64 protein-coding genes (1 of these 64 running past the window's edge) are annotated in these 56,483 nt (G+C 37.3%); 41 read left to right on the top strand and 23 right to left on the bottom strand.

Features of this window, described 5'->3' with window-relative positions; translation table 11 throughout:
• From ACQKIM_RS13985 to ACQKIM_RS13945, 9 genes are all read left to right on the top strand, one after another.
• Window positions 1-312, top strand: the 3' portion of a protein-coding gene (locus tag ACQKIM_RS13985) for a DUF72 domain-containing protein (protein ID WP_427544879.1). Its footprint begins 546 nt before the window's first position; only the last 312 of its 858 coding nucleotides appear in the window; its start codon lies off the left edge, out of view; it ends in the stop codon at window positions 310-312.
• The gene (locus ACQKIM_RS13980; RefSeq protein ID WP_427544877.1) at window positions 312-1,133 is read left to right on the top strand and encodes a sulfite exporter TauE/SafE family protein; all 822 of its coding nucleotides are present in this window, start codon (window positions 312-314) and stop codon (window positions 1,131-1,133) included. Before ACQKIM_RS13985 ends, ACQKIM_RS13980 begins: the two co-directional genes overlap by 1 nt.
• 49 nt (window positions 1,134-1,182) lie before the next feature.
• On the top strand, window positions 1,183-2,550 hold the full coding sequence (locus tag ACQKIM_RS13975; RefSeq protein WP_427544875.1) for a bifunctional metallophosphatase/5'-nucleotidase: 1,368 nt from the start codon (window positions 1,183-1,185) through the stop codon (window positions 2,548-2,550).
• Between the two features lie 36 nt (window positions 2,551-2,586).
• A complete protein-coding gene (locus ACQKIM_RS13970; RefSeq protein WP_427544873.1) occupies window positions 2,587-3,696 on the top strand; it encodes an HD-GYP domain-containing protein in 1,110 nt (369 codons plus the stop codon).
• A 23-nt stretch (window positions 3,697-3,719) separates the two neighbouring features.
• Window positions 3,720-4,529, top strand: a complete 810-nt coding sequence (yunB, locus tag ACQKIM_RS13965; protein ID WP_427544871.1) for a sporulation protein YunB — start codon at window positions 3,720-3,722, stop codon at window positions 4,527-4,529.
• 105 nt (window positions 4,530-4,634) lie between these two features.
• Complete coding sequence (gene lipA / locus ACQKIM_RS13960; protein ID WP_427544869.1) at window positions 4,635-5,558, top strand: lipoyl synthase; 924 nt, start codon at window positions 4,635-4,637, stop codon at window positions 5,556-5,558.
• Between the two features lie 33 nt (window positions 5,559-5,591).
• Window positions 5,592-5,945: a YutD family protein gene (locus ACQKIM_RS13955; protein ID WP_427544867.1), complete on the top strand. Its 354-nt coding sequence runs from the start codon at window positions 5,592-5,594 to the stop codon at window positions 5,943-5,945.
• A 426-nt stretch (window positions 5,946-6,371) separates the two neighbouring features.
• Entirely contained in the window at window positions 6,372-6,926 is a 555-nt protein-coding gene (locus tag ACQKIM_RS13950; RefSeq protein WP_427544865.1) for a D-glycero-alpha-D-manno-heptose-1,7-bisphosphate 7-phosphatase, read from the top strand.
• Window positions 6,927-6,934: 8 nt separating this feature from the next.
• A complete protein-coding gene (locus tag ACQKIM_RS13945) occupies window positions 6,935-7,135 on the top strand; it encodes a hypothetical protein (protein ID WP_427544863.1) in 201 nt (66 codons plus the stop codon).
• Between the two features lie 151 nt (window positions 7,136-7,286).
• Here ACQKIM_RS13945 and ACQKIM_RS13940 read toward each other — a convergent pair whose 3' ends face one another.
• Entirely contained in the window at window positions 7,287-7,553 is a 267-nt protein-coding gene (locus tag ACQKIM_RS13940; protein ID WP_427544861.1) for a DUF3055 domain-containing protein, read from the bottom strand.
• A gap of 88 nt (window positions 7,554-7,641) precedes the next feature.
• On the opposite strand from ACQKIM_RS13940, the gene ACQKIM_RS13935 reads away from it, so the two are divergent.
• Complete coding sequence (locus ACQKIM_RS13935) at window positions 7,642-8,094, top strand: DUF86 domain-containing protein (RefSeq protein WP_427544859.1); 453 nt, start codon at window positions 7,642-7,644, stop codon at window positions 8,092-8,094.
• A complete protein-coding gene (locus tag ACQKIM_RS13930) occupies window positions 8,091-8,846 on the top strand; it encodes a TIGR01457 family HAD-type hydrolase (protein WP_427544857.1) in 756 nt (251 codons plus the stop codon). The genes ACQKIM_RS13935 and ACQKIM_RS13930 overlap by 4 nt, the downstream gene beginning before the upstream one ends.
• Before the next feature lie 82 nt (window positions 8,847-8,928).
• On the opposite strand, the gene ACQKIM_RS13925 is transcribed toward ACQKIM_RS13930, so the two are convergent.
• Window positions 8,929-9,165, bottom strand: coding sequence for a YuzB family protein (locus tag ACQKIM_RS13925; RefSeq protein WP_427544855.1), 237 nt, complete (start codon window positions 9,163-9,165; stop codon window positions 8,929-8,931).
• Between the two features lie 332 nt (window positions 9,166-9,497).
• Here ACQKIM_RS13925 and ACQKIM_RS13920 point away from each other — a divergent pair, with 332 nt between their 5' ends.
• Window positions 9,498-10,565, top strand: coding sequence for an NAD(P)/FAD-dependent oxidoreductase (locus ACQKIM_RS13920; protein ID WP_427544853.1), 1,068 nt, complete (start codon window positions 9,498-9,500; stop codon window positions 10,563-10,565).
• A 62-nt stretch (window positions 10,566-10,627) separates the two neighbouring features.
• Here the strand turns inward: ACQKIM_RS13920 and ACQKIM_RS13915 are convergent, their stop codons facing one another.
• Entirely contained in the window at window positions 10,628-10,963 is a 336-nt protein-coding gene (locus tag ACQKIM_RS13915; RefSeq protein WP_427544851.1) for a YuzD family protein, read from the bottom strand.
• An 83-nt stretch (window positions 10,964-11,046) separates the two neighbouring features.
• Here ACQKIM_RS13915 and ACQKIM_RS13910 point away from each other — a divergent pair, with 83 nt between their 5' ends.
• Window positions 11,047-11,283, top strand: coding sequence for a NifU family protein (locus ACQKIM_RS13910; protein WP_004228295.1), 237 nt, complete (start codon window positions 11,047-11,049; stop codon window positions 11,281-11,283).
• A gap of 49 nt (window positions 11,284-11,332) precedes the next feature.
• On the opposite strand, the gene ACQKIM_RS13905 is transcribed toward ACQKIM_RS13910, so the two are convergent.
• Window positions 11,333-12,025, bottom strand: coding sequence for a DUF2225 domain-containing protein (locus ACQKIM_RS13905; RefSeq protein ID WP_427544850.1), 693 nt, complete (start codon window positions 12,023-12,025; stop codon window positions 11,333-11,335).
• A gap of 187 nt (window positions 12,026-12,212) precedes the next feature.
• On the opposite strand from ACQKIM_RS13905, the gene ACQKIM_RS13900 reads away from it, so the two are divergent.
• The 4 genes from ACQKIM_RS13900 (at window position 12,213) to ACQKIM_RS13885 (ending at window position 13,959) form a co-directional block, all read left to right on the top strand.
• Window positions 12,213-12,587, top strand: a complete 375-nt coding sequence (locus ACQKIM_RS13900; protein WP_427544848.1) for a HesB/IscA family protein — start codon at window positions 12,213-12,215, stop codon at window positions 12,585-12,587.
• Window positions 12,588-12,756: 169 nt separating this feature from the next.
• Window positions 12,757-13,152 (top strand): Rha family transcriptional regulator, encoded by a 396-nt coding sequence (locus tag ACQKIM_RS13895; protein ID WP_427544846.1) that lies wholly within the window; start codon window positions 12,757-12,759, stop codon window positions 13,150-13,152.
• A gap of 27 nt (window positions 13,153-13,179) precedes the next feature.
• The gene (locus tag ACQKIM_RS13890) at window positions 13,180-13,446 is read left to right on the top strand and encodes an SH3 domain-containing protein (protein ID WP_427544844.1); all 267 of its coding nucleotides are present in this window, start codon (window positions 13,180-13,182) and stop codon (window positions 13,444-13,446) included.
• A gap of 27 nt (window positions 13,447-13,473) precedes the next feature.
• A complete protein-coding gene (locus tag ACQKIM_RS13885) occupies window positions 13,474-13,959 on the top strand; it encodes a hypothetical protein (protein WP_427544842.1) in 486 nt (161 codons plus the stop codon).
• 367 nt (window positions 13,960-14,326) lie between these two features.
• On the opposite strand, the gene ACQKIM_RS13880 is transcribed toward ACQKIM_RS13885, so the two are convergent.
• Window positions 14,327-14,542, bottom strand: a complete 216-nt coding sequence (locus ACQKIM_RS13880) for a hypothetical protein (RefSeq protein WP_427544840.1) — start codon at window positions 14,540-14,542, stop codon at window positions 14,327-14,329.
• Window positions 14,543-15,163: 621 nt separating this feature from the next.
• Here ACQKIM_RS13880 and ACQKIM_RS13875 point away from each other — a divergent pair.
• Window positions 15,164-15,325: a hypothetical protein gene (locus ACQKIM_RS13875; RefSeq protein WP_427544896.1), complete on the top strand. Its 162-nt coding sequence runs from the start codon at window positions 15,164-15,166 to the stop codon at window positions 15,323-15,325.
• A 107-nt stretch (window positions 15,326-15,432) separates the two neighbouring features.
• Here ACQKIM_RS13875 and ACQKIM_RS13870 read toward each other — a convergent pair whose 3' ends face one another.
• Window positions 15,433-15,924 (bottom strand): CarD family transcriptional regulator, encoded by a 492-nt coding sequence (locus ACQKIM_RS13870; protein WP_427544838.1) that lies wholly within the window; start codon window positions 15,922-15,924, stop codon window positions 15,433-15,435.
• Window positions 15,925-16,058: 134 nt separating this feature from the next.
• Between ACQKIM_RS13870 and ACQKIM_RS13865 the strand changes: the two genes are divergently transcribed.
• The 4 genes from ACQKIM_RS13865 (at window position 16,059) to ACQKIM_RS13850 (ending at window position 18,054) form a co-directional block, all read left to right on the top strand.
• Entirely contained in the window at window positions 16,059-16,523 is a 465-nt protein-coding gene (locus tag ACQKIM_RS13865; RefSeq protein ID WP_427544836.1) for a MarR family winged helix-turn-helix transcriptional regulator, read from the top strand.
• A 184-nt stretch (window positions 16,524-16,707) separates the two neighbouring features.
• A complete protein-coding gene (locus ACQKIM_RS13860; protein ID WP_427544834.1) occupies window positions 16,708-17,205 on the top strand; it encodes an NUDIX hydrolase in 498 nt (165 codons plus the stop codon).
• Between the two features lie 181 nt (window positions 17,206-17,386).
• Window positions 17,387-17,716: a YuiB family protein gene (locus ACQKIM_RS13855; RefSeq protein WP_283869341.1), complete on the top strand. Its 330-nt coding sequence runs from the start codon at window positions 17,387-17,389 to the stop codon at window positions 17,714-17,716.
• A 203-nt stretch (window positions 17,717-17,919) separates the two neighbouring features.
• Window positions 17,920-18,054 carry a hypothetical protein gene (locus tag ACQKIM_RS13850; protein ID WP_427544832.1) on the top strand — a complete coding sequence of 45 codons (135 nt, stop codon included), beginning with the start codon at window positions 17,920-17,922 and terminating at the stop codon, window positions 18,052-18,054.
• Here the strand turns inward: ACQKIM_RS13850 and ACQKIM_RS13845 are convergent.
• A complete protein-coding gene (locus ACQKIM_RS13845; RefSeq protein ID WP_427544830.1) occupies window positions 18,049-18,531 on the bottom strand; it encodes a divergent PAP2 family protein in 483 nt (160 codons plus the stop codon). The two genes, ACQKIM_RS13850 and ACQKIM_RS13845, sit on opposite strands and share 6 nt — an antisense overlap.
• Before the next feature lie 121 nt (window positions 18,532-18,652).
• On the opposite strand from ACQKIM_RS13845, the gene ACQKIM_RS13840 reads away from it, so the two are divergent.
• The 7 genes from ACQKIM_RS13840 (at window position 18,653) to cysI (ending at window position 26,299) form a co-directional block, all read left to right on the top strand.
• A complete protein-coding gene (locus ACQKIM_RS13840) occupies window positions 18,653-20,161 on the top strand; it encodes a leucyl aminopeptidase (RefSeq protein ID WP_427544828.1) in 1,509 nt (502 codons plus the stop codon).
• A 145-nt stretch (window positions 20,162-20,306) separates the two neighbouring features.
• Window positions 20,307-20,504, top strand: a complete 198-nt coding sequence (locus tag ACQKIM_RS13835) for a uroporphyrin-III methyltransferase (RefSeq protein ID WP_427544826.1) — start codon at window positions 20,307-20,309, stop codon at window positions 20,502-20,504.
• 304 nt (window positions 20,505-20,808) lie between these two features.
• Window positions 20,809-21,585 (top strand): uroporphyrinogen-III C-methyltransferase, encoded by a 777-nt coding sequence (gene cobA / locus ACQKIM_RS13830; protein ID WP_427544824.1) that lies wholly within the window; start codon window positions 20,809-20,811, stop codon window positions 21,583-21,585.
• 12 nt (window positions 21,586-21,597) lie between these two features.
• The gene (locus ACQKIM_RS13825) at window positions 21,598-22,344 is read left to right on the top strand and encodes a sirohydrochlorin chelatase (RefSeq protein ID WP_427544822.1); all 747 of its coding nucleotides are present in this window, start codon (window positions 21,598-21,600) and stop codon (window positions 22,342-22,344) included.
• The gene (locus ACQKIM_RS13820; RefSeq protein WP_427544821.1) at window positions 22,338-22,487 is read left to right on the top strand and encodes a DUF2292 domain-containing protein; all 150 of its coding nucleotides are present in this window, start codon (window positions 22,338-22,340) and stop codon (window positions 22,485-22,487) included. Before ACQKIM_RS13825 ends, ACQKIM_RS13820 begins: the two co-directional genes overlap by 7 nt.
• 285 nt (window positions 22,488-22,772) lie before the next feature.
• A complete protein-coding gene (locus ACQKIM_RS13815) occupies window positions 22,773-24,560 on the top strand; it encodes an assimilatory sulfite reductase (NADPH) flavoprotein subunit (protein WP_427544819.1) in 1,788 nt (595 codons plus the stop codon).
• 17 nt (window positions 24,561-24,577) lie between these two features.
• Complete coding sequence (gene cysI / locus ACQKIM_RS13810) at window positions 24,578-26,299, top strand: assimilatory sulfite reductase (NADPH) hemoprotein subunit (RefSeq protein ID WP_427544818.1); 1,722 nt, start codon at window positions 24,578-24,580, stop codon at window positions 26,297-26,299.
• 64 nt (window positions 26,300-26,363) lie between these two features.
• Here the strand turns inward: cysI and ACQKIM_RS13805 are convergent, their stop codons facing one another.
• The 5 genes from ACQKIM_RS13805 to ACQKIM_RS13785 all read right to left on the bottom strand — a co-directional run bounded on the left by ACQKIM_RS13805 (window position 26,364) and on the right by ACQKIM_RS13785 (window position 33,480).
• Window positions 26,364-29,156, bottom strand: a complete 2,793-nt coding sequence (locus tag ACQKIM_RS13805) for an S-layer homology domain-containing protein (RefSeq protein WP_427544816.1) — start codon at window positions 29,154-29,156, stop codon at window positions 26,364-26,366.
• A gap of 457 nt (window positions 29,157-29,613) precedes the next feature.
• Window positions 29,614-30,684 carry a sulfate/molybdate ABC transporter ATP-binding protein gene (locus tag ACQKIM_RS13800; protein WP_427544814.1) on the bottom strand — a complete coding sequence of 357 codons (1,071 nt, stop codon included), beginning with the start codon at window positions 30,682-30,684 and terminating at the stop codon, window positions 29,614-29,616.
• Window positions 30,685-30,700: 16 nt separating this feature from the next.
• Window positions 30,701-31,576, bottom strand: coding sequence for a sulfate ABC transporter permease subunit CysW (gene cysW, locus ACQKIM_RS13795; protein ID WP_427544812.1), 876 nt, complete (start codon window positions 31,574-31,576; stop codon window positions 30,701-30,703).
• A gap of 9 nt (window positions 31,577-31,585) precedes the next feature.
• Complete coding sequence (cysT, locus tag ACQKIM_RS13790; protein ID WP_427544810.1) at window positions 31,586-32,416, bottom strand: sulfate ABC transporter permease subunit CysT; 831 nt, start codon at window positions 32,414-32,416, stop codon at window positions 31,586-31,588.
• An 11-nt stretch (window positions 32,417-32,427) separates the two neighbouring features.
• The gene (locus tag ACQKIM_RS13785) at window positions 32,428-33,480 is read right to left on the bottom strand and encodes a sulfate ABC transporter substrate-binding protein (protein WP_427544808.1); all 1,053 of its coding nucleotides are present in this window, start codon (window positions 33,478-33,480) and stop codon (window positions 32,428-32,430) included.
• A 514-nt stretch (window positions 33,481-33,994) separates the two neighbouring features.
• Between ACQKIM_RS13785 and ACQKIM_RS13780 the strand changes: the two genes are divergently transcribed.
• The 5 genes from ACQKIM_RS13780 (at window position 33,995) to ACQKIM_RS13760 (ending at window position 38,850) form a co-directional block, all read left to right on the top strand.
• Window positions 33,995-34,696 carry a phosphoadenylyl-sulfate reductase gene (locus ACQKIM_RS13780; protein ID WP_427544806.1) on the top strand — a complete coding sequence of 234 codons (702 nt, stop codon included), beginning with the start codon at window positions 33,995-33,997 and terminating at the stop codon, window positions 34,694-34,696.
• 12 nt (window positions 34,697-34,708) lie between these two features.
• Entirely contained in the window at window positions 34,709-35,773 is a 1,065-nt protein-coding gene (locus tag ACQKIM_RS13775) for an inorganic phosphate transporter (protein ID WP_427544804.1), read from the top strand.
• A 459-nt stretch (window positions 35,774-36,232) separates the two neighbouring features.
• Window positions 36,233-37,372, top strand: a complete 1,140-nt coding sequence (sat, locus tag ACQKIM_RS13770) for a sulfate adenylyltransferase (protein WP_427544802.1) — start codon at window positions 36,233-36,235, stop codon at window positions 37,370-37,372.
• The gene (cysC, locus tag ACQKIM_RS13765) at window positions 37,369-37,962 is read left to right on the top strand and encodes an adenylyl-sulfate kinase (RefSeq protein ID WP_427544800.1); all 594 of its coding nucleotides are present in this window, start codon (window positions 37,369-37,371) and stop codon (window positions 37,960-37,962) included. Before sat ends, cysC begins: the two co-directional genes overlap by 4 nt.
• Window positions 37,963-38,379: 417 nt before the next feature.
• On the top strand, window positions 38,380-38,850 hold the full coding sequence (locus ACQKIM_RS13760; protein WP_427544798.1) for a GNAT family N-acetyltransferase: 471 nt from the start codon (window positions 38,380-38,382) through the stop codon (window positions 38,848-38,850).
• Window positions 38,851-38,897: 47 nt separating this feature from the next.
• On the opposite strand, the gene mnhG is transcribed toward ACQKIM_RS13760, so the two are convergent.
• From mnhG to ACQKIM_RS13725, 7 genes are read right to left on the bottom strand one after another with little or no spacing between them, the layout of a single operon-like run.
• Entirely contained in the window at window positions 38,898-39,266 is a 369-nt protein-coding gene (gene mnhG / locus ACQKIM_RS13755) for a monovalent cation/H(+) antiporter subunit G (RefSeq protein WP_286924689.1), read from the bottom strand.
• On the bottom strand, window positions 39,250-39,531 hold the full coding sequence (locus ACQKIM_RS13750; RefSeq protein WP_427544796.1) for a Na(+)/H(+) antiporter subunit F1: 282 nt from the start codon (window positions 39,529-39,531) through the stop codon (window positions 39,250-39,252). Before ACQKIM_RS13750 ends, mnhG begins: the two co-directional genes overlap by 17 nt.
• Complete coding sequence (locus ACQKIM_RS13745; protein ID WP_427544794.1) at window positions 39,528-40,007, bottom strand: Na+/H+ antiporter subunit E; 480 nt, start codon at window positions 40,005-40,007, stop codon at window positions 39,528-39,530. Before ACQKIM_RS13745 ends, ACQKIM_RS13750 begins: the two co-directional genes overlap by 4 nt.
• A 4-nt stretch (window positions 40,008-40,011) precedes the next feature.
• Window positions 40,012-41,499 (bottom strand): Na+/H+ antiporter subunit D, encoded by a 1,488-nt coding sequence (locus ACQKIM_RS13740; RefSeq protein ID WP_427544792.1) that lies wholly within the window; start codon window positions 41,497-41,499, stop codon window positions 40,012-40,014.
• On the bottom strand, window positions 41,492-41,833 hold the full coding sequence (locus tag ACQKIM_RS13735) for a Na(+)/H(+) antiporter subunit C (RefSeq protein ID WP_427544790.1): 342 nt from the start codon (window positions 41,831-41,833) through the stop codon (window positions 41,492-41,494). The genes ACQKIM_RS13740 and ACQKIM_RS13735 overlap by 8 nt, the downstream gene beginning before the upstream one ends.
• The gene (locus ACQKIM_RS13730; RefSeq protein ID WP_427544788.1) at window positions 41,833-42,255 is read right to left on the bottom strand and encodes a Na(+)/H(+) antiporter subunit B; all 423 of its coding nucleotides are present in this window, start codon (window positions 42,253-42,255) and stop codon (window positions 41,833-41,835) included. The genes ACQKIM_RS13735 and ACQKIM_RS13730 overlap by 1 nt, the downstream gene beginning before the upstream one ends.
• Window positions 42,242-44,656: a Na+/H+ antiporter subunit A gene (locus ACQKIM_RS13725; protein WP_427544786.1), complete on the bottom strand. Its 2,415-nt coding sequence runs from the start codon at window positions 44,654-44,656 to the stop codon at window positions 42,242-42,244. Before ACQKIM_RS13725 ends, ACQKIM_RS13730 begins: the two co-directional genes overlap by 14 nt.
• Before the next feature lie 155 nt (window positions 44,657-44,811).
• On the opposite strand from ACQKIM_RS13725, the gene ACQKIM_RS13720 reads away from it, so the two are divergent.
• Window positions 44,812-45,375 (top strand): DUF5366 family protein, encoded by a 564-nt coding sequence (locus ACQKIM_RS13720; protein ID WP_427544784.1) that lies wholly within the window; start codon window positions 44,812-44,814, stop codon window positions 45,373-45,375.
• Between the two features lie 67 nt (window positions 45,376-45,442).
• On the opposite strand, the gene ACQKIM_RS13715 is transcribed toward ACQKIM_RS13720, so the two are convergent.
• Window positions 45,443-47,293, bottom strand: a complete 1,851-nt coding sequence (locus ACQKIM_RS13715; RefSeq protein ID WP_427544782.1) for a transglycosylase domain-containing protein — start codon at window positions 47,291-47,293, stop codon at window positions 45,443-45,445.
• A gap of 279 nt (window positions 47,294-47,572) precedes the next feature.
• Between ACQKIM_RS13715 and ACQKIM_RS13710 the strand changes: the two genes are divergently transcribed.
• Together ACQKIM_RS13710 and ACQKIM_RS13705 are read left to right on the top strand one after the other, a co-directional pair.
• Window positions 47,573-48,160, top strand: a complete 588-nt coding sequence (locus ACQKIM_RS13710) for a peptidylprolyl isomerase (protein ID WP_427544780.1) — start codon at window positions 47,573-47,575, stop codon at window positions 48,158-48,160.
• A 21-nt stretch (window positions 48,161-48,181) separates the two neighbouring features.
• A complete protein-coding gene (locus ACQKIM_RS13705) occupies window positions 48,182-48,394 on the top strand; it encodes a hypothetical protein (protein ID WP_427544778.1) in 213 nt (70 codons plus the stop codon).
• Between the two features lie 362 nt (window positions 48,395-48,756).
• Here ACQKIM_RS13705 and ACQKIM_RS13700 read toward each other — a convergent pair whose 3' ends face one another.
• Window positions 48,757-49,929 (bottom strand): MalY/PatB family protein, encoded by a 1,173-nt coding sequence (locus ACQKIM_RS13700; RefSeq protein ID WP_427544777.1) that lies wholly within the window; start codon window positions 49,927-49,929, stop codon window positions 48,757-48,759.
• Between the two features lie 72 nt (window positions 49,930-50,001).
• On the opposite strand from ACQKIM_RS13700, the gene ACQKIM_RS13695 reads away from it, so the two are divergent.
• Entirely contained in the window at window positions 50,002-50,262 is a 261-nt protein-coding gene (locus ACQKIM_RS13695; protein WP_427544775.1) for a DUF1871 family protein, read from the top strand.
• 88 nt (window positions 50,263-50,350) lie between these two features.
• On the opposite strand, the gene ACQKIM_RS13690 is transcribed toward ACQKIM_RS13695, so the two are convergent.
• Window positions 50,351-51,691 carry a sodium-dependent transporter gene (locus tag ACQKIM_RS13690; protein ID WP_427544773.1) on the bottom strand — a complete coding sequence of 447 codons (1,341 nt, stop codon included), beginning with the start codon at window positions 51,689-51,691 and terminating at the stop codon, window positions 50,351-50,353.
• Between the two features lie 530 nt (window positions 51,692-52,221).
• Here ACQKIM_RS13690 and ACQKIM_RS13685 point away from each other — a divergent pair.
• The 3 genes from ACQKIM_RS13685 to yugI all read left to right on the top strand — a co-directional run bounded on the left by ACQKIM_RS13685 (window position 52,222) and on the right by yugI (window position 54,882).
• Window positions 52,222-52,770: an RNA polymerase sigma factor gene (locus ACQKIM_RS13685; RefSeq protein ID WP_427544771.1), complete on the top strand. Its 549-nt coding sequence runs from the start codon at window positions 52,222-52,224 to the stop codon at window positions 52,768-52,770.
• Entirely contained in the window at window positions 52,763-54,415 is a 1,653-nt protein-coding gene (locus ACQKIM_RS13680) for a hypothetical protein (RefSeq protein WP_427544769.1), read from the top strand. The genes ACQKIM_RS13685 and ACQKIM_RS13680 overlap by 8 nt, the downstream gene beginning before the upstream one ends.
• A gap of 89 nt (window positions 54,416-54,504) precedes the next feature.
• On the top strand, window positions 54,505-54,882 hold the full coding sequence (gene yugI / locus ACQKIM_RS13675; protein ID WP_427544767.1) for a S1 domain-containing post-transcriptional regulator GSP13: 378 nt from the start codon (window positions 54,505-54,507) through the stop codon (window positions 54,880-54,882).
• A gap of 53 nt (window positions 54,883-54,935) precedes the next feature.
• On the opposite strand, the gene ACQKIM_RS13670 is transcribed toward yugI, so the two are convergent.
• Window positions 54,936-56,243: a sigma 54-interacting transcriptional regulator gene (locus tag ACQKIM_RS13670; RefSeq protein WP_427544765.1), complete on the bottom strand. Its 1,308-nt coding sequence runs from the start codon at window positions 56,241-56,243 to the stop codon at window positions 54,936-54,938.
• Window positions 56,244-56,483 lie beyond the last annotated feature (240 nt).

The raw sequence follows: 56,483 nt of genomic DNA, 5'->3' as shown, positions 1-56,483 counted from the left end.
TATCCTGCTGTCACTACCAAGAAGGCACTTATTCGAATTCATGGTCGCAATATTCATGGCTGGCGTAACACCGGAAATGCTGAAAATTGGCGAAAAGTTCGGTTTTTATACGATTATAATAAAGAAGAATTGCTGCAGCTTGGGCATCATATCACAGAGCTTGAGACTAGGGTGGAGGAGCTTTTCGTATTATTTAATAATAATTCAGGGCTGCATGCCGCTAAAAATGCGAAGGAACTGCAAGGTATTTTAGACATTAAAGATGTCGGGCTAGCGCCTAAACAATTAAATATGTTTGAAGGGGAACTATAATGGAATTTTTTCTTTTAGTCATTATTGCACTATTTTCTGGCTTAGTAGGTGCACTAGTTGGACTTGGTGGGGGCATAATATTAGTGCCAGCAACATTATTCGTAGGATTGAATCTAGGAATGATTCCAGATATAACACCTCAAAAGGTGGTTGGATTGTCGGTTGTGATGATGATTTTTACTGGACTTGCCTCAACCTTAAGCTTTATGAAATCCAAAACTGTTGATTATAAAAGCGGGTTGATATTTTTTATAGGTAGTGTTCCAGGAACAATGCTAGGTGCATGGGTAAATAAGGGATTAGATTTACCTTCATTTAATTTATATTTTGGTATTTTACTTATTATTTTAGCGACGATATTACTTGTACGTGATAAATTGAAACCTGTAAAATGGTTTGTAAAAAATGGGACTCAGCGCGAATTTACGGATACTGAAGGTAATACCTTTGTTTATGGGTACCCCATCTGGTTTGCCATTATTATAACATTTGGTATAGGCTTTGCCTCTGGATTATTTGGTATCGGCGGCGGCTCAATGATTGTACCTGCAATGATTATTTTATTTTTATTCCCGCCACATGTTGCTGTGGCAACATCAATGTTCCTAGTGTTTCTTTCATCGCTTGTTGGTTCAGCTAGTCACATATATTTAGGGCATGTGCCTTGGCTCTATACAATTCCTGTTATTCCTGGTGCCTATATCGGTGCAAAGCTTGGAGCAGCGTTAAATAAAAGAATAAAATCAGAGACACTTGTAGTAGCATTGCGCATTATATTATTATTAATGGGAATTAGATCCATAATTGAAGGTTTATTGTAAGGTGTTTTTGTTGAGATATTAATGTGAATGAAAAGAAGAGGTGGCTAAAATGCTGGAAAAAATTCATATTTTTCACACGAATGATTTGCACAGTCATTTTAAGTATTGGCCACGAATGCAAAATTATGTGAAAGAGCGGCGTATGGAACTCGCAACAATAGGCGAATCAAGTTTTCTTTTTGATGTTGGTGATCATTTAGATCGTTCCAATATTTATACAGAGGCTACAATCGGTAAGGGTAATGTGAAATTGCTAAATGAAGCGGGTTACGATGTCGTGACCATTGGCAATAATGAAGGCATAACATTATCACACGAAGAACTATATCATTTGTATGATGAGGCAGCGTTTGAGGTTGTTGTAGCCAATGTCTATGCCTCTCAAGGAAGTAATCCTTTTTGGATGAAGCCCTATATTGTATTAACTACTGCACAGGGTACTAAGCTAGCGGTAATTGCAGCGACAGCTATGTTTGAAATTTATTATAAAGAATTGAAGTGGGAAATGGACGAGGCTCGAGGGACATTAATTCGGCTAGCTCTTCAGCTTCGTAAGGAAGTAGATATTGTTGTATGTTTGTCACATTTAGGTATTACAGAGGATGAGCTCTTAGCGGATGAATGCCCAGAAATAGATGTAATCTTTGGCTCACATACCCATCATATTCTGCCTAATGGCAAGCTTGTCAATGGCGTATTATTGACAGGTGGAGGAAAATTCGGACAATATACAGGGCATCTTGTGGTAGAATATGATAAAAAACTGAGGAAAATTGTTGAAAAAAAGGATAGTTTAATTCATAATAAGGATTTGCCAAAGGTTAAAAATGAAATAGACATTGTACAGTCATATGAAGAAGAAGGCAAGCAATTGCTAGATATTCCAATATTTATAACAAAAAAATCGTACAATAAGGAATGGTTCCATTATTCGCAATTATCCGATTTGTTTGCACAGGCCATCTTAGATAAAAGCGGTGCTGACTGTGCATTATTTAATGCGGGAATATTTTTAGATAGTCTACCGAAGGGAACTGTGACTGCCTTGGACTTGCATAGGATTTTCCCACATCCAATTAATTTATGTACGATTGAATTAACAGTTGCAGAAATGAAAGAAATATTCCAGCAATCAAAAAATGAAGAGTGGCCCTATATTGAGTTGAAGGGACTAGGATTTAGAGGCGTAATCTTTGGAAAGATGCTGACTTATGGCTTTTCAATGAATGAGGATCGTCAGTTGCTTGTCAATGGAAAGCTTGCAGATAACGATCGAATTTATAAATTAGTAACGCTTGATTTGTTTACATTTGGTTATTTTTATCCAAGTTTTAAATATGCGAAGAAAAAATATATTCTACCAGAATTTTTACGAAACATTATGATAGATTATGGGCAAAGAATTTTTAAGCCGTAGAAATCGATGCTTTAAGAATGGATTGGGGAAGAGGTCATGCGATTAATTTCAATCGATGTATTAAAAGAAGGAATGGTATTAGGAAGAACTATTTGGAATGAGGCTGGACATCCTTTATTAAAGAAGGATGTTGTGATAAACGACCGCATTATTCAAAGACTTCAGGAATTAAATATGCATTATTTATATATAGATGATGAAATTTCTGAGGGGATTGAAGTAAAGGAAACTGTTCCACCTGCAATGCGAAATAAGGCAGTTTCAACCATCAAGAGTTCCTTTCAATCAATGGATGGATTAAATCCAGTAAATGCCTCTTATATACTTGACCAGCAGTCAAAAGCTATTGTCTCAATTGTAGATGAGTTACTGTCAGCAGTTACTGGAAATGATGAAATTTTAACAATACTAACAGATGCATATTTATTTGATGAGTATTTATATCAACATTCCTTTCAGGTTACGCTTTATTCGATAGCCATTGCGAAAGAGCTTGGATACTCAGCGGAGGATTTACGTTTAATTGGCATTGGTGCTTTATTACATGATGTAGGCAAGCTGATGGTGCCAAAGGAAATCCTCACTAAGCCTGGACGCTTATCCAATGAGGAATTTGATACGATGAAGAAGCATACACGTTTTGGCTTTGATTTGTTACGGAATTTACATTCTATATCATTGCTAGTAGCTCATTGTGCGTTTCAGCATCATGAACGTATTGATGGCAGCGGTTATCCTCGAGGCTTAGTTGATTTCGAAATTCATCCGTTTGCTAAAATAATTGGTGTAGCTGATGTCTTTGATGCTGTGACAACAAATCGCGTTTACCGTGAGAAAATGCTGCCTTCACAGGGCTTAGCAATTGTAGAAGCGGGTTCAGGCACTATTTACGATGCACGTATCGTGAGAGCTCTGAAAAAGGCGGTTGTCCATTATCCTAATGGGGTTATTTTAAAATTATCGGATAATCGTAGAGGCATCGTATCAAGACAAAATACTTTGAATTCTGCATACCCATTTATTCGTATTTTTGAGGAGCAAAATCAGTTATTATCGGCTACATATGAAATAAATTTAGTGGATTACCCAGGTTTAACAATTGAATGTATAGAAACAGACTATGTTGTACCGTCCAAGGTCGAATAAAAATCTTCTCCTGTTCATATTTTATGGAACAGGAGGAGATTTTTTTGTTTTTCCCTCGAAAAAGGATGAAACTAAGATCTTATAGCAATTATAGTCATTATGGTAGTTATAGAAAAAAAGGGAAACGGTTGAATCGTTTAACCTTATTAATTGTAAGCATAATTATAGGTGTTTCATTATTCATTTATTTTTTGAACGAACGACTTATGCCCACCTACTTACAATATGCTGAAGTACAAACCAATAAAATTGCATCCTATGTTGTGAGTAAAGCATCTTTAAATGTCTTAGATATTAATGACGTTCTAGTTGAAGTATCCCCTAACAGTAGCTCTGATTTGAAAATTAATACAGAAATTATCAATCGAGTTCGTGCAGAAACAGTAAAGCAAGTAAAAATGTATTTAGAGCAAGCAGAACAAGGAGATTTATCGAATTTGCCAGATCTTGAAAATGTTGAATATGATTTTAATAAGATTAAAGAGGGGAATGGGATTGTCTTTTATATACCAATAAGCCAAGCAGCCAATATTCCATTACTGGGGAATCTAGGCCCTAAAATTCCAGTACGCTTTCATGTACTTGGGAATGTGCATAGTGATGTTACTTCTTCTATAACGGAATATGGAATTAATAGTGCATTTGTGGAAGTAGGTATTCATTTAGAGGTAAATGTACAAATCATTGTGCCATTCGCTAGTAAATCCTCAACTATTACGCAGGATATTCCGGTTGCGATGGGATTGACAAGAGGGCCTGTACCTAATGTTTATACAAATGGTACTGAGGGCACTCAGCCATCACTTGAAATACCTATTCCATTTGATAAATAGAAAAGTTGCTGTGATAGTTGTTGCCGTTCCTTTAATATGTTACATTGACAACAGTGAAGATAGTTAATATAAAAAAAGCACATTTTTGATAGGGGCGATATTCGTATGACATCTTGTAAACCTACAAGCACAGGTAAGGAAGAACATCTAAGAAAACCGGACTGGCTAAAAATAAAACTAAACACTAATGATGAATATAAAGGGTTAAAAAAACTGATGCGTGAAAAAAATCTGCATACAGTATGTGAGGAAGCGCGCTGTCCTAATATTCATGAGTGCTGGGGCGAACGCCGTACAGCAACAATGATGATTTTAGGTTCTGTTTGTACGCGTGCTTGTCGTTTTTGTGCCGTTAAAACGGGCTTACCAAATGAGCTAGATTTGTCTGAACCAGAGCGTGTAGCAGATTCTGTAGCTATTATGAACTTGAAGCACGTTGTTATTACAATGGTTGCACGTGATGACTTAAAGGATGGCGGCGCTCAGGTATTAGCTGAAACGGTGCGTGCAATTCGACGTAAGAGTCCGTTTACATCTGTAGAAGTTCTACCATCAGACCTAGGCGGCTTGCAAGAAAATCTACAAATTTTAATGGATGCAAAGCCTGATATTTTAAACCATAATATTGAAACGGTGCGCCGCTTAACGCCTAGAGTTCGTGCACGTGCAAAATATGAGCGTTCTTTAGAATTTCTTCGTTTGGCAAAAGAAATGCAGCCAGATATCCCTACAAAGTCATCTTTAATGATTGGTTTAGGTGAAACACATGAAGAAATTTTAGAAGTAATGGATGATCTACGAGCTAATAACGTAGATATTATGACAATCGGTCAATACTTACAGCCGACGAAAAAGCATTTACCTGTTAAAAAGTACTATTCTCCAATAGAGTTTGGGAAGCTGCGTAAAATTGCGATGGAAAAAGGCTTTAAGCATTGTGAAGCTGGTCCGCTTGTGCGTAGTAGCTATCACGCCGATGAGCAGGTGAATGCAGCAACAAAGGAACGACAATTACAAGCAGAAATATAAGGCAAAAGCTGTCGTAGAATAGGTGGTGTCACTTTGATTATTATTGATGGATATGAATATGAGATTATTGAAGATTACCGAGATGCTTTTCAAGAAGAAGTATTGATGGAGCGATACTCAGATATTTTAGCCAGATACGATTATATTGTGGGCGATTGGGGCTATAATCAATTACGCTTAAAAGGCTTTTTTGATGATAGAAATCAAAAATCCACTTTCGATACGAAAATTAGTACGCTTCAAGATTATTTATATGAGTTTTGTAATTTTGGCTGTGCCTATTTTGTATTACGTAAATCTGGTAAAGCTATTTACCAACTAGAAGATGTAGTAAGTGAAGATAACGAAGTGACAAAGCATATTGAAAATGAACCAATAGCGGAATAAACCTTTACAGAAACCTGATGCCATTAGCATCAGGTTTTTTAAATTTGTAAAAGATGATTTTTTGGAATTTGGGGCACACTAATAAATGTATATTTAACTTCTTTCAGCAGAAGTCTCCCGCCTCTATAGGGGAATGCGAATTTAAGCTGCTTTTCAGAGGGTGTCCAAACACTTGCTGAAATAGAGGAACTCAGTCTAAGAACGCCACGTCCTGTGGCAACGACTGAGTGACCAACATCATGTTGGCCCAAAGCCTCTGGCGAATGTCACGGAATCGGAAAGGAGTTAATAAAGGATGTTAGCCTAAAATCATCGCATCCATGCGATAACGGCTAACTGACCTGTATCACGCAGGCCTAAGCACAAAGCCGATTCCGGACTCAATTATGCCGAGGCATAATTAATATTTAAAGGTGTGTTGCTAAGATGAAAAAAGCTGTATTTTTAGACCGTGATGGTGTAATCAATGAGGTGTTAACAAATCGTGTGAAGTTTGTGAATAAGCCTAAGGATTTATATTTTCTGCCGCGTGTGCCAGAAGCTATAAAAAAGTTAAATAAGTACTTTGACTATATATTTGTCGTGACCAATCAAGGCGGGATTGGACTGGGGTATATGAAAGAGTCAAAGCTTCAAAAAATACATGAGCATATGATGAAGGAATTGAAAAAGGATGGTGCCATTATACACGAGGTAGCCTATTGTCCACATAAGCCAAAGTCGGGCTGTGACTGTCGCAAGCCCAATAGTAAACTAATCGTTGATCTTGGGGAAAAGTATAATATTGATTTATCTAAATCCTATATGGTGGGCGATACGGACACGGATATTATAGCAGGAAAACGTGCAGGGACTAAGGGTGTGTTTTTAGGGGAAAAGGATCCATTAGCAGATGCAATTTTTCCGGATTTAATAAGTGCTGCTAATTGGATGATTGAAGATGCAAAAGGAGTTACGTATAAATCATATAAAAAAGGATAATTTATTAAATGGAGGTGATGAACTTGACTAAAGAAAAGAATAATAAAAAAACAGTAGACCGTGAAGAATATGGGTATGGATTTGATATTAGTGTCGACGACTTAGGAGTTATCGGGCAAAATAAACAAGCCAAAAAGCAAAATGATAATGAAAATAAGGATAAACCGCGAAATAAAGATAATCCTTCTATTTTGAATAATGATGTATAGCTTAGGCTGATGTATCAATTAATTTTAAGAATGTTACAAAAAAATTTCGCTATTCTTCTGCAATACATGCTCAATGCTTATAGAAAGCGGAATTTTTTTGTAGTCAATTCTTAAATCACTCTCACAAAAAAACATCCTATTTTAAAGGGTACTAATTTAATAATTCACGTAAATATTCCCGTAATTCGACAGTATCTTCCTCTGAACGATTGTAAACATGCTCAAGGTAGCCAGGCTCTTCAATATCGTCTGGACCAATAATGGCGAAGCGTCCAAATTGAATATCCATGACAAGCACCTTACCAAAAAAACGACCCGATTGCAAAATAGCTAAATCATAACGAAGTTTTTTTCCTGCAAAACTGACAAAGCGTGTTTTCGTATCTTCTACATCATCATATAAAAAAAAACGTTCCATCTTTTAATCTCCTTCCAGTCCTATAGATATGGTACTATAGAAGAGAAAAGACTATCAACTTTTAAAGATTTGAATGGGGGCTTTCCTTGTGTATTTTGTAGATCGTAATAAAATCACAAAAAATTTACAGTACTTAGATGGACTATTAGCTATTATAGAGACAGAAGATAACTGGCTGCAAAATGATATTAAAAAATTAGCAATCGAGCGTATTGGTCACAACATAATGGAGTCGATGATGGATGTAGGGAACTTAATGATTGACGGCTTCATTATGCGTGATCCAGGAAGCTATGAGGATATTATTGATATTTTAATCGATGAAAAAGTTGTATCAACTGAAATGGAAGCTTCATTAAAAGCAGTTGTTGGCTTACGTAAAATGCTTGTTCGTGAGTTTATAGAGGTCGATAATCAGGAAGTAATCGATGTGTTAACAGCAAATCTACCTGCATTAAAGCAGTTCTCGCCAGCCGTGAATAGTTACTTAACAAATGAACTTGGCCCAGTATCTGCATTTTTGCCAGAGGATCATCAATGAAAAACTATAAGGCATACTGCTTTGATTTAGATGGCACAGTTTACCGTGGGAAAGAGGGTATCTCTTCTGCGATTTCTTTTATTCAAGGTTTGCAGCAAGTTGGTATTGAGCCATTCTATGTTACAAATAATTCATCTAAGACTAGAGAGCAGCTGCAGGAGGCTTTAATCGCCATTGGTGTAAATGCACCCCTTGAACATATTTACTCGAGTGCATTGGTGACAGCCAAATATATTGCGCGCAACTTCCCAGGTCAAAAAGTTGCCATGATGGGCTCTGATGGTATTCGTAAAGCGTTATTAAATGAAGGTATTGAGACTATTGAGGAAGAGCCAGAGGTGTTTGTTATGGGCATTGACCGCACCTTGGATTATATGGCACTTGCCAAGGCAACGATTGCTGTTCAAAATGGTGCAGTGTTTATTGCAACAAATCAGGATATAAAGTTTCCGACAGAATATGGATTTCTTCCTGGTAACGGGTCGTTTGCTCGTTTAGTAGGGGAGGTTGCTGATGTTGAACCAATTTATATTGGTAAGCCATCACCTGCTATGCTTGAAATGATTGCTGCTGAGCACGGCTTTACAAAAGATGAGATGGTCATGATTGGCGATAATTATGATACAGATATTATGTGTGGTATTCGTTTTGGTTGTGATACTATTCATGTTAATACTGGTGTGACACCAACAAGTAGTGTGTTAGAGAAAGAACAGCAGCCAACATATGTTATGGAGGCTTTAATTGAATAAAATAAAAAAGGATGTTTATGTCGAAATCTTGGCATAACATCCTTTTCATATGTTCACATTTATTATAGACGTTCTTTATCGTCTACCATAAAGGATTTTCCTCTATAAATTGATAAATGGCTTTTGTTAACGCTTCAGGAGAGTCAGCTTCCACTAATTCGCCATTGACGATTGCATAATAGGATTCTGAGCATTTCGTACAGTAGCTGAGGCAGCCATATTCCAAAACGTCGATGTTTGGATCGCGCTCTAATATTTCATACGTTTTTTGAGAGCCATTTGCCAAATTACTCACACAAAATTCAACCATTGGATTCATACATGTCACCTCACCAAAGTAATGCTACTCGCTTTTAAAACATTCGTCAATGATTTAAGTTTACCTTAGGGTGAAAGTGGAATATGATAATAAAATTAATGTTTATTTTTAAATTTTCAAAAAATAATAATAGCACTGAAGATTCAGGCTATAACGTTAAGTTGAAAAGTGCAAATACCTCAAAAACCGTTCGAAAAAGGAAGGTAATCATTTATTTTGTGAAATCTTTCACAAAATTGCATTCTTATATTGTGAAACATCTCACAATCGGTTATACTCATTTGTGGATACTTTGTGAACAATTATTATAAGAGGTATAAAAGGAGACTATTATGGGAAAATTAGTACTTTTAGGTGGCGGCTACGGTAATATGCGTGTCATGCTTCGGTTATTACCAAACAATCTTCCATTAGACACGGAAATCGTGCTAGTAGACAGAGCCCCTTTCCATAGTTTAAAAACAGAATTTTATGCATTAGCAGCAGGGACTTCAACAGATAAAGAAATTCGTGTAAGCTTCCCGGAGCATGAACGTTTAACGGCTGTATATGGAGAAGTCGTTAATATTGATCGTGCAGAAAAAGTAGTCATTCTAGAAGATGGGCAACGTATAGAATATGATGATTTAGTCGTAGGCCTTGGCTGTGAAGATAAATATCACGGTGTACCAGGGGCAGTGGAGTACACATATAGCATTCAGACAATGGCGAAATCACGTGCAACCTTCCAGGCACTTTGTGGTTTACCAGCAGGCTCTACAGTTGGAATTGTAGGGGCTGGTTTAAGTGGGATTGAGCTTGCAAGTGAGCTTCGTGAAAGTCGTGCAGATTTAAAGATAAAATTATTTGACCGTGGTCCACGTATTATGAAGGACTTCCCAGAAAAATTGAGTAATTATGTGAAGGCATGGTTCGTGAAGCATGATGTAGATGTCATTGCCAATTCTAATATTACAAAGATTGAGCCTGGTAAAATTTTTAATCATGAGGACGAAATACCACTTGATGCAGTTGTCTGGACTGCTGGCGTACAGCCCGTGAAAATTGTGCGAGAGATGGATGTTGAAAAAGATAAGCAAGGGCGTCCGCTAGTAACTCAATATTTTAATATCCTTGATGATGAGCATGTATATGTTGTTGGGGATTGTGCTTCTTCCGATTTTTCACCTAGTGCTCAGTTAGCAGAGGAACAAGCAGAGCATATCGTGAAAGTGCTTCGTATGCGTTGGAAAGGTGAAAATTTACCAGAGAAGATGCCAGATATAAAATTAAAAGGCTTTATGGGATCACTTGGTAAAAAACAGGGCTTTGCTTATTTAGCTGACACTACTGTAACAGGACGTATAGCTCGCTTGATGAAATCAGGACTGTTATGGCTGTATAAATATCAAAACGATTAAACTAGACTGTTTAGCTCTATAAAAGAGGATTGCTTCAATTATTTGAAGCAATCCATTTCTTTTTATACGGTTTCATCTGGAGTAAAGCCCATTTTTTCAAGCACTGTAAAGACAGGCTTCAATTGCACATAACCTTCTCCAACTACTTCATCATTTATTAATACTAATGGATAGAAAAACTCATCTTCTTGTATGCGAGTAGCATAATCTTGATCCCGTTCATTCTCAATTGGACCTTCAATATCTACATAGCGAATATCATAAGCTTGGTTTGGATATTTTCGATTAATCGCTGCCTGCAGCCACTCATATGTATCCTTTGAAGAAGGCGCGTTTACACAGCTAGCGCAGATGACTGCCGTTCCATAAATTTCGATCATTGGTTTCATTTGTCCCATTGTATTTCCTCTCCCCGTGATACTATATTGGATTTTTTCTGTTGCTAACATTATAATCATTATAAGGAAAGGAGTCGAGATAAATGGCTGAAGCAACAATTAACGACCAAGTACAAGAGGTATTAGATAAATTACGCCCATTCTTACTACGTGACGGTGGAGACTGTGAATTAGTAGATGTAGAGGATGGCGTTGTAAAATTACGTTTACTAGGCGCATGTGGAAGTTGCCCAAGTTCAACGATTACGCTTAAAGCGGGTATCGAACGCGCATTATTAGAAGAAGTACCTGGCATCGTTGAAGTAGAGCAAGTATTCTAAGCAACTTTAAAAGTTCTAGCTGACCATTCAAGCTAGAACTTTTTTCTTTTTAATGTTGGCGTGACTGTTCTTTTTCTGCTCGGATAATAGCCCATTGTTCTTTTGCCATATCAATAATTTTTGCTTCGCCACCAATGCTTTGCTTTTCAATAACCCTTGAAAAGAAGCGTGTAGCATTTTCAATATCATCAATGCGTCGAGATAGTTCAGCAATCATATACATAATGCGTACATCAGACATCTGGGTTGAGCTGTAATCCTCTGTTGAATAGGACTCCATATACTGATCCCGTGCCAATTTCATAAAGCGCTGCTCCTGACCACTATTGTTTAGGGAGCGATATAGCCATGCAAGACGTAAAGCAAGACCAGCTATGGCAACGAATTTTTCTTTTTTGATTGTGCCACAGAGGAAGGCTAACTTATAGGCTTGAATTGCTTGAAATACAGTACGCTCTCCTTTGAAATCATGATGGACCCATTTTTCAGTTATTTGCGTGCGAATTTCATCTTGAATGCCAGGTGCAAAATATTTGGTAAAGTCTTCTGTAAAGGAAAAGCCACAGTGCTCACAAACAAAAACATTATAGTAAAGGGCATTGACCCCATCAGCATAAATAGGCTGAAAGTCCGTTTCTGTATGATCGACCTTAATGAATTTAGAGCGGACTTTTAATGTAGGAAATTCTTTTTTGCAATTAAGACATTGAATTTTTTTTTCGTAATAAGGTGAAATCTCCATATTTTTTACCTCTTTCATCGACATCGTTATAACTATTATACCAATGAGATTTCTATAAACATGAATAAAAAATACTATTTATGTGAAAAATATTAGAATTATTACTAAAAATGCTCTTGAAGCTGAATGTTTGTCATACAATGGTCAAAATTGATATGATGTTATAAGAAGAAGGAAGGTGATTGGGATGACAAGTTTAAAGCAAGTAATTGAAATTACACAGGCAGCTGGTTTTCATATTCAAGAAATGATGGAGCATAACGAAGAGCAGGGTTCTTTTTTACGTGTAGCTGTGAATGGTGGAGGCTGTAGCGGTCTGTCTTATGGGATGCATTTTGATAAAGAGAAAAAAGATGATGATATTGAAGATGAACAACATGGTTTAAGAATTCTTGTTTCCCGCGAAGATGCGCCGATTTTAATGGGAACAAAAATAGATTATAAACAATCGCTAATGGGCGGTGGCTTCACCATCGATAATCCAAATGCTATTGCATCATGCGGCTGTGGCACATCTTTCAGAGCAGCAAAACGTGAAGGTACGCCTGAGGTTTGTGATTAATTAGTAATTGTTAATTGTTGAAGTAGGATTTTAAATAACGGTTAGAATTGATGTGTACACAATCCTTAAAATGTGTAAAAACAATCCTAAAATGACTGATTTAGGGTTAAAGATACCGAGCCTTTTTGATTTGTATGTTGCGAAAACATAACGAATTAAGGAGGCTTTTTTGTATGGTTTTGAAGAAGAGAAAACGAATTTTGGACTCTCTAATTTCTTTATTGAACACACTTATAAAACCAACCAAAATAAAGAATTACCTTGTTATCTACTCACTAGAAAAGGTTGCGATATGGTAGCAAACAAAATGACAGGTGCTAAAGGTGTTCTATTCACAGCAACCTATGTCACTAGATTTGAGGAAATGGAGAATCAATTGAAATCACAAGCTACAATAGCTTCATATATGATTGATGACCCTATTAAACATGCTGAACAATGGATTGCTGAACAAAAAGAAAATGCAATGCTTGAGGAAAAGGTTCAAGAACAAGTTGCTGTGATTGAGCATAAGGAAGATGTGATTAAGGGAGAGCGCAGCAAAGCTGATTCATTTCAACTTTGAGTCAGCTTAAGAAATAATCATAGCAAGTTGATAGGACCTACTAAGGATAGTCCTTTTATGGGTACTTTACGTGAAGGCGAAATTGTTACCATTACGGGTCCTTTTAAATATGATGAAGTATCAACGAAGAAAAACCATTTTGTTTGGTATCCTATGAAAAGAAATGACGGGACAAAGGGGTATGTAGCATCAAGTTATTTAAACTACTCAGCTTCAACACCAACTCCAACACCTACAACTCCAGTTGCCACTACACAGGACTACTCAGCTTACACTAAAAAGTTTGCAGACTAAAGCACTACAGCTTGGTGGAGAGATGATATGATTTGGGCAATCGACCGGGGTTTAATTAGTGGTTACAGTAACGTATGGAACGCAAAAACAAAGAAATACGAAACACAGTTACAACCGAACACACAATTAACAGAAGCTCACTTCTTAACAATCTTCTTACGCTACGTACAGAAAGATGAATTAGCAAGTGTGAAAAACAAATCGTCTTGGAACAAAAGTGGTTTATATAACATGGCAAGTAAATACAAAATGCCAGTATTAGCTACAGAAGCATCTACAACTTCTAAAGGTTTAGCGGATAAAGGTATTAGACGTGGTAAACTAGCCCAACTGATGGCATCATACTACTACGGGCAAACGGTAAGTGAAAACGAAGCTAATCAATTTTTCATGGATAATGGGATTACTACAGCTACATCAATTGATGCCTATAACCCCGACAAAATTTTAATTCGCTCTCAAATCTCAGCGTTTATTCAAAGATATGAATCATTCGTATCTAACCAAAAATAATTGAACTTAAAAAACGGTTGCGTTCATAGCAATCGTTTTCTTGTATTTTACTGCTATTGCAATTCAAAAAGTATTTAGTTGAATTAGCTTACAGCAATAATCGTAGCAAGCTGACAGAGTTATTTAACGAGCTTGTGAGCATTGATAGTGGAGCTGAGGAATCATAGACACAGGCTACCTAATCGTTGCTAGAGGAACATTAATGGGACTACAGCAGAGATAGAGGAAGCATAACAAAAGGACTTGTATATGTAGTATTCAATCATAAACACAAGTCCCATTCTTATTGAACTAAAGACCATGTTAGTTTAAGTACATTTATACACAAACTTAATGCTAAAAAAAGCTTAGGCGTACCTAAGTGTAACTACCACTTATTATTATAATTTTTTCTATAAACGTAGTCTTCATTATTAATTTTTAACCAATTACTAATAAAATTAATACCCACTATAAAAATTCCAAATAAAACAAACGCCATAGTGTAATGACTTAAGAAGAATAAAACAAAAGCCGCAACCAATATTAATAGCATTAAAACTATTATCGTGACCTGTAATTTCCCTTTCTTTTTATCATTCATATATTCAATCTCCTATCAAATCGCCAATATTTTTCCGTTTAACTGAATAATCAGTTTTCTACTCTGTTAGATTGTAACATATTTACAAATATTAGTGTAGAGAAGTGTAAGCTTATAAAGAAAGTTATGATAAGATTGCGGTAGCGCATCATTTAGCTGATGTGGATTATTAAGTCCCGTAGAACTTGGTTACATGGATTGCTCTCAGGTTAGTTTTCTGATGTGCAAAGTTTGACCCTATTGTTATAGGATATTTGAATATATACGCTAAATGCGCTTTCTTCCGTATTGAAAATCAATATGGAAAGAAGCGCTTTTTTTCTGACAACCGTTCTATTAAACGACTTAGAGCAAGAGTAGGGAAGCGAGAAAATGAATTAATGATGTCCATACATAATCGGTCTACTCACGTTTGGAATTATTTGCGATCAACAATTGGATTTATTCCTAGATCAATTGACATTAAGACTACGTTTTGCGCGCAATTTCATTTTAAATGTCAGTGATCAGTAGTGATGGTGATATACAGGTTATGAAGCATGTTAGTTGGATGTGTTATAATCAAATTTGTGAAGAAATATACACTAACGGTGCAGTATTGTTAAATAAGATGGGGTGCAGATGATGGATAATCAATATTTCGTAGGTTGGGGTACATTGGCGTTAATAAATGCTGCACTTGCACAAGGGAAGAATAGAACGGGGTTAAATTGGTTTTTACTTTCTCTTGTATTAGGTCCTTTGGCAACACTAATTTTGTTATTTGTTGAAAAGAGACAGTAATACTACATATTCACAATAATTGAAATATGATTTGATTAAATATGAAAGAAGCCACAATGCACTCAATTATAGAGATGGTTGTGGCTTCTTTATGTATCAAAAAAAGCTTATTGAAGTTTTGTTAATACATCTTCATAAATTTCTTCTGAGGGTTTATCAAGGGCAATCGAAAATTCTGAGAAAATAGATTCCTGTAAGGTTTGAAGTAATTTTTCTTCTTGATTTGGGAATTTTTTTTCTAGTGCTAGAAATTCAAGCCTTTTTCTTAGTAAAGTATTTAAGAGACTTGCTTGCTTTTGTCGATCACCGGATTTAATAATTTCTATATGAGATCGCATACGATGTGTGTTTTGTTCAATCCATTCAACACCAGGAGAAGTAAATGAATGTAGAATCTTGAGGGCTTCATCTTTTTTTATAATGTCTCTAAGCTGTTTTTTTGCATTGTCAATAGGGGTGCGAATGGTTAATTTTGAATCATTAAATGGATGCAAAACGTAGTAAGTTTTTGTAATGTCGCTAAAAGTTTGTTCACAGATATCTTCAATTGAACAAAGCCCATGTGATGAATAAATGACTACATCGCCAACATTATACATGTATATTCCCTCCAACAAAATAAATTGTCAACTTAGTTGACTAAAATAAGTATAAACAAATAAATATATTTTGTCAACTTAGTTGACGAGTAGTATTTTTTTTTGTATATTATTAACGAAAATATGGAATGAAGGTGAATAAGTTGAAGGGCGAATTGCAAAATCGGGATGTCATTGATTTATTGAGCGAACGTCATGAAATACTTCGACGACTTGCTGAAGAGAAGTGGAATAAGCATAATCATATTTATATTTCTAACTCGGAATGGAATATTTTAGGTAAAATATATAAAAAGCAACTAACGATTTCAGATGTGGCTAAGAATGTTGATTTTTCTAGACAGGCAACCCATAAATTCATAAAAAATCTGGAAGCCAAAGGACTAGTAACAGTTTGCAAAGTTGAACATAGTAAAAAACATAAAGCCATTCGTATGACTAAATTTGGTGAAGAATGCTATGAAAAAAATGAACAATACAAAGCAGAAATTGAGCAGCAACTTATCAATACGATAGGGGAAGAGCATGTGACTAAATTAAAAAATATCTTAAGGCTTAATTGGCAATTGGAACATTTAGAAATGCAGGATTCAATCTAAGTGATGTAATAGGTTCAGGATGTAAAGTATTCTTATATCTATAGTAGTAAAAATCAGCCTCTCTCGCCCTTCTTTCGAGGAGGTTTTTTTGTTGCATTTTTTTGCTAAACACTAAAAATTCAGAATTAATGCTTCTCCGTATAGAAAATGAGCAGTTATAATATTGATATAAGAGGTGAATGAGATGAAGAAGGATAGAGGAAAAGTTTGGTTAGGGGTTGCTGGAGTTGCTGTCAATAAGTTCGGTCAATGGCTGGTTGTAAAAAAAGCTTATAGTGGCTTAAAGGGAAGATGGTCATTGCCAGCTGGATTTGTGAATGCGGGTGAAACGGTGGACGAGGCTGTTGTCAGAGAATTAAAGGAAGAAACAGGTATTGATTGCTGCGTATCTGGCTTAATTGGTTTTCGTACGGGTGTTATTCGTGGTGAAGTTAGTGATAATATGGCAATTTTTTATTGTCGAATGATAGATGAGCAACAGCTGATTTGTATTCAAGAAAATGAATTGTTAGAAGCAAGATGGATGTACCCACAGGAGCTGGCACAAGATGAAATGACATCGGTTATGTTAAGAGAGATGGCCTCCAATCAATTTGAAAAACACCAGTTACAAGGGATTGAGGGCATTAATCCAGGCGAGGTGTTTGGCTACTCATCTTATCGATTATTCTTTAAAAAATGATTATGTAGCGTGAGGTATTTGAAGCTACAGCGGTTCCTTACTCTTTCATTAAATGTTAGCGTTTAGTAAAATCAAAATGATTTTCCTAAATATGACGAACAAGCGAAAACAAGGCTATGTTCATTGAAAGCGTTGTCGTAATCATGTAAACTAATGAGAGGAAAACGGAGGTTATACATACATGGATGGTCCAGTTTCATTAGTTCAGCTAATCATATCAATTTTGTTATTTTTCGTCATGTTCTTTGGTATCGGATTTTTATTAAATATGCTTCTGCGAATGACATGGTTAATGGCAATTGTGTATCCAATTGTTGTGATTTTTATTGTTGATGATGTAAGCTTTTTAGATTATATTTTCAAGCCAGGCTCTGCGTTTCCAGCATTAATCGATAAATTACAAGCATTGCAATTTGTAGATATTGCTATTCTATCTGGTGGCTTTGCAGGTTCTATAGTAGCTGGGATTGTCATGATTTATTTACGTAAAAGTGGATATCGGATGTTTTAACAAGTTTCAGTATTTATCTCCATGTATTGATGTAGAGATAAATACTGATTTTTTATCTTCATTCAGCAAAATAGGTGGTGAGTTGAAAGTGGTTTTGATTCCTTTTCAGTGGGTGTCCAAACACCTACTGAAATAGCGGAACTCAGTCTAAGAACACATCCTGTGGAATTTTATCTGTAGCGAAAGCAAAGCGGCAGCAACAAATGTTTTCTGTAGCGAAAGCAAAGCGACAGCAACAAATGTTTTCTGTAGCGAAAGCAAAGCGGCAGCTACAATTACGCCAAGGCGAAATTGATTTTCTAACACAGCCTCATCATGAGGAGGTGTCTTTTTTATAATAGTAACTGGTAGGTGATGATGGCGATAAAAATGCCTGTTAGTGCCCCGAAAAAAACCTCGCTTCGCTTGTGACCTAGCAATGTTTTTAGCTCTTCCATTTTTTCTTGCCCATCCATTTGCGGCCATTTCTTTAAATCATGAAGCAAAGTTTGAAAGTCCTTTCGAAGCTGATTTAATATGGCTGCATGTTGACCTGCCTGATAGCGAACACCGCTTGCATCATACATAACGATAAATGAAAACATAGCGGCTACAGCAAAAATTGGAGAATCTAATCCAGTTTCATAGGCGATAGAGGTCGTAAGTCCTGTAACGGAAGCGGAATGTGAGCTGGGCATTCCACCAGTAGAAGTAATCAGTCCCCATTTAATCTGTCTGGTCATTAAAAAATGAATAGGAATTTTGACAAATTGTGCAAAGAGAACTGCGAAGAGGGCAACGAGTAAAGGGGTATTTTGAAGTAAACTCATAATCATCACAACCTTCACTAATAATTGCTTTTATTATAACATTCATTATTTTCTAAAAGAAGCTATAGCCAAATATTACGTGTTTTCTGAAACTTAGGTATAATGGAGAATGAATGGAGGAATTAACATGCATATTGTAAAAGAAGCAAAATCATTTGAAACGATTTCTACTGAAGTATTAGTGGTAGGAGTCACAAAACATCGTGAACAAATGCAGGAATGGGATAGTTTTTCATCATTTTACGGGGAATCCATTAATGCGTGGCTTAGCGCAGGGGACGTATCGACAGAGCTAAAAAAAATAACAAAATTGCCATTTATGAAAGATCACGCTAATCTTAAACGTATTTTATTTGTGGGATTAGATGAACGTAAAAATCTAACAGAAGGCGTTATACGTGCAGCATTTGGTTTAGTAGGTAAGGAGCTAAGAGCCTTAAAGGTTAAGGAGTATTCAATTTGGCTTGAATCATTTACGACAGAAGATATTACTGTTGCAGATGTTGCATTTTTAGCTGGTGAGGGAACAGGTCTTGGTTATTACGCAATTCCTCATTATAAAACAACTTCAAATGAGGTCGATAAGCGCATTGAGGCTATCCATCTAGTAACTAAAGCTAATGATATTGATGAGGTAGTGGCAAGCTTTGGAGTAGGGATTATTTATGCAGATGCAGTGAACGAAGCACGAAGCCTAATTAATTTACCACCGAATCTTCTGACACCAACAGACTTGGCTAATTATGCAGAGTCTCTTGCGACAGACTATGATTTTGAAGTTGAGATTTTAAATAAAGTACAATTAGAGGAGCTTGGTATGGGCGGTATTTTAAGTGTTAATCAAGGCTCCCATGAAGAACCTCGATTAATCACATTAAAATATAAGGCTACTGAAGACTTTGAAGAGCCAATTGGTCTTGTAGGTAAAGGCGTTACATACGATACAGGCGGCTACTCCTTAAAGCCAAAGGATTCAATGGTAGGCATGAAGGGCGATATGGGCGGTGCAGCAGCAGTGCTTGGCGCTATGAAAATCATTGGTGAATTACGTCCAAATAAAAATGTTGTAGCTGTTATTGGTTCCACTGATAATATGGTTTCAGATACAGCATTTAAACCTGATGATGTTATTACAACATATAGTGGCAAAACAGTTGAAATATTAAATACGGATGCTGAGGGACGCTTAGTATTAGCAGATGCTACTACCTATGCTAAACAGCAAGGGGCAACTTCGATTATTGACGTAGCAACATTAACAGGTGGGGTAATTACAGCACTTGGTATGGATAAAACTGGGGCATTATCGAATGATGATGAATTCTTTGCTGCATTCATGGAAGCTTCACAGGAAACAGATGAGTTTGTATGGCGCATGCCTTTAACAGAAAGTGATAAAAAGCGAATTCGTAAATCAGATGTTGCTGATTTAAATAATTCTCCAGGTCGAGATGGACATATGATTTTTGGTGGAGGCTTTGTTGGTGAGTTTGTTGGCGATACTCCATGGATTCATTTAGACATCGCGGGCACATCTGATGCAGTTGCTATACATGATCTAGGTCCAAAGGGTGGAACAGGTGTAATGGTAAGAACTATTGCAAACTTTGTGCAACGATTAGGAGAAGAAAATTAAAAACGTTATGGTGGGTGTCAACTTGTTTAGGTAGTGAAATTGATAGAAAATAAGTTATCCTTCTATAATGTCAATTAGCTTAGGCGATGTACATGTGATAGTTGTGCCCTCCCTACATAGGATAAGGTAAAAAGGGAGGTAGCTTATGCCATTTTTCGGAGGTTATCCAGGAGGAGGCTTTTGGTCATTCGGTGCACCGTTTTTTGGAGGTTTTTTAGGGAGTTTTCTTGGATCACAATTTGGTCCATATCCACCGTTTTATCCAAACTATCGTCCATTTCCACCAGGTCCATATTTCCATCCAGGTCGACCATTTCCACCACGGTATCGTAGACCTTTTTAAGCTGAATAAGTGGAATATGTTAACCAGTTGTCGAAATTACATCGGCAGCTGGTTTTTTTCTTAATTTGTAAATATTTTCATGATTGTTAATTGGTATTGTTCTTGAAAAAATCATAAAATGGCATGAAATAAACTGTTGACAGAATATACTAAATTATTTATTATTCTTATTATATTACTAAGAATTGAAAACGTAGCTGACTAGCAAACTAGAGGCTCTTATTGTTCATAGGCATCGCTATGCCCATGGATAATATGAGTCTTTTTTCTATCTCTAACAAGAGACGAGAAGGAGTGAAAAGAAATGGGGAAAGTTTTTATAGTAGGTGCTGGTCCTGGAGATGTGGATTTGATTACTGTCAAAGGATTACGGTGTATCGAATGTGCTGATGTCATCTTGTATGACAGACTCATTAATAAAGAGTTGCTGGCTTATGCTAAAAAGGAAGCTCAACTTATCTTTTGCGGTAAACTGCCTCAGCAGCATGCCATGATTCAGGAGCATATTAATCAATCAATTGTCAGCTATGCACAGCAGGGGAAAATTGTAACGAGATTAAAGGGAGGTGACCCATTCGTATTTGGCAGAGGTGCAGAAGAAGCAGAGGTGCTAGTACAGCATAATATTCCATTTGAAATTGTTCCTGGGATTTCTTCTGGGATAGCCGCACCAGCCTATGCGGGAATTCCAGTAACACATCGCGATTTAAGCTCAAGTTTTGCGATGGTTACAGGTCATATGAGAGAGGGCAAGGATGACGCCATACAGTGGGAAAGTCTTGCAAAAGGAATTGATACAATTGCGATTTATATGGGGGTTGGCAATCTTCCCTATATTCGTCAGCAGCTGCTTAAGTATGGTCGCGATGAAGAAACTCCTGTAGCGCTTATTCATTGGGGTACGCTTTCTCAGCAAAAAACAGTTACGGGTACTTTAGCTACTATAGAAAAGATTGTACAACGAGAAAATATCCAAAACCCAAGCATAATTGTAGTGGGAAAGGTTGTTACATTGAGGGAATCAATTCAATGGTTTGAGCAAAACATTCCACAGCCGCAGTTAGTAAAAAATTCTGTGTAAGGATGTGGATTTATGCAAGCCATTTTATATATTGCTCATGGAAGCCGTGTAAAGGCAGGCGTGGAGCAAGCCATTGCCTTTCTAAAGGGCGTACAACTGGAGATTGATATTCCAATTCAAGAAATTTGTTTCTTAGAATTGGCAGTACCCACCATTGCTGAAGGGATCGATAGCTGTATTAAACGAGGGGCTACAGCTATCGCGATCATGCCTATTTTATTACTAGCTGCTCAGCATGCAAAGCAGGATATTCCAAGCGAAATCGAAAGAGCGAAAAAACAGCATCCACATGTAACCTTTACATACGGTGAACCACTTGGTATCCATGAATTATTAATTGACACACTACACACTAGGATTTTAGAAACAAAATTACCTACTAACAATGCAAGTGTTTTACTAATTGGTCGTGGGAGCAGTGATCCAGAAGTCAAGAGGGATTTAGCTAAAATTGCAGTAAGGCTACGTGATAAATATGCTTATATTGCCGTAGACACATGTTATTTGTATGGAATAGGTCCAACTTTTGAAGAGTGGCTACAGCAAAAGAAAAATAAGGCTGATCCAATATTTATCGTGCCGTATTTATTGTTTACAGGAATTCTTCGACAAAGTATAGCAAAGCGATTGCAAGAATATGAGAATCGTAACATCACATTATGTGAAAGTTTAGGCTACGACCATAATGTAAGGGAAGTTTTAGTGGAACGTATTGTCGAATTATTAGCATGTCATAAGGAAGGTGTTCTGTCATGGTAGATAAAAGGGCTGAAAATGTAAATCTAGCATTAGATAATGTCCGTCAAATTTTAAATACTGTGAGTCATGGATCAATTACTTTAATTATCCAAAATTCCTATGTGGTCCAAATTGAAAAAAAGGAAAAAATAAGACTTCGATAATTTAACTTCTTTCAGCAGAAGTCTTCCACCTCTATAGGTGGTGAGATGAATGCGGGTTTAGGTTGCTTTTCAGTGAATGTCCAAACACCTACTGAAAGAAGTTAAAGCCTCTGGCAGATGTCACGGAATCAGAAAGGATTTCTTTGTGCAAGCACAAAGCCGATTCCGGACGCAATTATGCCGAGGCATAATTGATTTTTACAGAAAAAATAGCGCCAGCCAAAAAAGGTTTGGCGCCGACTCAATGAAGAAAAGAAATGATACTAATACGTGAGGTGGCAAGATTTGAAACTGCAAGTAATAAATAGTCCATTTAATGAAGAGCAGGTAAAGCTATTAAATGAGCTGCTCCCTAAACTAACTGGAGAGCAGAGAATTTGGCTAAACGGTTATTTAAGTGCACCGCTAGCAACAATCAATACTATACCTGAGGAAGTACCGCCAACGGTAACACCAAGCACTAAAACAGTGACGATTTTATATGGTTCACAAACAGGTAATAGCCAGGGTCTAGCTGAAAAATATGCGTCTGCATTGAAAAGCAATGATGTAGATGTGACAGTTTCATCATTAGCGAAATTTAAGCCTAATAATTTAAAAAAGCTTACAAACCTTTTACTCATTGTCAGTACACATGGTGAAGGGGACCCACCTGATCAAGCCATACAGTTTTATGAATTTTTGCATAGTAAGCGCGCTCCAAAACTAGAGAATTTACACTATTCGGTACTAGCCTTAGGGGATAGCTCCTATGAATTCTTCTGTAAAACAGGGAAAGATTTCGATGAGCAATTTGCCAAATTGGGGGCTACTCAGATTGTCCCTCGTACAGATTGTGATGTGGATTATGATGATGCTGCAGCACAATGGTTTGCAGCTGTTCAGAAGGAGCTCCTACAGCAGGCTGATGTAACTGCTACATTAGAGACAACAGATCAGACAGTACAGGGGGATTCTACATATTCTCGAAAAAATCCTTTTTATGCTGAAGTACTAGAAAGCATTAATTTAAATGGCAGGGGCTCCAACAAAGAGACGCGTCATGTTGAATTATCAATTGAGGGTACAAATTTCTATTTTGAGCCTGGAGATAGCATCGGTATTTTGCCAGAAAATGATGAAAAATTAGTCGATGCTTTATTAACAGCACTTCAGTTTGATCCTCTAACTGAGGTAAGTGTATTTGATGAAAAAGTATCGATAAGAGAAGCCTTGCAAAAGAAGCTAGAAATAACAGTGCTATCCAAGCCACTATTACAAAAGATTGGTGCCTATACAGTTCATAAGGAATATACAAAGATGGTAGAAGATGCTAACGCTTGGAAGGACTATGCAAAGGGAAGAGATTTGCTTGATGTCGCTGAAGACTTTACGCCATTTTCATGGAATGCACAGCAATTTGTAGAGCTGTTACGTAAAATTCCTGCACGACTTTATTCCATTGCTAGTAGTCAAAAGGCAAATAATGAAGAGGTGCACTTAACTATTGGGAAAGTAAGCTATGAGACAAATGGACGTCAACGTCTTGGCGTTTGCTCTGGCAGTGTTGCGGAGCGTATTCAAATTGGTGATACATTACCAATATATGTGCATAAAAATCCCAATTTTAGATTACCAGTGCAACAGGACACACCAATTATTATGATTGGTGCGGGTACAGGTGTGGCTCCATATCGTGCATTTCTAGAGGAGCGTGAGGAACTTGGGATTGAAGGAAAGGCATGGTTAATCTTTGGTGATCAGCATTTTGTGACAGATTTCCTTTATCAAACAGATTGGCAGCGTTGGCTTGCCTCTGGCACACTAACCCAAATGGATGTAGCCTTCTCACGAGATACTGATAAAAAAATCTATGTGCAACATAAAATTGAAGAAAATGCAGCAGCTTTTTATGAATGGTTGGAGCTAGGGGCTGTTATTTACGTATGTGGTGATGAAAAAGCGATGGCGGCAGATGTCGATGCCACAATACATCGTCTGATAGAGCAACAAGGACAAAAAACGCCAGAGGAAGCGAAAGCCTTTGTCAATGAACTAAAACAACAGAATCGCTATCAACGTGACGTTTATTAATAAAGGAGAGAAGAAACATGACAGGAAAAATTATTTTACCTCCACAACCAGGAAATCCTAGTGATGTAGAGCGTATAAAAAGTGAAAGTAATTATCTGCGTGGAACACTTGAACGTACGATGAATAATCCATTAAGTTCAGGAATTCCAGAGGATGATAATCGACTGATGAAATTTCATGGAAGTTATTTACAAGATGACCGTGATCTACGTAATGAACGGCAGCGTCAAAAGCTAGAGCCCGCTTATCAATTTATGGTGCGCGTACGTACACCAGGTGGAGCAGCTACACCAGCTCAGTGGTTAGTAATGGATGAAATGGCAAGAAAGTACGGCAATGGTTCCTTAAAATTAACAACTCGTCAGGCGTTCCAGGTACACGGTATTTTAAAATGGAATGTCAAAAAATATATGCAGGAAATTAACGATGTATTATTGGATTCTCTTGCTGCTTGTGGGGATGTAAACCGTAATGTTATGTGTAATGTCAATCCAAATCAATCAGCATTACATGAGGAAATTTACAATTGGTCCGCAAAGTTAAGCGAGCATTTACTTCCTAGAACACGAGCATATCATGAGCTATGGCTAGATGGTGAAAAGGTAGTGGACAGTCAAGAGGAAGAAATTGAACCAATTTATGGTTCATTGTATTTACCACGTAAATTTAAGATTGGTATAGCTGTTCCTCCAAGTAATGATGTAGATGTATTTTCACAAGATATCGGATTAATTGCGATAGTTGAGGAGGGTAAGTTAGTTGGCTTTAACGTTGCAGTAGGTGGTGGGATGGGCATGACGCATGGTGATCATGAAACATACCCACAGCTTGCTCGGGTTATTGGCTTTATCACACCTGATAAATTACTGGAAACAGCAGAAAAAATTATTACGATTCAACGCGATTATGGCAATCGTTCCGTACGTAAAAATGCTCGTTTTAAATACACAATTGATGCAAGAGGGCTTGAATGGTTTAATGAGGAGCTCACACGTCGTCTAGGCTGGAATATTCAAGAAACACGTCCATATACATTCGATCGTACAGGTGATGAGTTTGGCTGGATTAAAGGGGCAGAGGGGAAATGGCATTATACGCTATTTATTCAAAATGGTCGTATTAAGGATTTTGAAGACTATCAACTGCTAACAGGGCTACGCGAAATTGCGAAGGTACACACGGGTGATTTTCGCCTAACGCCAAACCAAAATTTAATGATTGGCAATGTTACTCCGCAAAAGAAAAAAAAGATTGCGGCTCTTATTGAAGAATACAAGCTAACAGATGGTGCGCACTATTCTGCTTTACGACGTAATTCTATTGCCTGTGTATCGCTACCAACATGTGGGCTAGCGATGGCTGAAGCGGAGCGCTACTTACCTTCCCTGATTACAAAAATTGATACAATTATTGATGAGGCCGGCCTAAGCGAGACCGAAATCGTTATTCGGATGTCTGGCTGTCCTAATGGTTGTTCACGAGCTGCTATGGCTGAAATTGGCTTTATCGGTAAAGGGCCAGGAAAGTACAATATGTATCTAGGGGCAAGCTTTATAGGAAATCGTCTTAATAAAATATATCGTGAAAATATCGGTGAAGAGGAAATTTTAGCAGAGCTACGTCCAATTCTTCTGCATTTTGCCAAGGATCGTTTAGAGGGAGAGCATTTTGGAGATTTTGTTATTCGGGCTGGCTATGTAACAGCAGTCTATGATGGAAGAGAGTTTCATCATCAATAGAGACAGGAGAAAGAATTAATATACGCTACAAAGTCTAGTCAAAGGCTTTGTAGCGTATTTCAAATTATAGGTTCAGTGCCCGATACATAAATGCCACGAATTGTGCTCGTGTCACTGGTTCATTAGGTTTGAAGTTACCATTATCGCCTAATGCTATACCAGAATCGGCGAGTGCGGATATATAGTTATAGCTCCAATGCGTGGCAGGAACATCGTGGAATGTACTTGTTCCTTCAGGTGTTAAACCAAATGCAAGTACGAGAATCTTTGCCATTTGACCACGTGTCATCGGTGCGTTTGGATTAAATGCACCGTTTGATCCATCTACGATACCAGCTTGTTGAAGTTTCGTTATAGAATCATAGTATGGATGGTTTTGGGGTACATCACTAAATGGCACAGCTTCACGTTTAGTTGTTAGCTCAAATGCACGTGCCAACATGACCGCAATATGTTGTCGTTTTATTGGTTCGTTCGGTCGGAACGTGCCATCTGGATAACCAGTGATAATACCACGCTCCGAAATGTCCTCAATCATATCCCTTGCCCAATTGTTAGTAATATCAGTGAAGCGATAAGTTGGTGTCATTCCTTCAGGTTGCTCGGGTTCTTCAGGTGTTGGGACAGGTTGTTCCGATTTTGGTGTTTCAACTGGTATTGGACTTGGATTTGGCTCAGGATTAGGAATATAACCACCACCTGAAGTACTGTTCATAATCCATTTTGCGTACAAAATTATCCGTTCCGTTACAACGTCTTTTGTAAAATCCCATGCATTTGTAAAAGCTACATCTTTGTACCATCCTCCGAATGTATAACCCTCTTTTGTAGTTAATGGCTCTTTTAAAGTTGTGTTATACAAAACGCTTTGATCGGTTACAATACTTCCGCCGTTTGACTCGAAGGATACCGTATAGCTATTAGCTGATGGGGGAGTTGATGTTGCTAACGATAGAGCTTTGACGTTTTGCATAAGATTACTCTTTTGATCTTCCGTTACTAAATGAATAGTGTATTTCGTTGATTTTTGCAGTCCTGACAGGCTAATTTTTTCTTCTTTATTTCCCACCATAGCAATACTTCCTTGCAGGTTGGCAGAGAGTAAATTTCCTAATGCATCTGTTCCCGCCTTAACCTGTGCAGCAGTTGGAGCTGTTCCGTTAGAGAGAACTGTGTAGTAGACATGACCTGGTTCATTTATTTTAAGTAGTAAATCAGCAGTAGTCTCTCCGATTATCCCAAACCTAGGATAATTTTGTATAAAGTAGGGTTCGGTTTGATCCACATCCACCTGAATACTTTGTGCCTGCTCCACGTTACCCGCATTGTCTTTGCTCCAAGCCTTTAATACAAACGTTCCATCTGTTTGAAAGTCGACAATATTCCCAGTCTCTACATTACCATTATCTATCTGGTAAAAAGTCTGCTTCACTCCAGAAAGGGTGTCAGTTGCAGTTAGTGTAAGTCTCGTAGTACCGTTTGACAAAAGGACAGGCGGTGCTATTGTCGTCACTGGTGCAGTGCGATCAATCTTAATCCCACTCACCGTTGCATTTGTGCTGTTTCCAGCATTATCGCTCACGTTTGTTGTCACAAATAAATTGTCACCTTCTCCTGTAATAACGTTGTTGCTTGGTGAAGTAGATGGATCAATTCCTGAAAGTGCATCAGAGACTGTCCAACTGATAATTACATCCCCATTGTACCAACCAGCAGAGTTAGGGGGGATTGTTGCCTCTCCAATTATGGTTGGAGGTGTACGATCAATTTTAATTCTTACAGTTTCATTCGCACTATTTCCAGCCTTGTCTTTCACAGTTCCCGTGACTTGCAGATTGTCACCTTCAGCTGTTAGAATTTGATCACTAGGTATCGTCATAGGATCAATTTCAGAAGCACTATCATTTACAGTCCAGCGTACAGTTACATCACTGTTGTTCCATCCTGCTGCGTTTGGTTGAGGTGTAATTGTGCCCGTAATTGTAGGTGCTATCGTATCCTTCACGACATTGACTGTATATGTTTTCTTTTCAGTACAATCTCCTTTTATAACAGTGAAATCAATCGTACTTATCCCCTCATTCACGGATATCGTATAAGGGGCTCCACTTATACCTGAACTGCCGTTAATCTCCAAATATGAATCCGCCGGGGTCTCTAATGTTGGTGTCAGCGTAAAAGTAGATGCACTTGGAAGAGTGATGATCAAATATTTTAAGTTGTCTGGATCCCTTTCAGAACGGAGTACATTGTCATTCATAATTAAGCTGCTTAAATTGGTTGTAGCCCTGCTAGGATCTCCTTTACTCGTATACAGTCTTAATCTCATGTTTTCCTGATTGCTGATCTGGCGTACAGCATCCTTTTCTACATAAAAGATACCGTCCATATATTCTTTTGCTGATACAGACAGCATGGTTACGAGATTGTTTCCACTAACCTGATAGACTTTGACTGCATATTTCTGTCCAGCGACAAGCGAAACAGATGTTGGAAAATTCATTGTTCTCCACCCAGTCCCTTGTATCATACTTTTTGACTGTGCGATTACCGTTCCAGGCGATAGATCACCTGCGGACAGAGATGATAAATCGACCCATACTTCACTTCCCGCAAGGTCATGCTGCAAATAAATATCCAGGGCGGTTAAATTAGTCGTATGTTTGGCTGTAAAGGTCTGAGTTAGGCTATCAAAATAACCCAGATTAAGGCTGCTATAATTTGAATTTGATTGATCACCAATGGTTACACATGGTTGTGTAGATGCAGATACATTTGTAATAGGTCCAGTTATTAGCATGAATAAAAGTACTATTGATGCTAATAAAGGTGCCATAATTTGATTGATTCGTTCCATTTTTTCCTCCTTCTTTTGTCAAGGTATTGTAAGTGATTGCCCACTCTATAAGATTATTCTTCATTGTTTTAAATATTTGATATAGTGAGCCAAAAAGAGTGTTGTTAGTCTGGAGAAGGTTTCCCGGAACTAGTGATCATAATTTTTACAATTCAATAAAAAGGGAAAGTTTACGTTATTTAAATGACTGTTCGGTTATTTGCATTTGTTGTATACTTGCGAATTCACGAAAATAGATTGCTTTACTGGGAAGATTAATTCTTAACATTTTCATTTCCTCTTATTGAAGTTATAAAATCATTTGTCTACTACTATAGAAGAGAAAGGTTAAAATTAGGTTAAATAAATAGTAAATTAGGAAAATTGAGTAGAAAGGTACATATTATAATTAATTCTCATAAAAAATAAGCCTACTCTTATAAAAAAGAGCGGCTTGAGAGTGTGCTACATTAAAATTTTAGATGGAGAAATCTTCAGGGATAAAGACTTTTAGCTGCTTTGGTTTTACATATACTTGATCACCGATTTTAAGTTCTAGGGAAAGAAATTGCTCTTTTGACAATTCAGCTTCTAAAAATTCGCCGATATCCTCACGGTGTAACTCAATTTGTACGATTGGACCAAGTAAATGAATATGACTTATTTTGACAGGTACTGTACCTGTAACAGCGGTTTTTTCAATTTGAATATCATGTGGACGAACGTAGCCTATAGCTTCATCCTGAGTGTGTGCATGTGAGTCAGGTACATCAATAGCAAATTCACCATGTGTTAATTTACCATTATGTAAGCGTCCTTTGAAAATATTTACATTTCCTAAAAAATCGTAAACAAATGGGCTTTTAGGGTTTGTATAAACCTCATCTGGACTACCAATTTGCTCGATTTGGCCATTGTTCATCACAACGATGCGATCCGCTACATCCAGTGCCTCCTCTTGATCATGTGTGACAAATATACTTGTAATGTGGAAATCATCATGAAGTTTTCGTAACCATCTGCGTAACTCTTTTCTTACCTTAGCATCAAGTGCACCAAAGGGTTCATCTAATAAAAGCACCTTCGGCTCCACGGCAAGTGCTCTAGCTAGTGCCACACGCTGACGTTGCCCACCTGAAAGCTGAGTTGGGAAACGTTCAGCGAAATTTTCCAGTTTAACAAGACGTAATAGCTCCATCACTTTGTCTTTAATTTCTGATTTTGAGGGTCTTGTTTTACGAGGCCGTACTTTAAGACCATAGGCAACATTATCAAATACGGTCATATGTCGAAAAAGGGCATAATGCTGGAATACAAAGCCTACATTTCGTTCCTTTGGATGACGGTCTGTAATCGATTGGTCGTCAAATAAAATTTCACCAACATCAGAGGTTTCCAGACCAGCAATTACACGTAGTAAAGAGGTTTTCCCTGAACCAGATGGGCCAAGAAGGGCAACGAGTTCACCAGATTGGATATGGAGGGAAATATCCTGTAAAGCTTGAAAGGAACCGAACTTTTTTGATACGTTTTTTATTTGAATGCTCATAATGGCAATGTCTCCTTTAAACAGATTTTGATTTCCAGGCAATAATATCTTTCACAATAAGTGTAATGATGGCAATAACACTCATAAGCGAAGCAACGGCAAAGGCTGCTGCAAATTGGTACTCATTGTATAAAATTTCAATATGAAGGGGCATAGTATTTGTCATCCCTCGAATATGTCCCGATACAACAGAAACGGCACCAAATTCGCCAATCGCTCGAGCGTTACATAGAATAAGCCCGTATAATAAGCCCCATTTGATATTTGGTAATGTCACATGCCAAAATGTTTTAAAGCCGCCTGCACCAAGTGATATGGAAGCCTCCTCCTCAGAGGTTCCCTGTGTCTGCATAAGAGGAATGAGTTCCCTCGCAACAAAGGGCAACGTAACAAAAATAGTAGCAAGAACAATCCCTGGAAGCGCAAAAACAATCTTAATATCATTTTCAAAGAGCCAATCGCCAAATAGACCCTGTGCACCAAATAACAAGATAAATATTAACCCTGCGATAACAGGGGATACAGCAAAAGGAAGATCAACAATTGTTAGTAATAAATTTTTCCCTTTAAAATTAAATTTTGTTAATGCCCAGGCAGCCATAATACCAAAAATCGCGTTTAATGGGACGGCAATCACAACAACTGTTAAAGTTAGCTTGATAGCCGCTAAGGCATCTGGATGTGTAATGGCTGCCATATACACGTCTACGCCTTTTTGGAAGGCAGTGATGAAAATAGATACTAGTGGCAAAACAATAAAAAATCCTAAAAAAACTAACGCAATAAATGTCAAAGTATAACGAACGAAGCGAGGTTCTTGTAAGGCTGAAGACTTTGCTATGGCTTTATTTTTTTCAGGAGCAGCTTGCTGAATAACTGTAGATTGTTCCATATATACCTCCTACTGTACAAAGCGACGATTTGCCAGCCATTGTATGATATTTATGCTGAATAATAGTATGAACGATGTAATGAGCATGACTAATGCTATAGCTGTAGCACCAGCATAATCATATTGTTCTAGCTTCGTCATAATAATTAACGGTGTAATTTCGGTTTTCATCGGCATATTTCCAGCGATAAAAACTACGGAACCATACTCTCCTAGTGCACGTGCAAAAGCTAATGAAAAGCCTGTCAAAATGGCAGGAGCCAGCTCTGGTAAAATGACTTTTCCGAAGGTTTGTAAACGTGTTGCACCAAGACTTGCAGAGGCCTCCTCAACCTCTGCGCTAATACTTTGTAAAACAGGTTGTACTGTACGAACGACAAATGGCAGCCCGATAAACGTTAGGGCGATGATAATACCAAGTGGTGTAAATGCAATTTTGAAGCTGAAAAATTGACCAATCCAGCCATTGGGTGCATAAAGTGATGTTAAGGCTATTCCTGCTACAGCAGTTGGTAAAGCGAACGGTAAATCAACAAGTCCATCCATGATGCGTTTAAAGGGAAATTGGTAGCGCACGAGCACCCAAGCAATGATGGTGCCAAAAACAACATTTAGCAATCCAGCAGCAAGCGCTGTGCTGAAGCTTACTTTATAAGAAGCAACAGCCCGAGGAGCAGTCACAATATCAACAAATTCTGCCCAGCTTAAGGACAGTGTATGAATAAGAATCATAGAAAGCGGCAATAAAACTAGCAAGCTAACATAGAGCATGGTGTAACCAAGAGAAAGACGGAAGCCCGGAATGATGCGACGTTTTTTATTAATCGTTAAACTTGTCATAACAGGCCTCCTTATTGAGGTACATAAATTTCGTCAAATGTACCGTCATCTTTAAAATGTTTTGCTTGTGCTTCAGCCCAGCCTCCGAAATCATCGATGGAAACAAGCTCAAGTTGTGGGAATTGGTCTTGATATTTTGCTAGAATTTCTTCATTACGTGGTCGATAGTAACTTTTTGCAGCAATTTCTTGCCCAGCATCACTATATAAATGCTTTAGATATGCATCGGCTACATCGCGTGTCCCTTTTTTATCAACTATCTTGTCAACAATTGCTACAGGAGGCTCTGCTAAAATACTTAAAGAAGGTGTGACAATCTCAAATTCATCATCTCCTAATTCATTGAGTGATAAATAGGCTTCATTTTCCCAAGCAATTAGGACATCTCCAATTTCACGCTCAACAAAGGTTGTTGTAGCTCCACGTGCACCTGAATCTAATACCTCCACATTGCTATATAAAGCATTCATAAATTCTTTTATTTTTGTTTCATCGTTGTTATATAATTTCCCTGCATAGGCCCAAGCAGCTAAATAATTCCAACGAGCACCACCAGATGTTTTGGGATTTGGTGTAATAACGGAAACATCTTTCTTAATTAAGTCATTCCAGTCCTTAATGCCTTTTGGATTGCCCTTGCGTACTAAAAAGACAATAGTGGATGTGTAAGGTGTGGAATTGTTTTCAAATTCCGTTTGCCAATCTTTGTTTAATAAATCCCGAGCCTGTGCAATCTCATCAATATCGTAGGCTAAGGCTAAGGTAACAACATCAGCCTCTAGCCCATCAATAACAGCTCGCCCTTGCTTTCCAGAACCACCATGAGATTGCTTAATAGTCACCTCTTGACCTATCTCATCTTTCCATTTCTTTATAAAATCTTTATTAAATTCATCGTATAGCTCACGTGTAGGGTCATAGGATACATTAAATAATTCCACTGATTTTTTTGTGTCTGAAGCACCAGTATCACTTTCAGATGATTTAGTTCCACAGCCTGTTAAGGTCAATGTCAGCATAGATATAAGTGCTAATGATTGGAAAAGATGTTTTCTTTTTTTCATTAAAATCGCTCCTTTTTGATCTAAAAAAACGCAAAAGACCATCTCTTAGAACGAGAATATTTCGTTCTAGGTAGATGGCCTTCAGATCCTCTGATCAGCATTTTTATTGGTCTGGTTCAAATCTTAGTTATACATTAAACATATATTTCCTATTAGTCAACAAGGAATTGAAAAAATATTGCTAATTTTTGAAAAAATTGTGGCTCTTCATCAAGAGATGCAGTTCAATTTTACATAGAAAGAGAGAAAAAATTATTAAAACAGATACGTACACACCACACGTTGGATAAAAGTTTAGAAAAATAATTTAATTTTTAAAAAAGCCTAGTTGACTACTAGGTGTAATTTAGTATATATTTGGTAATAAGAAAAATGATTGTGAACAAGGTAGCAAATACTAGTAAACAATCATCATATATGAGCTGGCTAGTCAAACTAGAGGCGTTTTAGCAATGAGACATGTTATAACTATGTCTTTTGTTAGAGCGTCTTTTTTCGTTATAAGGGGGATAACATGTTAACATTTGCAACTTGGCATGAGCCAACATTAGATTTTAAGATTGATGAAACCTATAAGGCTGCGCTGGAGGTTTTACAGTGGAGTTATGCAGAGTATGGAGAGGATATCGTTTATGCTTGTAGCTTTGGAATTGAGGGAATCGTCTTAATCGATTTAATTTCAAAGGTGAAGCCTGACGCTACCATTATTTTTTTAGATACAGATGTTCATTTTAAAGAAACTTATGAAACTATTGATCGAGTGAAAGAGAAATATCCGCAGCTAAACATTATTATGCAAAAGCCTGCTCTTACATTAGCCCAACAAGCGGAGCAATACGGTGATGAGTTATGGAAGTCTAATCCAAATAAATGCTGTGAAATTCGAAAAATAACACCGTTACATCAATCATTAGCAGGGGCAAAAGCTTGGATCTCAGGTTTGCGTCGTGAACAATCGCCAACTCGTCAAAATACAAATTTTATCAATCTTGATGATAAATTTAAGTCAATTAAAATTTGTCCACTCATTCATTGGACATGGAAGGACGTTTGGCGATATGTCTCAAAGCATAATTTGCCTTACAATCCTTTGCACGACACAGGTTATCCAAGCATTGGCTGTGAACATTGCACAAAGCCAGCCTTTACGATGGATGATTTACGTTCAGGTAGATGGCAAGGATCTGGTAAAACTGAGTGTGGTTTACATGAATAAAGGAGTTTTGCCATGCTTGAATATGTTGCGATAGCGATTAGTCTATTTTTTGCATTAAATATAGGTGCTAGTGGAGCAGCGGCCTCTATGGGAGTCGCTTACGGTGCAGGGGCCATTCCAAAAGCCTGGCAAGCCTTGCTGATTTGTGCCATAGGTGTTTTTAGTGGAGCGGTTCTTGGCGGTGGAGAGGTAGTAAAAACAATTAGCTCTGGCATTATGCCACAAGAGTACATCACTGTAAAGGTTGTTATTATTATTTTAATTTCCGCGACAAGCTCACTCTTTCTGGCAAATCTTTTAGGAATCCCATTATCGACAAGTGAAGTAACGGTAGGAGCTGTTGTAGGTGTAGGGATAGCTTATAAGGTGCTTTATGTAAAATCATTGCTTGTCATCATGTCATTTTGGGTGATAATTCCAATTATTGCATTTGTCATTGCATTAGTCTTTGGGAAATGGCTGTATAAATTACGTGTCAAGGGCTTGCTAAAGGATCGACCGATATTAACGATTCTCCTTGTACTAGCTGGATTTTTTGAAGCATTTTCAGCGGGGATGAATAATGTAGCGAATGCAGTTGGACCATTGGTAGGTGCAGGGATGATGAGTGTGACGAATGGAATTTGGCTTGGTGGGGCATTTGTAGCGCTTGGAGCCATACTACTTGGAAAACGAGTACTTGAAACAAATGGGAAGAAGATTGTTCGCTTCGAGAAGACAGAAGGTATTTTAATTTCCAGCACAGGTGCACTGCTTGTCGGTATTAGCTCTATTTTCGGGCTTCCAGTACCGTTAACACAAGTAACTTCATCCTCTATTATCGGCATGGGAATGGCGAAAAACGGAAAACAAATTCTGCATAAGCAAATTGTTAGAAAAATCATTCGAATTTGGATTGTATCTCCAATATTTTCTTTAGCTATTTCTTATTTTTTAGTGCAGCTATTCTTGGAGAAAGATCTCTACGCCATCATATTAATTGGAAGCATTATTGTCGGAACGCTAGGGGGCATTAGCTTAATGCGAACAATGCGAGAAGAAGAAAGTTCCATATATGACTCAGGCGAGGGTATCTAAATCAATGAGTGGTTAAAAGATGATGAAATTGGTTGGAATGGTGGGGAAGCTGATCAAAAAAGAGTGTGGTTTAACCATTAAAGAGGGGGACCCGATCAAATAATAGGGTGAGACCTGATCAAAAATACGGGAAGCCGATCAAAAAAGGGAGAGACCTGATCAAAAATACGGGAAGCCGATCAAAAAAGGGAGAGACCTGATCAAAAACCTGAAAAGCCGATCAAAAAAGGATGAGACCTGATCAAATAAAAGGGAAGCTGATTAATAAAGAGGGGTACCTGATCAACTATAATAAGAAGCCGATCAAAACAGCGTGGAACCTGATCAACTATAACGAGAACCTGATCAAAAAGTTTAAAACCTAATTAAGAAAAACAAAAAAATTAATCAAATAGCTAAATCAATACCCAAACTAAACTATATAACGTAGTATTTTTATAAAATTAGGAGGAATTTTTTATGAGTTTACAACCACATGGCGGTCAATTAGTGCAAGCTTTTCATCCGGAGAAAGATGTGACGAATATAAATAAAGCAATAGAGATTGATGTCATCTCTCTCAGTGATTTGGAGCTAATTGCAATAGGTGGTTACAGTCCGATTGAAGGATTTTTAACTAGGGAAGATTATGAATCTGTTGTGGAACATACACGTCTAGCATCTGGTGCGGTATGGAGTATTCCGATTACATTACCTGTAACAAAGGAAGTCGCAATAACTTTACAGCCTGGAGATGAGGCAAAGCTGGTTTATGCTAACGAAGTTTATGGTGTGATTGAGGTTGCTGATATTTATGAGCCAAATAAACGAAAAGAGGCGTTACTAGTATATGGCACAGAGGATTTGGAGCATCCAGGTGTTAAGAAACTGCATGAACGTCCAAGTATTTATGTGGGTGGTAAAATTACATTAACTAAACGTCTTGAACAAAAGTTTCCTGCGTATTCCTTTGATCCGATTGAGACGCGTCAGTTGTTTGCAGACAAAGGCTGGAAAACAATTGTTGGTTTCCAAACACGTAATCCTGTGCATCGAGCACATGAATATATTCAAAAGGCTGCGTTAGAAACGATAGATGGACTTTTTTTGAACCCGCTTGTTGGAGAAACAAAATCAGACGATGTATCAGCAGCAATTCGCATGGAAAGTTACGAAGTTTTACTACAAAATTATTATCCAAAAAATCGTGTGCAGTTAGGCGTGTTCCCTGCTGCCATGCGCTATGCAGGACCAAAAGAAGCCATCTTCCATGCACTTGTAAGGAAAAATTATGGCTGTACGCACTTTATCGTTGGGCGTGATCATGCAGGTGTTGGTGATTACTATGGCACATATGATGCACAAAAAATATTTGAGCAATTTACAGAAGATGAATTAGGAATTGTCCCGCTTAAGTTTGAGCATAGCTTCTATTGCAACAATTGTGAGGGGATGGCAACCACTAAAACTTGTCCGCATGATAGTACAGCACATGTGATTTTATCGGGTACAAAGGTTCGTGAAATGCTGCGTAATGGTGAAGTGCCACCAAATTCGTTTAGTCGCAAAGAGGTAGTGGATGTGTTGATTAAGGGAATGCGTAAGGAGGTTTTAAAATGAGTTCCAATATTGTTTGGCATGAGGCTTCCATTACGAAAGAGGAGCGTCGCACACAAAACAAGCATCAAAGCTTTATTTTATGGTTCACGGGCTTATCTGCCTCAGGAAAATCTTCTGTAGCAAATGCTTTCGCACGTCGACTTTTTGACCGTGGCAATCAAGCCTTTGTCCTAGATGGTGATAATGTTCGTCATGGCTTGAATAAGGATTTAGGATTTGATGAAGCAGGACGAAAGGAAAATATTCGACGCATTGGAGAAGTTTCAAAGCTCTTTGTGGAAAATGGTCAAATTGTTTTAACAGCCTTTATATCTCCCTATCGAGAGGATCGTCAAGTTGTACGAGCGCTTGTAGAGGAGGGGGAATTTATAGAAGTCTATGTGAAATGCTCTGTAGAGACATGTGAACAGCGTGATCCAAAGGGACTTTATAAAAAGGCACGTAATGCTGAAATCCCAAACTTTACAGGGATTAGTGCACCCTATGAAGAGCCAGAAAATCCAGAAATTATTTTAGATACAGAACTTAACTCCATTGAAGTATGTGTAGACCAGCTTACTGACATTTTAACATCAAGAGGATATATATAATTTTAAAGAATCTGCTTGCTTTTAAGAAGCAGATTTTTTTATTAGAGTAAAACTATATGTTGTGAGATGATAGATTTATCTTCATTCAGTAGAAGACTCCCACCTCTACAGGTGGTGAGATGAATGCAGTTTTGGTTCCTTTTCAGTGAGTGTCCAAACACCTACTGAAATAGAGGAACTCATGCTAAAATCTTCACATCCTGTGAAAACGCCTGAGTGACCAACATAGGTTGGCCTAAATCCTCCGGCGGATGTCACGGATTTTAAAAGGAAGGAATAAAGGATGTTAACCTAAAACCTTCGCATCCTGCGAAAACGGCTAACTGTTCTACCTCGTGCAGGCCTGGGTACAATTCAAAATCCGGACACAATTACGCCGAGGCGAAAATTGATCAAATAGTATAGGAGTTGTCTAAGATGAACATACATATTCAGTTACTAACAAAGGATAGTATGAATCAAAAAATAGTAGATGAAATATTGGGATTATGGAATGAAAATGCGAAAGAAACGGCAGATTGTGAATTAGAGAAAAGTGATAGAGAGGGTATTCAAAATCAACTAGAACAATATTTGCAATCACAATATGGGGCTATTTATATCGCAACTAATGAAAGCCATGAAATTATAGGCTTCGGGTTGGCTTCTATGAAAAAGGATTTATTGTATGATATGATCTATGGTCAAATCGATGAAATCTATGTTTTACCAGCCTATAGACGACAGAAGATTGCTAAACGTCTGGTAGAAGAGTTGGTAAATTGGTTTGATGAAAAGCACGATACTTCTGTCATAAATGTTTATGTGGATTTAGAAAATGACTTAGCACTCGAATTTTGGGAAGGTATCGGTTTGGAGAGAGAGTTTTTTATGCTATCGAATAGTTAAAAATGGCCAATGAAGTCTAGATGATTTCATTGGCCATCGTTTTATCTTTATTTTATGCCTTGTTCCTTTTTCATGCGTTCAATTTCTGGTCCAAGCTCATCGCGGACAGTGCCTTTCCAGGGTTTTACACCAGCGATATACGAGGAGCGAGTCATAATATGACCTCCAACTGGTCCAGTGATAAATAAAAACAAAATACCTAGCAAAATACGGGGATTAAAGTGGTCCTCGATAAGCCAAAAGTGAAAGAATACGCCAATCAGTATACACATGACACCTAATGTTGCACTCTTTGAGGCAGCGTGAGCCCGAGTGTACAAATCAGGTAAGCGAATAAGACCAATGGCCGTTACAACAATAAACAGTACGCCGACAGAAATAAAAAAGATAACTAAACTATTAGCGAGAATTGTCACGTTTAATGATATCTCCTTTCTCTATAAATTTAGAGAAAGCTACTGTACCGATAAATGATAAAATCGCTAACAATAATATAATCTCAAGGAAGAAGCTTGTCTCTACTAATATGGAGAATAGTCCAATTAACGAAATGAGTGACACACCTAATGAATCCAAAGCGACAACGCGATCGGATGCAGAAGGTCCTTTAACCATTCGATAAATAACGGCTATCATTGATAAGCAAATCACTACAATCGCAGCCATAATAAACGTTGTCATGATTTACTCACCTCCAAAATCGCTTTCTCAAAGGAATCTCGAATTGCTGCAATTGCTTCATCGACATCACTAATATCGATTGCATGTACATATAACGTTTTCGCATCGTCAGATACATGAACAACTACTGTACCTGGTGTTAAGGTAATAAGACTTGATAATAGGGTAATTTCCCATTCTTGTTTTAGAACAGTAGGATAAGCAAAGAATGCTGGCTGCATATCCAATTTAGGCTTTAAGACCACTTGAAGAACTTGGATATTTGCTAATACTAATTCCTTTAAAAACAGTAAAGTTAGTTTAATAATTGCCCAAATACGGTAGACATAGAGACGTGCTGCAAAAAATCTCCGCATCATAATAAGCAATAGAATACCGAGAAGGAATCCTACAATAAAGCCCGCTACTGTGTAATTAGAAGAAAGGAACATCCAGACGAAGGCAAGTACAAAATTTAAAATAATTTGAAATGCCATAGCTTCAATCCCCCTTCATAACAGCATCTATATAAATAGATGGATCATGTAATAGTTTTGCCGCATCATCCATAAATGGTGTAATCCACTCAGATCCCACACCATAGGCTACAGTAATAAGCACTAAAAGAACAGTAGGCACAAATAGTGTTTGGTAGACTTTTTTATCGACCGTACCTGTTGTTGCTTTTTCTTCACCCCAGAAAGCGTAAAGGAAAATACGAATCACAGACAATAATACGAGAAGTGATGAAGCTAAAATAAAAATACTACTCCACATACTGCCCGCCTCAAAGCCTCCTTGTGCAATAAGAAGCTTTCCGACAAATCCACTAAGTGGCGGAATTCCTGCTAAGCCAAACGCAGCAATTAAATAAAACCAGCCAAGAGCAGGATATTTTTTCATAAGGCCACCCATTTTTCGTAAATCGGATGTACCTGTAATATAGATCACAATACCGATTAGCATAAATAGAGCTGCCTTAATCAACATATCATGCACTAAATAAAACATGGCCCCTTTTAAGGAAGCTTCGTTCATTTGAGAGACACCGAATAAAATAACGCCTACTGCAATAACAATGTTGTAAATGATAATAAGTTTAACATCAAAGTATGCAAGTGCTCCAATACAGCCAGCTGCTATGGTTGCAATAGCTAGAGCCATTAGTAAATCATGTGTATAGGATAAATCATGCACAAAGAACAGCGTATATGTGCGTGTAATGGCATAAATACCGACCTTTGTTAATAATGCACCAAATAGTGTTAGCACTGGTATTGGCGCTGCCGCATAAGAGGTTGGAAGCCAGAAATAGAGCGGGAAAATTGCCGCTTTTAAACCAAATACCATTAAAAACAGTACAGCTATAACAGTAACAATACCAGGCTGATTGATTTCAGCTATTTTTACAGCGATATCTGCCATATTTAAGGTTCCAACTACAGAGTATAGGAAGGCCACTGTTATAACGAATAATGCTGAAGAAATCACATTGATTAATATATATTTAATTGAGCCTTTTAGCTGTCCTTTTTCTCCTCCTAAAACAATTAGCAGGTACGAAGCCATTAACAATACCTCGAAGAATACGAAAAGGTTGAAAATATCACCTGTAGTAAATGCTCCGTTTACCCCAGTTAAAATAAACATGATCCCAGGATAGTAGAAGAAGCGCTCTCGCTCCTTTGTGATGGAACCAAAGCCATACCAAACTACAAAAAATGCAATCAGCAGTGTTGTTGTGACAAGTAATACAGATACCATATCAGACACCATCGTAATACCGAATGGCACAGGCCAGTCGCCAAATGTTACCTTTTGTATGCCATCATTTTTAACTTTCATAAGAAGTGAAATGGCCGATATAAGTGCAATGCCTATACCAAGTAGTGAAAATGTTCGCTGATATTTTAGGTTTTTTTGCCCAAACATTAAAATCATGCCGAAGAAGAAAGGAATGATAATGGGCAGTAGAAGGAAGTTATTCATCCTCATCAGTTCCTTTCATTAAGCTAATATCATCTGTTTCTAGCTCCTGATAGGAACGATAGGCAAGTACAAGGAAAAATGCTGTTACCCCAAAGCTAATAACAATGGCTGTTAAAATGAGAGCCTGAGGTAATGGGTCTGCAAATGTTTTCGCACCTTCATTTAAAACAGGTGGTGCTTCTCCTCCAAGTCCGCCCATTGTTAAAATAAGCAGATGCGCACCATGGCTTAAAAGACCAGTTCCTATGATGATACGTAATAAGCTTTTGGATAAGATTAAATAAATCGCTGCCATAAACAGAAAGCCTATGACAAAGGCCATAATTATTTCCATTATTCATCCTCCCCAATCGTTTGAATAATGGTCATCGTAACTCCGACAACAACCAAATAGACACCACTATCAAAAAGCATAGCCGTGTGAAGTGACTGTTTGCCAAGAAGCGGTAAATTGAAATAATCAAAAAAATGTGTGAAAAATGGCTTGCCAACAAACATTGGGAAAGCAGCAGTTGCAAGGGCTAATAACAAGCCAATTGCTGTTAAATACGTATAATTAATAGGTAAAACATGGCGGACTGTCTTTAAATCAAAGGCAAGTACTAGGAGCACAATGGCACTAGATGTTAGAAGTCCACCGACGAAACCTCCTCCTGGTGTATAATGACCAGCCAGAAAAATATGAATGGAAAAGAAGAAAATAATGAAGAATACAATTTTTGCTGTAAATTGTATAATGACATCATTTGTTTTCATGCGGTTTCTCCTTTCTATTCATACGTAACTTAATCATTGATAAAATGGCCATGCCAGCAATACCTAGTACAGTAATTTCAAATAATGTATCGAAGCCACGATAGTCTACTAAAATCACATTAACAATGTTACCACCGCCAGCTTTTGAATAAACTGTTTCCTCATAATACTTCGAAATCGTTGGAATCAATTTTTGTGAATGTGCGGACAGTGCTACAAGTGTAACCATAACACCAACAGCAATTGAAACAATCGCACGATTTAATTGGAATCTCATGCGTTCCTCGCGTTTCCCAAGCTTAGGGAGATGGTAAAATGCTAATAAAAATAATGCAACAGAGATTGTTTCAATAACTAGCTGTGTTAATGCTAAATCAGGAGCATTAAAAATAACAAAGAATAATGCCACTGTATAACCAACAGATCCAAGCCCTATAATGGCTGTTAGACGTGATTTTGCTAAAATTGTAATGGCTGTACCAATGACTAAAACCACCACTAAAATAATCTCATACAAGCGAATAGGTGCCGTATCTTGGAAAGAGAATGTAAAGGCATTCTTTACAAATAAAGAGCCTATGACAATCGCTGCAATGCTGCTAAACATATAAAGTAAATAGTGGCGCATAGAGCCTGTCATATAAATTCGTGATACGCGATTTAAGCCCGCATCAAGACCAAGCATCATTTTATCGTAGGCATTGTTTAACGTAAATGCCTGTGGGAATCTTGTGTACATACCTTGCCATTTCGGTAATGCTACAAACAATAAAACACCAACAATGACAATACCAATTGTCATAAGTAATTCGGGTGTTATACGACCATGCCAAGCAGCTACATGAATGTCAATGTCCTGTGGTGAGTCATAGAGGAATGGCTGAATAGCTTGGACAGCCGGCTTGACAAAAGTATCACCGACAAAATTCGGAATAAAGAATATTGCTATGACTAATGCTGCTAAAATCATTGGCGAAATTAACATACCGATAGGAGCCTCATGTGGTTTCTGAGGTAATTTTTCTGGTGTATATTTGCCAGTAAATGTTCGAAAGACAAAATAAAAGCTATAAATAAATGTAAAAATACTAGCAATCCAAGCAATAATAGGGAAAAGTACCCCCCATGTATCAAAGCCGAAAAATTCGAAATTTTGAAGTGCCAGCATAGCAGTTAAAAACATTTCCTTACTTAAGAAACCATTAAATGGAGGTAGACCTGCCATTGATAAACTACCAATTGCCGCGACTGTAAAGCTAATTGGCATAATACTCATTAAGCCACCTAGTTTACGAATATCTCGTGTACCTGTTTCATGATCAATAATACCTGCTATCATGAATAAGCTACCTTTAAAGGTTGCATGGTTTATGAGATGGAAGATGGCTGCAAAGGCTGCATACTTGATGCTATCTATTGCTCCACTAGTATGATAAGCTACCGCACTTGCACCGAGCAATGACATAATAAGTCCAAGCTGACTCACTGTTGAGAAAGCAAGAATTCCTTTTAAATCGGTTTGCTTGACTGCAAAGAAAGAACCCCAGAATAAGGTTAAGATACCTATGCTTGTAACAAGCCACACCCAAAGCTCAGAAACAGCAAAAATCGGTGTAAAGCGTGCAACTAAATAAATACCTGCTTTTACCATTGTAGCGGAGTGGAGGTAGGCACTAACCGGTGTTGGCGCTTCCATTGCATCTGGCAGCCAAATGTAGAATGGGAATTGTGCGGATTTCGTAAATGCTCCTAAAAGTAATAAAATGAGTGACCAAGTGAACAATGGGTGGTGCACTAAATCTGGTGCAAGGACAATCAGTTGACGAATTGAATATGTTCCGCCCATTAGGTAAAGAAGAATGAATCCTCCCAGCATCATTAAGCCGCCACCGACTGTAATCATCATTGATTTAAGCGCACCAAGCCGAGATGCATCACGAGTATACCAGTAGCCAATCAATAAAAATGATGAAATAGACGTTAATTCCCAGAAAAAGTACAAAGTAATTAAATGATCAGATTGTACTACACCTAGCATAGCGGTCATAAATAATAATAAGTAAACATAAAAATTATGTAATTTTTCTTTATGTTTATCTAAGTAAAAAATGGAGTAAAGCACGACCAGTGAGCCGATTCCAGTAATTAGTAATGAAAATAGCAAGCTAAGTCCATCTAAATAAGAAACGACGGAAATATCAAGTGATGGAATCCAAGGAAGCTCTGCATGAAATACTTCACCGTCTGCCACTTTTGCGATATAAGAAGTGTATATAATCGCGAGTGTAGCAGGAACTGCAAGAACAAACCAGCCTGTGTGAATATTTTTAATGCTTTTATATAAAAAGGGCACTAATATCGCAGCAAGCATTGGTATGAAAATATAAAGTACTTGTAACAAAAAAATCCTCCTTTATGTAGGTAAGTGTGTCCATTATAGCGCACTTTTTGTAGGAATGCATATGTACGTATAGGTTTTAGCTTGCGATAACGGAAGAATTTTGGCTATATTATAAATAGGAAGTTATCAATAAAAATAGAGGAAAAAAATTTTTTATGAGGAACCCTTATATTTATGGTTATCTGCCATTAATTACAATTTTATTGTTTAGTTTAACATTTGGAATGTATGCCGTTGGAGAATCTTTGCAAATTTTCCGATCCATTGGCGTGTATTCAGGTATGCGGGAATTTTTATCAGATTTTGAGCTCCGTGTGTTTTTACTAATTGTCTTTGCCATGATTTTCTTTATGGTTTTCTCAGCATTAAAATTAGTGGGAGAAACTATTCATGAGTTAGGAATGTTATTTTTTTCTAAAGATCAGGATGGTGCGACAGTTAGTCAGGCTCGGGGCGGCTTTATTATTTTATTTGTCGGAGCAATTTGTTCAGCCTTTGCCATTCAGTTCATTTATGTGTTGGTGGGTATTTTTGTGCTAACTATTTTTATCTATTTTATCTACCTTATTTATAAGATGAGCCATTTTATGTCAATGGGTGGAACAATTGGTTTACTAGTTTTTGAGCTTTTTATGTGGACCATACTATTATCGCTTTTAGTTTATGTGGTTTTAAAATTATATAATGGTATTTTGGCGAGCTTACCATTTGCTAGTTAAGCATTATATAATGATAAAGAGCAGTCCAAATAGTGAGACTTCACTATGGACTGCTCTTTTTCTTTAATTATTTCAGCAATACATTAAAAAGCTGATGGTGAATTTTATAGGCCTCTAAATTTTCCATAGATTGTGGCTTATCGAAGCCAAGCCACACAGCTGCTGTATGCTCTTCTGTTAAGCCAGCAAGCCAGTAGTCACGATAGTCATTTGTTGTACCAGTTTTTGCACCGATATAGTTACTTGTACTATAAACACCCTGTCCTGTACCGTTCGCAACAACATCTGCCAGCAGCGCACGCATATACTTTACTGTTTTTGGAGTCCAAATTTGATCGCGCTCCGTATTCCAACTATAGAGCTCAGTTCCATCAGCTGCTATCACTTTACGTATACTGTGGGTCAGTACATAGGAACCGTCTATAAAGCTAGTATAGGCATCTGCCAGCTCAAGTGCTGTTACGCCATATGTTAATCCCCCTAATGCTGCAGCATAGTCATGATCCTTTGCAACGATAGAACGAAAATGAAAACGATCTAGATAATTGAATGCTGTTTCAATGCCAACCGTCTTAAAGAGTCGCAGGGCAGATGTATTATAACTATGACGAAATGCTACCCGAATTGGCACATCTCCATAGGTATAGCCCCCATAGTTTTGAGGACAAAATGATCCGACACAGTAGCTCCCACCATTAACGATAGTATCAGGTGTATGTGCGGTTGTTTCAAAGAACGGCGCATAGACAGCTAGTGGTTTAAAGGCTGAGCCTGGCTGCCGTGTACCTTGAAAGGCACGATGATAATCAAATTTCTCGTAATTTTTTCCTGCATAAAGGCTAATAATTTCGCGTGTACTATTATCTATGACTGCTCCTGCTGCCTGTAATTTGCCAGCGCCTAAAATGGCTGTCATTTTTTCTTCATCATGTGATTGCTTGCTTGGATTAAGGGCTGTATAGATTGTTAGTCCATTTTGAAATAATGTATTGAGTCGATTGTCTAGCTGTGCTTTGATATTTTTCTTTTCTTCCTCATTCGGTGCATTGGCAAGTCGATCTGTAAAACCTTCTTTTTCTGCCACTAACCATCTAAGTTCTTGTAGGACATATGTGCTGTATGTAGGATACTGTTGAACTTTACTTTTTACATTCAATGTAATGGGTTCAGCCTTATAGTTAGCGGCATCTTCTAGCGTTATGGCACCGCTCGCTGCAAGTGTGTCTAATAGTCGCTCCTGCCTGGCTTTGGTGTTATCGAAATTCTTTAAAGGGTTGTACAGTGACGGGTTATTTGGAATAGCTGCAATAAAAGTCATCTCAGCAATAGAAAGTTCCTTGAGTGGTTTTTGAAAATAATAGGTAGCTGCACCGCCAATTCCATAAACCTGATTACTAAAATAGGATTCATTTAAATACATGGTTAAAATCGTATCTTTATCGAATTCTTTCTCAAGCTCATGCGCATAAAAAAGCTCTGTTAATTTTCGTTCATAAGTTTTTTCATCCGATAAATAGCGCATTCGAACAAGTTGTTGTGTAATAGTACTCCCACCTTGTGAAGCTGAGTTGGTATTTGAATTCGCTACAACTGCCCGAATGATTGCACTGAAGTCAAAGCCAATATGATCATAAAAATGAGCATCCTCACTTGCTATAAAAATTTCCTGGGCAATTTGTGGAATTTCTTGTAAGGTAAGTGGCTGCCGCCATTCGACATACTCCTCACTAAAAATTTCTCCGTTTTGATCGATAAGTGTTACGGGAAGCTGTGCCTGTACTTCCGGTAAATGAATAGCGCTAGCAATTTGTTCTTCGTGTGCTTTTGCCGTATTAATTTCTGTTCTAATATTAGTGCTAACCCACCAAAGGACAGGTAAGGATAGAAGTATGATAAAAAAACCAAAAGCCTTGTTCATGTGTGCCTCCACTCTATATTATGAGTCCCTCAACAGAATAACATAATTTGGATGGTTTCCAAATACGCGTTCGGACCTATTTGTACTTTCTTGAAATTTGATGGCTGTATTGATTTCTCTTACTATATTTAGATAATAAATGATTGTAAAAGTGCAAAAATCGTCAATACTTTGGTGAAGAAAACCTGTAGGAAGTATGTTAGACTAAAATGAGGTCAGAAATGATAAGCTACTATCATTTTCAGCGAAACTGAAATTACATTTAAAGGAGAGACTCCAATGTTTCCACAATTAACATCAGAAGTACAAGCAGGCGAAGTACTTGTAGAAATGAAAACAACGTTAGGTGCAGTTAAAATTAAGTTATTCCCAGAACATGCACCAAAAACAGTTGAAAACTTCTTAGGTCATGCAAAATCAGGTTACTATAACGGTATTATTTTCCACCGTGTTATTCAAGATTTTATGATTCAAGGTGGTGACCCAACAGGTACAGGTATGGGTGGCGAATCTATTTGGGGTAACTCTTTCGAAGATGAGTTCTCAGATCAAGTATTTAACCTTCGTGGTGCCCTTTCTATGGCAAATGCAGGTCCAAACACTAATGGTTCACAATTCTTTATCGTTCAAATGAAGCACCTTCCAAGTGATATGCTTCGCCAATTACAAGGTGCAGGCTTCCCAGAGGAAATCATTGAAGCTTACGCAAAAAATGGTGGTACACCTTGGTTAGATCATAAGCATACAGTATTTGGTCATGTGGTTGAGGGAATGGATATTATTGACAAATTAGCGGAGGTTGAAAAAGATTTCCGTGACAAACCTCTAGAAGATGTGAAAATTGAGTCAATTACAGTTTTTGAATAATAATTGTAAGGACGTGTAAAGATGAAACCCTTAATGTATCAATTTTTATATTTCCCTGAAGATAAATCAGGCTATATTCCTGCTGCTTTTGAATTTTTAGTAATGCTTATCTTATGTATTGCTGTATTTACGATTTTCCGTAAAATTTCAAAAAAGCAAGAAATAAAATCTAAGGAAATTGAAGCACGTATTCTTGCTGAGAAGAGCAAAACAAACAATCAGCAAAATATTTAAGGTAAGAATGCTAGTTGCCTCGTAGCCACTTTAGGACTACGAGGCAATTTTTTATTTTCTTTTATAGCGTCGCATTTGATTTCTAATGGACTTTTGTTTAGTGTAAAAAAGGAATACCCCTCATTTTTAAGGACATTGCTAAGCTGAGAACGATATTTCATTTGATAAGCAAATGGAAATAAAAAGGTCATGTATGCTCGTTCTATTGCTAATGGCACTAACTCCATGTAAATCACCTCAAGCAAATTTAATAACATTCCTGTGAAAAAGATAGAAGGAACTAACAAACCTTTCCACCAATTTGAAATTCTAAAACATAAAAAGGATATCTCAAATAGGAGATACCCTTCACTACTAGCTCATTATGGTTGTAGAGCTTTTTTAAAGCGCTGAACACCATCTTTGACTGTATCAAAGGAGCAAGCTACATTCATACGCAGGAAGCCTCGTCCTTCTTCACCATATTTAGTTCCTGGCTCTAATGCCAGCTTACCATTTTCAAATAGGCGTTTCATCATTTCTTTTTCATCTAGTGCTAGCTCTCGATAATCTATCCAAAGCAAATAGGTGCTCTGTGGTTTTGTGATGCGAATGCCTGGCAGTTGTTCTAATTCTTGGATGACATAGTCCATATTTTTGGAGATGTAAGTAAGTAACTCATCTAACCATGAAGAGCCTTCTGTGTAAGCTGCTTGCAGTGCAACAGGAGCAAAGGTATTTAATGAGCCTTGACCGCTTGCCATATTTATGGCTTCTAATTTTAAACGTTTTCGCTTATCCGTCACAATCATATAGGCTACTTGTATACCAGCTAAATTAAATGTCTTTGTTGGAGCCATACAAGTAATGATACGATCAATTTCAGCACCAGCAATTTTTGCAAGTGGTGTATGGGTTGCACCATCAATCATTAAATCAGAGTGAATTTCATCTGAAATAATCAAAACATCGTATTTTGCACAAAGGCGCACGATTTCTTTTAGCGTTGCTTCATCCCATACGTAGCCACCTGGATTATGTGGATTGCACAATATGTAAGCTTTGATGTTTTGAGATAATGCCTGTTCAAAGGCTACGAGGTCAAAAACAAATGTACCGTCTTGCTCAACCAAAGGACAGCTAATGATCTCTCGAGCATTGCTTTTAGGAATATTAAAAAATGGCGGATAAACTGGTGAGGAAATAAGTACTTTATCTTCAGGATTTGTCAACCCTGTAATGCAATTCGCTAAAGCAGCAACTACACCATTACAAAATAGAATCGAATCTTTTTCAATATGCCAATCATGACGAGTATTTTGCCAGTCTATAATCGACTGCACTGCTTCCTCGCCAACAAAACTATAGCCGAAAACCGTTTTTTCAGTATGCTCTTGCATTGCTTTTGTTACAGCTGTTGGTGCGGTAAAGTCCATGTCGGCTACCCACATTGGCAGAATGTCCGAAGCATCTTTTAGTCCATATACTTTTTCCATTGCATCCCATTTTACAGAGTTTGTACAACGACGTTTATTAGTTTGATCGAAAATAGACAAGCAAATCACTCTTTTCTTTTTTATTTACTATGGTATCATACGAGTATGATAAAAGGATAATAGGTGAGTATTTTGGAAAATATTAAAATGAATCAAGCAGCTGTACATCTGCTAGAGAAGTGGGATCCATTCCACTTAGGTTCAGACCATTATGATACTGAAACAGCAGATGTTGTAGCAGCTTTGCAAGGTATTGATGATCCATCTATTCTTGCAAAGGTTATACAAGAAACTTATGAGCATTCGTTTGAAGAATGGATTCCATTTGAGGATTGTGTAGACATATCATACAAACTAATTGCCATTAAATTCGAAGCAAAGTGTATTATTTAACAAAGGCTTTGCTTTATGATAGAAAACTATGATAGAAAACGAGGTTGTCCATCAAGTTGTGACGACCTCGTTTTTTTTTTGATGAAATTCATTTAAACAGCGGTAAAATTCCTTGAATAAAAATAATAAAAATGGCTAATGGCGAAACATAACGAATTAAAATATACCAAATCATAAACATTAGATTAGATGAAGCAAGCTCTTTTCGTGAAATGTCCTTTGTATAGTAATAGCCAGCAAAAATGGAAATTAGTAAGGCTCCAATCGGCATCCCAATACTATTCGTCAAAAAGTCAACAAAGTCAAAAATAGAGCGATCTAAAACTTTTATATCTGATAGGATACCAAATGACAGTGCGCTTGGTATACCAAAAATGAAAATAATGATGCCACCAATCCAAGCAATTTTTTTACGCTTTTCAGGCTTATCACCAATAGCAATAGCAACGACAATTTCTAACATAGAAATCGAAGATGTTACCGTTGCAAAAAGTAAAAGAATAAAGAAAATTGTTAGAAATAATCCACCAAGTGGTAACTGCTCAAAAACAGCAGGTAAAATAATAAATACGAGACCAGGACCCTGATCGGGCGTATACCCTAGCGCAAACACTGCTGGGAATATAACCAAACCCGCAAGTAAGGAAATGATGATATTCATTGATGCAACATTAATCGCAGAGTTCCCTATTTTTTCGGTTTTGGATAGGTAGGAAGCATACGTAATCATTACCGCAATACCAACACTTAATGAAAAGAATGCTTGTCCAAGCGCCATTAAAAATGTTTCCGCATTGAAGTATGACCAGTCAGGCACAAACATAAACTTAACACCTTCCATTGCACCGTCCAATGTTAAGGAGCGAATCACTAATACAATGAAAAAGATGAATAGTAGTGGCATCATCCAAGTGCTCGCTTTTTCAATACCACCTTTGATACCGGCTGATACAATGACTACCGTTAATAGCATGAATAGTCCTTGGACAAGAACTGCTTCAAATGGGCTGGATATAATGTTTCCAAATAAATCTGCATAATTTATATTGGTACTAGAGCTAGTTAACCGTAATGTAAATGCACGAGCTAAATAGCTTAAAATCCAACCACCAACAACACTGTAGAATGACAGGATAAGTCCAGCAATAATCATGCCTCCCCAGCCAATTAAATACCACGGTTTTCCAGGTGCTTGTTCCTTAAACGATGTTACAGCATCTTTTTGTCCACGACGGCCAATCATAAATTCAGCAATTAGCACTGGAAGGCCGATAAAGAATGTACATAAGATGAATAATAAAATAAAAACACTGCCACCATTTGTGCCCGCCATATAAGGAAACTTCCAGATAGCTCCTAATCCTATAGCACTTCCAGCAGCAGCTAAAATAAATCCAATTTTAGTTGTAAATTGATCTCTCGATGACACGAAAATAAATCCTCCTTATACTAAAGTTTTATTTTACCGTAATATTTTCATAACACAAGCAAATATCAGAAAATTGATAATAGATTTCTGCATGCGATTCAGTTAAATTGTTGAATGATGACAAATATGGTTTTGTTATCTTGATTCAGTAGATCTTTACTGTACGAAAACGTAGCGGCAGCAACAAAATTACTGTGCGAAAGTGCAACGACAGCAACAAAAATACTGTTCGAAAGTGCAACGACAGCAACAAAATTACTGTGCGAAAGCGTAGCGACAGCAACAAATGTTTTTGCACTGAAAGCGAAGCGTCAGGAGAATACTTTTTCCCTATAGGTAGTCCGATGAATCAAGATGAAGTCCTCAGAGGATGTCACGGATTTTAAAGAGAGCTTTTCGAGCAAGTTTGAAAAACCAGACGCTATATCCTAGGTGTATATTGATAAAAGTGCTTTTTTTGAAGTAAGAACAACTAAATTTTGTAACAATTAGAAGTATTTATTCGTTCCATAAACAAAGGAGGGGTCAATTTGACGGAAGCTGAATTAATAGCGAAGGCACAGCAAGGGGATAAAGAAGCCTATATAGAGCTTATTCAAATACATCAACAAACAGTTGAAAAATTTGCCTATCAATGTGGCGTACATAGTAATGATTTAGCAGATGTTTCACAGGAAGTATTTGTGAAGCTATATCGTTTTTTACATCAATTTAAACAGGATCGTTTTACGACTTGGCTTTATAAAATTACACTGAATGCCACGCGTGACTATTATCGTAAGGAGCAGCGAGAACAAGCAAAGGAAGAAAGATTAAGTGTGCAGCGGCAGCTCCCATCCTCTTCGGCAGAAATGCATGTGCTAAATTTTGAGGAGGATAGAGTATTACATAATGCCATTAAAGCACTCAATGAAAAATATCGTTATCCACTTATATTATTTTATTTTCATGAACTCAAGTATGAAGAAATAGCAGAGATTCTTAATATCTCGTTATCGACAGTCAAAATTCGACTATTACGTGCAAAGGAAAAAATTAAAGTCGTGCTATTGCAAGAGGGGAGTGTTGAAAATGGATGATAGACAGTTTGAGCAACGTATGGAGCTTCTAAAAAAATCCTATAATCGTTTGGAACCGCAATTAGATCCAGAAGCAGTTTTCGCACAAATTGAGATAGAGCGCGAAGTACAGCAAGAGCAGGAAAATCTTTCAGAACAAAAACCTCCCTCAAAATGGCAGAAGCCGGCAGTTTGGTTTGTTAGCATTGCAAGTGTGCTTTTAGTTAGTGTTATTGTTTCGTCCTATGCTATTCAACAACCAGAAAGCTTGCGCAGTGAAGAAAAGGCTTTAAAGGAAGATGAAAAAAAGACAGAAGAGAAGGGTTGGGCTGAGCGACTCACTAAAAAATACAATAGTAAAAAAGAGCAAATACGAAAAGAGCTGTACGTTTCAATTGATGAACTGAATGCATTCCAATTTATTAAAACTGCAGATAGTTTGTTAGAGTTTTACACCAAAAACAATTTACGATTACAGGAAAGTGACGAGCAGTATTTAAAGTATGCCGAGGAAACTGTTCTTAATAGATTAATGACACCAAGAAGAACGCTAGAAACTATAGAAGATAGGAATGATTTAACCTATGATGAATCATTAAATGTATATCTAACATATGAAGATAGTGTCATTGAACTTGAGGAGTTTTATAGTGGTCTGCTAGAATCATATGAACCCCTCTTAAGGAAGTCAGCTGATATTAATTTTAATAAATACCCTGATTTAAAGGTGATAATTGATGCAGCAAACGCTCAATTTATGGAATTGAGAAAGGATGAGAATGGTTCATTCTATTTTAAAGCCGATCCAATTAATGGTGAATTTCGGTCAGCTAATATAAATAATCTGCATCCCGATATCTTTGGCTATTTTGAGTATTTAGAAAAGGGATATTTATTATTAGCAGATGATTTAAGGTATACACGAGAAGAAACAGCTAGTTCCTTAAAAATAATAGAACGTTCCTTATTAGCAGATAACAATCCTGATTCAACTGCTTATAAGGTGTTAAGAGAAACTTTTGAAAATACATGGTTGGTATTATTAAAAGGAAGCCCCAAATATCCTGCTTACAACGGGAAGCTTCATGTGGATCATTTGAATTTTTTACGAGATGTAGCAGATGGTAAGTATGGAGAGCTTATTAAAAATACTGCTGTGACAATTTTAAAAGAGCTAGAGAAAAGCAATATTTCCACAACATTAACGAAGTTATCTTCTTACGATATTTGGATAATCATTTTGCAAACAAGAGAAGAAACTACAGGATTAATTAATGATAATGATTTTATTATTGTGGATATTAATGAGCAAGAAATGATGCAGATAGAGGCAGTGTATGAGCAATATAAGAAAAGTGATTCTGAAACGTTTATTAATCAACTACGACCCTTAAATATAGTGTCTCTCTATTTGTATGCAAAAACAATTGACGATAAGTCTTTAGAAAAGGCTTTAGCCCTCCCTGAGACAAAGCTTGATACCAGCTTGTTAGGCAAGGTAAAAAGTTTTGATGTTGTCAGTCAGTTAGGTGAGTATGATGGGAGTTATCCAATGGTAGCTATTCGAATTAAGAGCGAGCAGCAGAATATATATGGTAGGCAGTTTCTTGTTAAGTTTTCAAAAAATAAGGAAGGCTATTATCGTATATCTGGAATCATTGATTGAGGAGATGATTTTTTGCCCCGCTTTTGCACGTATGTTATAATTTAAGGTGATATATACGTAGCAAACAAAAAGAAAGTGGGCAAAAGGTTATGGTAAAAAAATATGAATTAGGAGACGTGTTGACCGGAAAAGTTACAGGTATACAGCCGTATGGTGCATTTGTTGCGCTTGATGAAGATACACAGGGCCTTGTGCATATTTCCGAAATTACGTACGGCTTTGTTAAGGACGTTAGCGAGTTTTTAACCGTTGGGCAAGAGGTGGAAGTGAAAATACTTGAAATCGATGAAGAGGCCGAAAAAATTAGTTTATCGATTCGAGCTTTACAAGAACGCCCAGCGACTTTACGTAAAAAAGATGCACCACCACGTAAATCATTGCAGGATCGTGTAGATGAGTCAGATGCAAATGGTTTTAATTCCCTAAAAGATAAATTACAGGACTGGATCGAACAGTCAGGACAATAAGAAAACGAGGATGCCTTTAGTGGGAGGTATCCTCGTTTTTTTTATTCATTAGTCTATTGTTTTTTTATTTTGCGGATTCTATATTGCAGGTTTTGACGGCTCATACCGAGTGCATTTGCAGCTTTTGTGATATTGCCTTCATATAAATTCAAGACATTTTGCACATAATATGATTCGGCTTCGCGTAAATAACCATCGAGAGGCATGACGTCATTTTGCTGATGAAACATAAAGAACTCTGGTTCACGATTGGAGGCATCTTGTTGCTGTACCTTAAAGCGAAAATGTAGTGGCAGGAAATCCGAAGTAACTGTAGATTCAGTTGTCATAAAGGACACAATTTCATCTAACAATAGTTCGAGTTCTTTTAAGTTACCTGGCCAATCATATTGCAAGAATAATTCCTGTACATCAGGTGCAAGGTCCATCACGTTGGATGCAAACCGTTCTCGATGACGGCTAAAGTAATCATCTACAAATGGCACAATATCTTCTTTTCGATCTGTTAGGTTTGGAATAGTAATCGCCATTGTTGCAAAGAAATAATATAGTGATTTAGACAGTTTACCCTCTGCAATTAATGCAATTGGATCACTCCCCACACTTCCAATTAGCATGTATTTGGATTGAGGAAGGGATTGCAGTACTGCTAATAATTGTTCCTGGATGTCTAGATTTAAGAAATCGATGCGTTCAAAGAAAAATGTATATGCCTTAACATCTTGTAAGAGTTCCTGCAATTTATCTAAAACAGATTGCGCAGATCGACGACTTACTAGTGTAACAAATGCTTCAGGATCAGTCGAAGCTGCATGGTGAATACCTTCTGCCACTAAATCTTTTCCTGTACCAGATTCACCGATTAGTAAAACAGGTAATTTCACAGCTGCTGCTTTTTTTGCATTTGCGATCACCTGTTGCATTGATTCAGAATCAGATGTAATCATATCAAATGTCAAAGGTTCACCATATCGTCGAAGGGGCTGATAAACAAGCTTTTCAAGTGATGTAATATCACGAGCAAATTCTATTGCTCCAATTAGTTTATTTCTGACATAAAGAGGAAAAGTATCATTAATAGTTGTTATTTCATGACCATTTTTATTCCAATAGGTTTGTTTTACATTAATTTCCTTCTTGCCTGTTTGCAATACACGCATTAAAGTACTTTCATGCTGGCGAAAGGAAAACATTTCAATAATAGAACGATCTGCTAATTCATCAAAATGAAATCCTTCAATTTCTTTCATTTTTGTATTATAAATAATGGTTTTTCCAGATAGGTCAACAGCATGAATACCAACAGATACATTTGTTGCAATAAACTCATAAAAAGGTAATAAGGGTTCAGAATTTTTCATAAAATATGCACCTCAAAAAATTTTTTACTTGAAATATGCAACGAAATTTTGCATTATAATAAGTGTAAGAATATTTTATACGCAAAAATATTTTGCGTCAATGTTTTTTGCACACCAATATACATCTCATGAGGGAGGATAAAGTATGATTCCATACAAACACGAACCGTTCACAGATTTTTCACAAGAGGCAAACTACAACGCTTACGTAGAGGCTTTAAATAAAGTTGAAAGCTATTT

Origin of the sequence: Lysinibacillus sp. NPDC047702, from assembly GCF_050272555.1 — a bacterium.
Taxonomy (GTDB): Bacteria; Bacillota; Bacilli; order Bacillales_A; family Planococcaceae; genus Lysinibacillus.
Note: the sequence above shows the minus strand (reverse complement) of the source record. Positions and strands in the feature narration are given on the sequence as shown.

What these genes read in the sequence shown, in the direction of transcription:
- ACQKIM_RS13880 (WP_427544840.1), bottom strand. Translation starts at nt 14,542, where the DNA reads ATGAATGATAAAAAGAAAGGGAAATTACAGGTCACGATAATAGTTTTA.
- ACQKIM_RS13905 (WP_427544850.1), bottom strand. Translation starts at nt 12,025, where the DNA reads ATGGAGATTTCACCTTATTACGAAAAAAAAATTCAATGTCTTAATTGC.
- cysW (WP_427544812.1), bottom strand. Translation starts at nt 31,576, where the DNA reads ATGGAACAATCTACAGTTATTCAGCAAGCTGCTCCTGAAAAAAATAAA.
- ACQKIM_RS13940 (WP_427544861.1), bottom strand. Translation starts at nt 7,553, where the DNA reads ATGGAACGTTTTTTTTTATATGATGATGTAGAAGATACGAAAACACGC.
- yugI (WP_427544767.1), top strand. Translation starts at nt 54,505, where the DNA reads ATGGTAAAAAAATATGAATTAGGAGACGTGTTGACCGGAAAAGTTACA.
- yunB (WP_427544871.1), top strand. Translation starts at nt 3,720, where the DNA reads ATGGAACAGGAGGAGATTTTTTTGTTTTTCCCTCGAAAAAGGATGAAA.
- ACQKIM_RS13875 (WP_427544896.1), top strand. Translation starts at nt 15,164, where the DNA reads ATGATGGATAATCAATATTTCGTAGGTTGGGGTACATTGGCGTTAATA.
- ACQKIM_RS13750 (WP_427544796.1), bottom strand. Translation starts at nt 39,531, where the DNA reads ATGACAACGTTTATTATGGCTGCGATTGTAGTGATTTGCTTATCAATG.
- ACQKIM_RS13915 (WP_427544851.1), bottom strand. Translation starts at nt 10,963, where the DNA reads ATGGGACAAATGAAACCAATGATCGAAATTTATGGAACGGCAGTCATC.
- ACQKIM_RS13975 (WP_427544875.1), top strand. Translation starts at nt 1,183, where the DNA reads ATGCTGGAAAAAATTCATATTTTTCACACGAATGATTTGCACAGTCAT.
- ACQKIM_RS13760 (WP_427544798.1), top strand. Translation starts at nt 38,380, where the DNA reads ATGAACATACATATTCAGTTACTAACAAAGGATAGTATGAATCAAAAA.
- ACQKIM_RS13785 (WP_427544808.1), bottom strand. Translation starts at nt 33,480, where the DNA reads ATGAAAAAAAGAAAACATCTTTTCCAATCATTAGCACTTATATCTATG.
- ACQKIM_RS13860 (WP_427544834.1), top strand. Translation starts at nt 16,708, where the DNA reads ATGAAGAAGGATAGAGGAAAAGTTTGGTTAGGGGTTGCTGGAGTTGCT.
- ACQKIM_RS13820 (WP_427544821.1), top strand. Translation starts at nt 22,338, where the DNA reads ATGGTAGATAAAAGGGCTGAAAATGTAAATCTAGCATTAGATAATGTC.
- ACQKIM_RS13970 (WP_427544873.1), top strand. Translation starts at nt 2,587, where the DNA reads ATGCGATTAATTTCAATCGATGTATTAAAAGAAGGAATGGTATTAGGA.
- sat (WP_427544802.1), top strand. Translation starts at nt 36,233, where the DNA reads ATGAGTTTACAACCACATGGCGGTCAATTAGTGCAAGCTTTTCATCCG.
- ACQKIM_RS13945 (WP_427544863.1), top strand. Translation starts at nt 6,935, where the DNA reads ATGGAGGTGATGAACTTGACTAAAGAAAAGAATAATAAAAAAACAGTA.
- cobA (WP_427544824.1), top strand. Translation starts at nt 20,809, where the DNA reads ATGGGGAAAGTTTTTATAGTAGGTGCTGGTCCTGGAGATGTGGATTTG.
- ACQKIM_RS13920 (WP_427544853.1), top strand. Translation starts at nt 9,498, where the DNA reads ATGGGAAAATTAGTACTTTTAGGTGGCGGCTACGGTAATATGCGTGTC.
- ACQKIM_RS13680 (WP_427544769.1), top strand. Translation starts at nt 52,763, where the DNA reads ATGGATGATAGACAGTTTGAGCAACGTATGGAGCTTCTAAAAAAATCC.
- ACQKIM_RS13710 (WP_427544780.1), top strand. Translation starts at nt 47,573, where the DNA reads ATGTTTCCACAATTAACATCAGAAGTACAAGCAGGCGAAGTACTTGTA.
- ACQKIM_RS13715 (WP_427544782.1), bottom strand. Translation starts at nt 47,293, where the DNA reads ATGAACAAGGCTTTTGGTTTTTTTATCATACTTCTATCCTTACCTGTC.
- cysC (WP_427544800.1), top strand. Translation starts at nt 37,369, where the DNA reads ATGAGTTCCAATATTGTTTGGCATGAGGCTTCCATTACGAAAGAGGAG.
- ACQKIM_RS13850 (WP_427544832.1), top strand. Translation starts at nt 17,920, where the DNA reads ATGTTTTCTGTAGCGAAAGCAAAGCGACAGCAACAAATGTTTTCTGTA.
- ACQKIM_RS13835 (WP_427544826.1), top strand. Translation starts at nt 20,307, where the DNA reads ATGCCATTTTTCGGAGGTTATCCAGGAGGAGGCTTTTGGTCATTCGGT.
- ACQKIM_RS13900 (WP_427544848.1), top strand. Translation starts at nt 12,213, where the DNA reads ATGACAAGTTTAAAGCAAGTAATTGAAATTACACAGGCAGCTGGTTTT.
- ACQKIM_RS13980 (WP_427544877.1), top strand. Translation starts at nt 312, where the DNA reads ATGGAATTTTTTCTTTTAGTCATTATTGCACTATTTTCTGGCTTAGTA.
- ACQKIM_RS13805 (WP_427544816.1), bottom strand. Translation starts at nt 29,156, where the DNA reads ATGGAACGAATCAATCAAATTATGGCACCTTTATTAGCATCAATAGTA.
- ACQKIM_RS13845 (WP_427544830.1), bottom strand. Translation starts at nt 18,531, where the DNA reads ATGATTATGAGTTTACTTCAAAATACCCCTTTACTCGTTGCCCTCTTC.
- ACQKIM_RS13825 (WP_427544822.1), top strand. Translation starts at nt 21,598, where the DNA reads ATGCAAGCCATTTTATATATTGCTCATGGAAGCCGTGTAAAGGCAGGC.
- lipA (WP_427544869.1), top strand. Translation starts at nt 4,635, where the DNA reads ATGACATCTTGTAAACCTACAAGCACAGGTAAGGAAGAACATCTAAGA.
- ACQKIM_RS13930 (WP_427544857.1), top strand. Translation starts at nt 8,091, where the DNA reads ATGAAAAACTATAAGGCATACTGCTTTGATTTAGATGGCACAGTTTAC.
- ACQKIM_RS13885 (WP_427544842.1), top strand. Translation starts at nt 13,474, where the DNA reads ATGATTTGGGCAATCGACCGGGGTTTAATTAGTGGTTACAGTAACGTA.
- ACQKIM_RS13855 (WP_283869341.1), top strand. Translation starts at nt 17,387, where the DNA reads ATGGATGGTCCAGTTTCATTAGTTCAGCTAATCATATCAATTTTGTTA.
- ACQKIM_RS13910 (WP_004228295.1), top strand. Translation starts at nt 11,047, where the DNA reads ATGGCTGAAGCAACAATTAACGACCAAGTACAAGAGGTATTAGATAAA.
- ACQKIM_RS13670 (WP_427544765.1), bottom strand. Translation starts at nt 56,243, where the DNA reads ATGAAAAATTCTGAACCCTTATTACCTTTTTATGAGTTTATTGCAACA.
- ACQKIM_RS13720 (WP_427544784.1), top strand. Translation starts at nt 44,812, where the DNA reads ATGAGGAACCCTTATATTTATGGTTATCTGCCATTAATTACAATTTTA.
- ACQKIM_RS13740 (WP_427544792.1), bottom strand. Translation starts at nt 41,499, where the DNA reads ATGAATAACTTCCTTCTACTGCCCATTATCATTCCTTTCTTCTTCGGC.
- ACQKIM_RS13800 (WP_427544814.1), bottom strand. Translation starts at nt 30,684, where the DNA reads ATGAGCATTCAAATAAAAAACGTATCAAAAAAGTTCGGTTCCTTTCAA.
- ACQKIM_RS13840 (WP_427544828.1), top strand. Translation starts at nt 18,653, where the DNA reads ATGCATATTGTAAAAGAAGCAAAATCATTTGAAACGATTTCTACTGAA.
- ACQKIM_RS13950 (WP_427544865.1), top strand. Translation starts at nt 6,372, where the DNA reads ATGAAAAAAGCTGTATTTTTAGACCGTGATGGTGTAATCAATGAGGTG.
- ACQKIM_RS13730 (WP_427544788.1), bottom strand. Translation starts at nt 42,255, where the DNA reads ATGAAAACAAATGATGTCATTATACAATTTACAGCAAAAATTGTATTC.
- cysT (WP_427544810.1), bottom strand. Translation starts at nt 32,416, where the DNA reads ATGACAAGTTTAACGATTAATAAAAAACGTCGCATCATTCCGGGCTTC.
- ACQKIM_RS13745 (WP_427544794.1), bottom strand. Translation starts at nt 40,007, where the DNA reads ATGGCATTTCAAATTATTTTAAATTTTGTACTTGCCTTCGTCTGGATG.
- cysI (WP_427544818.1), top strand. Translation starts at nt 24,578, where the DNA reads ATGACAGGAAAAATTATTTTACCTCCACAACCAGGAAATCCTAGTGAT.
- ACQKIM_RS13735 (WP_427544790.1), bottom strand. Translation starts at nt 41,833, where the DNA reads ATGGAAATAATTATGGCCTTTGTCATAGGCTTTCTGTTTATGGCAGCG.
- ACQKIM_RS13705 (WP_427544778.1), top strand. Translation starts at nt 48,182, where the DNA reads ATGAAACCCTTAATGTATCAATTTTTATATTTCCCTGAAGATAAATCA.
- ACQKIM_RS13775 (WP_427544804.1), top strand. Translation starts at nt 34,709, where the DNA reads ATGCTTGAATATGTTGCGATAGCGATTAGTCTATTTTTTGCATTAAAT.
- ACQKIM_RS13780 (WP_427544806.1), top strand. Translation starts at nt 33,995, where the DNA reads ATGTTAACATTTGCAACTTGGCATGAGCCAACATTAGATTTTAAGATT.
- ACQKIM_RS13870 (WP_427544838.1), bottom strand. Translation starts at nt 15,924, where the DNA reads ATGTATAATGTTGGCGATGTAGTCATTTATTCATCACATGGGCTTTGT.
- ACQKIM_RS13925 (WP_427544855.1), bottom strand. Translation starts at nt 9,165, where the DNA reads ATGAATCCAATGGTTGAATTTTGTGTGAGTAATTTGGCAAATGGCTCT.